Here is a 56,019-nt window from a genome sequence, read left to right as displayed (position 1 = left end):
ACCTGGATCCAGGTGCCGGGCGGGGTCTGGGCGTTCCACGAGGCCACCAGTTCGGTGGCGTCGAAGCCGATCCGCTGTTCGGGCGAGGTCCAGGTGGCGTACTCCCAGCTGCGGGTGGTGCCGGTGTGTTCGTCGGTGAAGTCGGTGGTGCCGGCCGGTTGGTCGATGGTGATCCCGGTCCGGTGCCCCGGGATGGCGTAGGTGCCCTGGTGGGTGCCGGTCTGCCAGTCCGGGTACTTCGAGAACTCCTGGAAGGTGATCTGCTCGTCGTGGGCCACGACGGGCAGGTTGTTGTCGGCGCGGGCGGGTGCCGTCACGCCGAACAGGGCGAGTGCGGCGACGCCGGCGAGGGCGACCGCGCGCAGTGCTGGTCTGGCCATGTGAACTCCACAGGTTGACGACATCGTTGCCGTTCACTGTCGCGCCTGGAGGGAAGTTTCGCCAGAGGTCAACGCATGGAAAATCATTGCCGGGCCGGGAATCGCCCCTTCCCCTCCCGTCCGGATGGTCTCCGCTGGTCGTGCGCTACGGTGCTACCGACCAACCCGCAGCGAAGCCGGTGCGAAACCGGCGCTGTCCCGCAACTGTGATGCCCCGCACGGCGTCGGCCTCCGGCCGCCACCGGGAGCGGGGACGAGCCAGGTCGCCTGCGGTCGGTCGCGACACGCGCTCTCGAGGAAGGGCGCCTCGCGGACGGGCCGCCCCGGGCGCTCCCTGTCGGCGAAGCACCACGCTCCTCGACCGACAGGAGGATCGATGTCCAGACGTACCCCCCGGCTCTTCGCCGCCGCCCTCGCGGTCGGCGCGCTTCTCCTCGGCGCCTGCGCCGAGCAGACCTCGACCGACACCCCCGCCGCCGGCAGCGGCTCGGCGGCCGCCACCTTCCCGGTCACCGTCGGCAAGCTGACCCTGGAGAAGCGCCCCGAGAAGATCGTCTCGCTCTCGCCCACCGCGACCGAGATGCTCTTCGCCATCGGCGCCGGCAAGCAGGTCACCGCCGTGGACGACCAGTCGAACTACCCGGCGGAGGCCCCGAAGAGTGACCTCTCCGGCTACCAGCCGAACGCCGAGGCGATCGCCGGCAAGAGCCCCGACCTGGTGGTGCTCGCCAACGACACCAACAAGATCATCGACCAGCTCACCACGCTGAAGATCCCGGTGCTGCTCACCCCGGCGGCGGCCACGCTGGACGACACGTACCAGCAGATCACCGACCTCGGCAAGCTCACCGGTCACCCGGCCGAGGCCGACGCCGTCACGACGAAGATGAAGAACGACATCGCCGCCCTCACCAAGGACCTGCCCAAGCGGGCCGCGAAGCTCACCTACTACCACGAGCTGGGCCCGGAGCTGTACAGCGTCACCAGCAAGACCTTCATCGGCTCGATCTACGCCCTCGCCGGGCTGGAGAACATCGCCGACCCGGCGGACGCCGACGGTAAGCACGGCGGCTACCCGCAGCTCTCCCAGGAGGTCATCGTCAAGGCGAACCCCGACTTCGTCTTCCTCGCCGACACCAAGTGCTGCAAGCAGACCCCGGACACCGTCAAGGCCCGGAGCGGCTGGGCCGGCGTCAACGCGGTGAAGCACAACCAGATCGTCGCGCTGGACGACGACATCGCCTCCCGCTGGGGCCCGCGCGTGGTCGACCTGGTCAAGGCGATCGTCGACGCCACCGCCAAGGTCCCGGCCTGAACCGGACCGTGCCAGCGGAACGCGCCGACCGGCCGGCCGGGACGCCCGAGGCGTCCCGGCCCGCCGGCGTGCCCGCCGCCCCGTCCGGCGGTCGGGTGACGCGCGGCGGGCGGCCGCCGGCCGGACCGGGTGCGACGGTCCGGCCGGCCGGGCTGCGGACCCGCTGGTTGCTCGCCGGCATCGCCGCGGTGCTGGTCGCACTCGTCGCCGGGGTCTCCCTCGGCCCGGTCAGCCTGCCGCCCGGCAGCGTGGCCGCCGAACTGCTCAACCTGCTGCCCGGGGTGCACCTGGACAGCGGGCTCACCGAGCGGGAGATCGCCATCGTCACCGAGCTGCGCCTGCCCCGGGTCGTGCTCGGCCTGCTCGTCGGCGGGCTGCTCGCCCTGGCCGGCGGCTGCTACCAGGGCGTCTTCCGTAACCCCCTCGCCGACCCGTACCTGCTCGGGGTCGCGGCCGGCGCCGGCCTCGCGGTCACCGCGGCCATCACGCTGGGCGCCGGGGCGGGCGGCGCGATCACCGGGATGCCGGTCACCATTCCGCTCGCCGCGTTCGTCGGGTCGCTGGGCGCGGTCGCCATGACCTACGGGCTCGGCGCGGCCGGCGGGCGGGACCGGTCACCGGCGACGCTGATCCTCGCCGGGGTGGCGGTCTCGGCGTTCCTCGCCGCCGGGCAGACGTACCTGCTGCAACGGCACTCCGACAGCATCCAGCAGGTCTACTCCTGGCTGCTCGGGCGGCTGGCCACCGCCGGCTGGCACGACGTCCGGCTGGTGCTGCCGTACTTCGTGCTCACCGCCGTGGTGGTGCTGCTGCACCGGCGCGAGCTGGACGTGCTCTCCGTCGGCGACGACGAGGCCACCAGCCTCGGGCTGCACCCGCAGCGCTCCCGCTACCTGCTGATCGCCGCGGCCTCGCTGGGCACCGCCGCCGCGGTCTCCGCCTCCGGCCTGATCGGCTTCGTCGGCATCATCGTGCCGCACACCGTACGGCTGCTCGCCGGGTCGAGCCACCGGGTGATCCTGCCGCTGTCGATGCTCTTCGGCGGGGCGTTCCTGGCGCTGACCGACGTGGTCGCACGGACCGCCGCCGCCCCGGCCGAGATCCCGATCGGCGTGGTCACCGCGCTGCTCGGCGGCCCGTTCTTCGTCCTGGTCCTGCGCACCTCCCGCCGGGTGTTCTCGTGACCGGGGCCGCCGTGGAGGTGCGGGACCTGCGGGTCGAGTTGGGCGGCAGGCCGATCCTGGCCGGCGTGGACCTGACCGTCGCCGTGGGCGAGTGGGTCACCGTGATCGGCCCGAACGGCGCCGGCAAGTCGACGCTGCTGCGCGCCGTCGGCGGCCTGCTCGCCGCGCCGGGCGTGGTCTCCCTCTTCGGTACGCCGATCCGGTCCCTGCGCCGCCGCGACCGGGCCCGGGTCGTCGCCACGGTGGCCCAGTCCCCGGTGGTGCCGGCCGGCATGTCGGTCCTCGACTACGTGCTGCTCGGGCGCACCCCCTACATCCCGCCCCTGGGCCGGGAGTCGGCGGCCGACCTGGCCGCGGTGCACGAGGTGCTGGACCGGCTCGACCTGATGGACTTCGACCGCCGCGAGCTGGCCACCCTGTCGGGCGGCGAGCGGCAGCGGGTCTTCCTGGCCCGGGCGCTGGCCCAGGGCGCCACCCTGCTGCTGCTCGACGAGCCGACCAGCGCGCTGGACATCGGCCACCAGCAGGAGGTGCTGGAGCTGGTCGACCAGCTGCGCCGCGCGCACGGGCTGACCGTGCTGGCCACCATGCACGACCTCTCCGTGGCCGGCGAGTACGCCGACCGGCTGGTGCTGCTCGCCGACGGCCGCGTGGCCGCCGCCGGCCCGCCGCAGGAGGTGCTCACCGAGGAGCTGCTGTCCCGGCACTACCGCGCCCACGTCCGCATCGTCCAGGGCGACCACGGCCCTCTGGTCGTCCCCATCCGCCCCCGCTGACCCCCCACCCCGCCTCGGCGATCTTGCAGTTCTGGTGGGGATGGACCGGGCGAAAGCCGGCTTACCGCCAACCACAAGTGCAAGATCGGCGCGCGGTTGGGCCTCAGCGGAGGGCGGTGATGTGGAAGAGGGCGCCGTGGGGGTCGCGGAGGGCGGCGGTGCGGCCGGCCGGATTGTCCCGGGGCGGGACGAGGATCGTGCCGCCCAGCTCGGCGGCGCGGGCGGCGATGGCGTCGGCGTCCGCCACCGCGAAGAACACCGACCAGTACGCCGGCAGGTCCCCGGGCAACGGTTCCAGCTGCGGCATCATGCCGGCGACGATCCGGGCTCCGCAGCGCCAGCCGGTGTAGGTGACCGGGCCGGCCGGTCGCTCCTCCGGATGCCAGCCGAAGACCAGCGCGTAGAACTCCTTGGCCCGGTCCGGGTCGGGGGTGACCAGCTCGTTCCAGCACATCGACCCGGGCTCGTTGAACAGCTCGGCCCCGCGCATCGCCATCGGCTGCCAGACGCTGAACACCGCGCCCGCCGGGTCGGCGAGGACCGCCATCCGGCCCTGGTCGAGGACGTCGAACGGGGCGACCACCACCTGGCCGCCGGCGGTCTCCACCCGGGTCGCCACCAGGTCCGCGTCGTCGGTGGCCACGTACGTCGACCAGATCGGCACCTGGTCGGGGCTGGCCGGCGGGCCGGCCCCGGCGACCGCCTTCCCGTCCTTGAGGAAGATCGTGTAGCCACCGGCCGCCGGGTCCGGCGAGACCCGCCCGGTCCAGCCGAAGAGCTGCGGGTAGAACCGCTGCGCGTCCTCCAGCCCCGGGGTGGCCAGGTCGGCCCAGCAGGGCGTGCCGGGCTCGACGCCGTTCACGTTGGCCCCTCTCGCCGGTGGGCGGCCCGGTCGGCGCGCCCTGCCGGCATCGTGGCACCGTCCCGTCGCCCGCCGGGCCGTAATCGGACATTTGCTCAGCTGAAGCGGCGTCCCTCGTCCCGCCGGTACGCCCAGGTGGCGACGGCCGCGAGCAGTACCACCCAGACGCCCAGCATCGCCAGGGCCAGCGGGTCCGGTCGCCAGTCGGTGGCGGCCGCCCACATCAGCTCCACCGCGCCCCGGGTGGGCAGGTAGGGGGCGATGGCCCGGATGAAGCCCGGCGCGTCGTCGGGCCCGGAGAGCAGGCCGCCACCGAAGGCCAGCGGGAAGAAGATCAGCTGCGCGACCACGATCGCCGCCTTGCTCGGCATCGAATAGCCGATGGCCAGGCCCAGCAGGGTGAAGGGCACGGAGATCACCGCGACCGTGCCGAGGGCGATCAGAAAGTCCACCGGCGTGATCGCGGCGGCGGTCGCCACCGCGGCGATCACCACCACGGGCAGCATCGACACGTACGTCAGCACCAGGCCGGCCAGGATCCGCCCGGCGAACCGCGGCAGGGCGCCGGCCGGCAGGGTGCGGGTGTACGGGCTCCACGGCTGCACGCGGTCCTCGGCCACCCCGGCGCCGTACTGGAAGATGTTCGCGGTCAGCACGGAGAAGGTGACCATCGAGGCGGTGGCGAAGGTGGCCGCCTGGGCGTCGTCGCCGGTGAACGGCACCACGAAGAAGATCATCGACGCGGCCGGGAAGAACGCGGCGCCGAACACCGCGACCGGGATCCGAATGATCTCCAGTAGCTGGTACTTGGCGTGGACCAGGGCGAGCGGCATCGGACGGCTCCTAGGCGGTGACGGCCGTCGGCCGGTCGTCGGCGGTGATGGTGAGGAACGCCTCCTCCAGCGAGGTGGGCCGGACCTCCAGCTCCCGGAACGCCACCCCGGCCCGGACCAGGTCGCGGACGAGCTGGTCGGCGTCCGTGGTGAGCAGGTGGGTACGCCCCTCGGCGTGCTCGGTGGAGACCACGCCGGGCAGCGGCGGCAGCTCGTCCGCGATCAGGCTGACCCGCCGTACGCCGACGATCCCCCGGACCGCGTCCACGGTGTCGTCGGCGAGCACCCGGCCGTGGCCGATCACCACCACCCGCTGCGCCAGCGCCTCCACCTCCTCCAGGTAGTGGCTGCTCAGCAGGACGGTCCCGCCCTCGGAGTGGAAGGCCCGGACCGCCTCCCAGAGGGAGTGCCGGGCCTCCACGTCCAGGCCGGTGGTGGGCTCGTCGAGGATCACCAGCCGGGGTCGGCCGATGAAGGCGAGGGCAACCGCGAGCCGCCGGCGTTGCCCCCCGGAGAGCCCACCGGTCTGCCGGCGTACCTGGTCGGCGAGGCCGAACCGGTCGAGCAGCTCGGCCCGGGGCACCGGGTCGGGGAAGTGGGCGGAGACGAAGTCGACCACCTCGCCGACCCGGAGCGTGCCGGGCAGGCCGGTCTCCTGCGGGGTGACCCCGAGCCGCCGCCGACTGGTCGCGTCGCGGGGGTCGCCGCCGAACAGCTCCACCCGGCCGGCGGTGGGTCGGCGCAGCCCGACCAGCAGGTTGATCAGGGTGCTCTTGCCGGCGCCGTTCGGGCCGAGCAGGCCGACCAGCTCGCCGGCGCGGACGGTGAGGTCGACCCGGTCCAGGGCGAGTACGTCGCCGTACCGGCGGCTGACCTGGTCGGCGTGGGCCAGGATCATGGCGGGCTCCTTCGTGGGGGTTGCGGTCCCCGGCTCCTGTCTAGTGCCTCCGCGCCAACCCCGCTGCCCCGCGAAGCGGCGGCGATCACCTACTGTGTATTTCCGTCGCCCGCGTCACGCCGGGGGCGAGCGGCTGTCGACTGGACACTGGGGAGGGTCCCGTGACAAGTCCGAGCAGGAACCTGGACGTGCAACCGGAGGCGCTGACCGCCTTCGCCGCCGCCTCCCGGGACCGGGCGGCCCGGTTCCGGGAGCTGCACCGGGTCTTCAACGACGGGCACGTGCCGCGGCACGCCTTCGGCGTCATGCCGGCGTCGTTCAGCCTCGCCGCCGCATATGCCGAGCAGTTCGAGGCGTGCGTGACCGGGCTGGCGGAGGGCGCCGAGGTGATGGCCGACATCGCCGAGGGGATCAGCGACACCGCGGACGCCTACACCGGCACCGACGTGGGCAACACCGACCTGTTCGCGCCGGGCGCCTGAGGGGGACGCATGAGCACCGAGGCGTTGCAGCGCAACAAGACCTACTTCGAGCAGATCGTGTCGGGCACGCCCGACCCGTTCAAGCCCCTCTCCCAGGCCGTGCTCTGGCCGTTCAACGAGCTGCTGGAGCTGGTCGCCGGTGAACCGGACGACCTGATGCGGGCGGCCCAGCTCGCGCTGAGCACGGGCGAGGCGGTCCGGCAGCTCGCCGGAGACCAGATCGCCGACCGGGCCCGGCTGCGCGGCGCCTGGGACGGCGACGCGGCGGAGAAGTTCCACGCCTCGATGGAGTCCGTCGAGGAGGCCATCGAGGAGCTGGCCAAGGGGCTGGACGGCACCAAGGAGGTGCTGGTCGACGCGGCGAACGCGGCGGTCGACGCGTTCAACCTGCTGGTCGAGCTGATCCTGGAGTTCCTGCTCTGGTTCCTCACCGAGGTGATCATCGCGGCGGTGGCCGCCTTCCTCAGCGCGGGGATCTCGCTGGCCGCCACGGTGGTCCGGGTGCTGGCCCGGCTCGCCACCACGGTCGGTCGGATGGTCAAGATCGTGGCCCGGTTCGCCGAGATTCTCACCAAGCTGGTGACCAAGCTGGAGAAGGTCGCCCAGTTGCTCACCAAGTACCGCAAGACCGTGATGGAGCTGCGCAAGGCCAAGAAGGCGTACCGGGCGTGGAACAAGTCCGGCTACACCAGGGAGGCGTTGCAGTTCAAGCTCAAGCGGACCGCCCTGCTGTTCCCCGGCAAGTACGCGATCAACAAGGTGTCACCGGTGAACGTGCCGGGCATCGGCGGCGCCCTGCTGGACACCGGGGTCGGCATGTACGACGTCTCCGACGGCCACAAGGACCGCAACTACCTGGTCGACGGCACGTACCAGGAGGACCTGGGTCCGTACACCCGGGGCGTGCAGAACGTCTTCGACTCGATCGTGAACTGAGAGGCAGCCATGACGTCCTTCCCCGCCCTGGACCGGATCGAGGCGCTGGCCCGCAACCTGGACGGGTGGCAGCGCGAACTCGGCGCGCGGATGGCCGAGCTGGAGCAGAGCAGCGCCGAGGGGGTGAGCGACTCGGGTCTGGTCACCGTGACGGCCGCCGCCGACGGCAAGATCCTCTCCACCGAGATCAACGCCCGGGCCATGCGGTTCGACTCGTACACCCTGGCCGAGGAGTTCACCGCCGCGGCGAACCGGGCGCAGGAGGCGGCCGCCGCCCGGGTCCGGGAGATCGTCGGCGAGGTGATGGGCAACGCGCCGGCTGCGGAGCGCCGCACCGACGACGACTACGGCTACGACCGATACTGAGCCGATGGACGCGACGGGTTACCGCGACCGGATCGGCCAGCTCGTCGAGCCGGGCGAGCAGGTGCTGTCGTACGCGCAGGCGGAGATCGGCGGCGGGGTCACGCCCCCGCCGCCGCCCGACGAGGTGGCCGCCGACGCGCCCGGCCGGGCCACCGTCACCTCGGTGCTGCTCAACCTGCTCGTCCCGCTGGCCACCTGGGACCGGGGCGACCGGCTGGTGGACCTGATCGGTTGGGGCATCGCCGGCCGGGGCGCCCCCGGCTCGGCCGCCTCCCGGCTGCACCGGGCGGTCAACCCCGCGCGGCCGGACGGGAAGCTGCGGCACACCGTGCTCGCGGTCACCGACCGGCGGTTGCTGGTCTGCGTCACCGGCGCGGTGAAGCTGCTGTCCAACCGGGACGACGACGAGCGCTCACTGGCCGAGACCCGGGTCGCCTGGGCGGCGCCCCGGGCCGAGGTGGCGTCGGCCCGGGTGGGCTGGCACCGGCTCAACCCGAAGCGGCTGCGGATCGACTTCACCGACGGCTCCTGGCTGGCTTTCACCGTGCCGATCGCCGAGTCCGGCGCCCCGCTGCGCGCCGTTGCCGCCGCGCTCGCGGGCTGACCCGCCACGTCACTCGCGTCGCCCCGAGCGGCCCCCTGCTCGCGCTCGAACCAGGATGTAGTGGCATCGCGGCCGGTGCGAGGCCACTACATCCTGGTTACAGCGTGACCTTGGTCAGCCGGCGCTGGCGGTCGTCGGCGCGGCCGGGGCGGCGTCAGGCGGCCAGCGGGTCGGGGAGCGGGTCGCGGTGGAGGACCGCGAGGCGGGAGACGGCCCGGGTCAGCACCACGTAGAGGCGGTGCAGGCCGCGTGGCTCGGCGGCCACGATCGCGGCCGGCTCGACGACCACCACGTGGTCGTACTCCAGGCCCTTGACCAGGGTCGCCGGGACCACCGTGACCCGCGCCGCGGCCGCCACGTCGTCGGCGGTCGCGGTCGCCACTCCCGCCTCGGCGAGGGCGGCGCGCAGCCGCTCCACCGCGTCGTCGGCGGCGATCACGCCGACCGAGCCGTCGTGCGCCAGCGCCGCCCGCACCTCGGCCACCGTCGCCGCGACCAGGTCGTCCACGGTACGCACGGCCAGCGTCCCGTCGCGGCGCAGCGACTCCGCCGGGGGTACGTCGACGGCCAGCGCCGGGAGCAGCCGGTTGGCGAAGGCGACCACCGCCGCCGGCACCCGGAAGCCGACGCTCAGCGGCACCACGACCGCGTCCGGCTTGCCCAGGTGCACCAGGGATTCCCGCCAGTCGGTGGCCGCCCAGGGCGCGGTGCCCTGGGCCAGGTCGCCGAGGAGGGTGATCGAGCCGTGCTCGCTGCGCCGGGCGATGGCCCGGCACTGCATCGGGGAGAGGTCCTGCGCCTCGTCGACCACCACGTGCCCGAAGCCGGCGGCCCGCTCGATCAGCCCGGCCGCCTCGTCGATCAGCACCGCGTCCGCGGCGGTCCACTTGGTCGCCTTCGGGGTACGCCCGGGCTTCGCGGACCGGAGCAACTCCTGCTCCTCGGCGGTGAGCAGGCCGTCGGCGGCGGTGGCGAGCGCCTCGGGATCGGTGAGCAGGGTGTGCAGCAGCCCTTCCGGGGTGAGCGCCGGCCAGACCGCGTCGAGGAAGGCGGTGACCGGCTTGGCCTTGCCCATCCGGCGCAGCCAGGCGTCGCCGGGTGACTCGGCGCGGCGCGCCTCGGACTGGCGTTGCAGCAGCCCCACCACCCGGGCCCGGACCCGTTCCCGGCCGGTCGCGTAGGGCAGCCGCTCCCGGCGGGTCTCCTCCACCACCCGGTGCAACGGGTCGAGGCCGATCCGCCAGCGGAACGAGCCGTCCGACACCATGATCGGCTCGGTGGGGGCGCCGATCCGCCCGTCGACCGCCCGGCGCAGCACCTCGGCCATCCGGGCGTCGTGCTTGAGGGCGGCGACGGCGGGGGCGTCGACGCCGCGTACCGGCACCCGGGCGACCAGGTCCTCCACCGTGGCCTGCTCGACCTCGACCTCGCCGAGGGCGGGCAGCACCGCCGCGATGTACGACAGGAACGCCCGGTTCGGCCCGACGATCAGCACGCCGGACCGGCGCAGCCGCTCCCGGTGCAGGTAGAGCAGGTACGCGGCGCGGTGCAGCCCGACCGCCGTCTTGCCGGTGCCCGGCGCGCCCTGCACGCAGATCGAGTCGGCCAGGTCGGCCCGGACCAGCTCGTCCTGCTCCGGCTGGATGGTGGCGACGATGTCCCGCATCGGGCCGACGCGGGGGCGCTCGATCTCGGCGGTGAGGATCCGGCTGGCCGTGCCCAGCTCCTCGCCCCGGTCCAGGTGCTCGTCCTCGAAGCTGGTCAGCACGCCGGCGCTGAACCCGAACCGCCGCCGGACGGCGACGCCCTGCGGGTCGCGGGCGCTGGCCCGGTAGAACGATCGGGAGATCGGGGCCCGCCAGTCCAGCACCATCGGCTCGCCCAGCTCGTCGGTGACGTGCCGCCGCCCGACGTGGTACTCCCGCCCGGCGTGGTCCGGATCGCTCTCCCCGAAGTCGAGCCGGCCGAAGAAGAGCGGGGTGGTCGGGTCGTCGGCCAGCTCCTTGACCCGGCGGGCCATGTGCCGGCCCAGCTGCTCGGCGGTGTACGCGTCGCCGGCCACCTTGTCGCCGGTGGCGAAGAGGGCCTCGGCGCGCTCGCGCATCCGCGCCAGGGCGGCGCGGGACGCCGCCAGGTGGTCGCGCTCGGCGACGAGTTCGGCGTCCAGGGTCTGTTCTTGGGCGTGCAGGGTCATCCACGTACTCCTCGTCACGGGAAAAACGCTGCCGCTCGCGTTTCCGACCTCGGTCGGCGCGGGACGTCCTGTGCGGTGCTACTCACCACGGCCGTCGGGCGGGACAGAGCAGCTTACTCCGTGCGGCCGGTCGGGCAACCGAATTTCGCCGGGGCGACGGCGGGGCGGGATCATTGGGGGCATGACCGAGGCGCGCCCCGAACAGCACCGGGTGACGATCAGCGACCCGCAGGTGATGCGGGCCCTGGCCCACCCGGCCCGCATGGCGATCATGGAACACCTCAGCACGGTGGAGGGCGGTGCGACCGCCACCGAGTGCGCCGAGATCGCCGGACTGTCGCCGAGCGCGACCAGCTACCACCTGCGGGAGCTGGCGAAGTACGGGCTGATCGAGGAGGCCCCCGGCCGGGGTGACGCCCGGGAGCGGGTCTGGCAGGCGTTCAGCCCGTCGTACTACGTCGAGTCGGGCCCGGACGCCGGCTCCGACGCCCGCGCCGCCGAGGCGGCCCTGGTCGAGGCCCACATGGCCCGGGACAGCCAGCGCGTGCGGGACTGGCTCAAGCGGGCGACGGATGAGCCGCGCGAGTGGTACGAGGCCGCCTGGTTCAGCGACGGCATGCTGCTGCTCACCGCCGAGGAGCTGGTCGGGCTCAACAACGCGATCCAGGAATTGATGGACCCGTACCGGCGACGGTTGCGGACGAACCCGCCCGAAGGCGCCCGAAGCGTCGCCGTGCAGTACCGGGCGCTGCCCGTGGATTGACGACGGGGGATTGCGCAACCCAGGTGTGAAGGAATAACTTCGAAGTATGTCCTTCACACCCGGTTCGTCGCGTTGGTCCGACGTCTGGCTGGTCACCGCCTCCCGCGGCGTCTCCACCTGCGGGGACTTCCTCGCCGCGACCGCCCTCACGCTCGCCCTCCAGTCCGCCGGTGCGGGCGGCCTGGCGGTGTCCGGGCTGATGCTCGCCGCCACCCTTCCGCTGGCGGCGCTCGCCCCGCTGACCGGCCCGCTCGCCGACCGCGTGGACAGCCGGCTCCTGCTGGTGGTCGCGGGGCTCGGCCAGGCCGCCGTCTGCCTCGCGCTGGCGTACGCCGGTCATCCGGCCCTGGTCATCGCGCTGGTGGCGCTGCTCGCGGCGGGCCTCGCGGTCACCCAGCCGGTGCTCTCGGCGTTGGTGCCGGCCATGGTCCGGGCCGAGGACCTGCCTCGGGCCGCGGCGCTGAACCAGACCGCCGGCACGCTCGGCGCGCTGGCCGGTCCGGCGCTGGCCGGGGTCCTGGTCGGTGGTTTCGGCGCCCGGCTGCCGCTGCTCCTCGACGCCGCCAGTTACCTCGCGCTGGTCGCGGCCGGGCTGCTGATCCGGACCCGGCGGGGTGGCGGCCGGCGACCGGCGACGATCCCCGGCACGCCCACCGCGTCCGCGGCCGGCTGGCGGCTCCGCCGGGACCCGCTGCTGGTCGCGATGATCACCACCATCGCCGGGGTGATCGCCGCCGTCGGGGCGATCAACGTGGTCGAGGTCTTCTTCATCCGCGAGACCCTGGGCAGCTCCGCCACCATGTACGGCCTGGTCACCGGCGCGTGGACGCTCGGCATCCTGGTCGGGGCGTGGCTCTTCGCCCGGGCGGCGCGGCGGCTGGTTGACGACGGTCGGCTGCTCGTCGGTTACCTCGCCCTGCTCGCCGGGTGCTGCCTGATGATCCTGCTCTCCGCCGCGGTGCCGTCCGCACTGCTGCTGGTGCCGGTCTGGCTGCTCGGCGGGGTGGGCAACGGCGGCGCGAACGTCTTCGACAACGTGTTGCTGGCCCGGCGGGTGCCCGAGGCGTCGCGCGGCCGGGCGTACGCCGCGCTCAGCGCGTCCGTCCAGGGCGCCTCGATGGTCGGCTTCCTGCTCGGCGGTCTCCTGCTGGAGGCGGCCCCGCCCCGCCTCCTGGTCGCCGGCTGCGGCGTCGCCGGACTGCTGGTGATCGCCCTGGTAGTTCCCACGGTCGTCCGGGCCGTCCGGGCCGGGCGGACGACGGCGGGCGTGGCTGCGGACGAACCGGCCACGCCGCCCGAGCCCACGCGAGCGACCGAGGTGGCGGAGGACCCGGCGCCCGGTGCGGAGTTGGCCACTCCGGCGCCCTCCCGCTGAGCCGGGTCCGGGGGGCGGCGATACGGTCGGGGGCATGGCTGACCGCATCGCTCGCCCCCGCGTCGGGCACATCCAGTTCCTCAACTGCCTGCCGATCTACTGGGGGCTGATGCGGTCCGGCACCCTGATCGACGTCGACCTGCACAAGGACTCGCCGGACCGGCTGAACGCCGCGCTGGTCGCCGGTGACCTGGACATCGGGCCGATCTCGCAGGTGGAGTACCTGCGGCACGCCGACGAGCTGCTGCTCCTGTCGGACCTGGCGGTCGGCAGTGACGGTCCGGTGCTCTCGGTCAACGTGGTCTCCACGAAGCCCCTCGCCGAGCTGGACGGGGCGCGGGTGGCGCTCGGCTCCACCTCGCGTACCGGGGTGCTGCTGGCCCAGCTGCTGCTCCGGGAGCGGTACGGCGTCCGGCCCGAGTACTTCCGCTGCCCGCCGGACCTGACCCAGATGCTGCTGGAGGCCGACGCCGGCGTGCTGATCGGCGACGTGGCGCTGCGCGCCCTCCACGAGGCGCCCGGCAAAGGCCTCGAGGTGACCGACCTCGGGCAGGCCTGGCGGGACTGGACCGGCTTGCCGATGGTCTTCGCCGTCTGGGCGGTCCGCCGGGACTTCGCCGCCGCCCACCCCGGTGTGGTCAAGGAGGTGCACGAGGCGTTCCTGCGCTCCCGCGACCTGTGCCTGGCCGAGCTGGACCAGGTGGCCGAGGCGGCGGCCCGCTGGGAGACGTTCGACGCGGCGACCCTGGCCACCTACTTCCGCACCCTCGACTTCTCCCTGGGTGAGCGGCAGGTGGCCGGGCTCCGGGAGTTCGCCCGCCGGGCCGCCGCGATCGGCGAGGTGCCGGCCCTGCCGGCGAACGGGCCGGAGTTCTTCCAGGGCTGACCGGCCGTCCGGGACGAACCGGCGGGTGGGATCAGGTGGCGTCGCGGAGCAGCGCCTCGGTGACCCGTTCGCAGGCCTTCATGCCGTAATCCCAGCTGCCGGTGGCGCTGAACGGGGTACGGACCATCACGCCCATCGTCCAGGTGTCGCCGATCGCCAGGCAGTTGACGTGGTATTCCCGCTCCTTCTGCCGGTCGATCCAGCCGTTCTTGATGGCGATCTGCTTCTGTTCGGCGGCGGGGAAAGCCTTACGGATGCCGAAGTCGCCGTCACCGCGGACCAGCCGCATCTCGTTGAGCAGCCACTTGGTCCACTTCGGCCCGGCGGCCCGGCCGTCGTCGATGCAGAGGCCGAGCCGCGCGGTGTCCCGGGGCGACAGCATCGTCCGGCTCCAGCCGCCGTCGCTGGCGACCTTGCTGTCGGTCAGCTTGCAGATCGAGATCAGCCGCTTGATCGAGGCCGAACCGCCCACGCTCTCGTAGAACTCCTGCGCCTTGGTGTTGTTGCTGTCGCGAATGATCTGCGTGGCGTCGTCCAGCTTCGCGTCGCTCGGGGTCTTCCCCGCCTCGGCGCTCCGGCGCAGGTAGTCCGCGACCACCCAGGCCTTGATCATCGAGGCGGTGGTGCTGGTCTCGTTCATGTTCGCCGAGCCGATGATCTTCCCGGTCCGCTTGTCCAGCACGGCCCAGGAGTACCAGCCCTTGATGCCGAGACCGTCGAGGTCCTGGGCCTGGAACGGCAGCGGCTCCAGCGAGGGCGAGGGCGACGGCGACGGCTGGGTACGGGTGCTCCGGTCGGTGGGCGTACCGGTGGACCGGCCGCTCGCGTTGCCGGTGTGCGAGGCGGCGGTGGGGCGGAACGGCGAGCCGGGCACGAACTGGAGCGAGACCAGCACCAGCCCGACCAGGATCACCGCGACCGCGCTGTAGGTCAGCGTGCGGTGGTCGCTGCCCGGCCGGCGGCGGGTGCCCGCCATCAGAGCTTCCCGACCGGCTGCTGCGGCACCTTGAGCGCGGCGCCGGGCTGCGGGGTGACCAGCTGGGTGGCCACGCTGGCGCAGACCTTCGCGCCGTACGACAGGCTGGTGCTGGCCGGGTAGCGCATCATCACCGCGAGGCTCCACTTGTCGGTGACCGCCAGGCAGTTGACGTGCCAGTTGTTGTCGTAGACGAGCTGGGTCCAGCCGTTCTTGATGCTCACCGGGCCCTGCGCCTTGATTTCGGCGGGCAGGCCGTCGATGATGCCCCACTTGCCGCCGCCGGACTTCTGCTGCTGGACCTTGACGCTGCCCCGGACGTTGGCCATCTCGTTCAGGACCCACTTGGTCCACTTGGGCCCGGCGGCCTTGCCGTCGGCGATGCAGTCGCCGAGCCGGACCGCATCCCGCGGGGACATCCTGGTGAAGCTCCACCAGCCGTTGTACATGGCGGGGGCGGGCGGTCCGCTGCGCTTGGTGTCGGTGAGGCCGCAGATCTTGATGGCCCGCTGGATCACCGGGTCCGGCTTGCCGTTCGGCTGCGGCTTGTAGGACCCGCCGGCCGCCTGGTAAACGGCGTTGGCCCCGTCGTCGTTGCTGTCCCGAATGGCCACACTCGCGGCCTTCTTGAGCGCGGCCGTCGGCTGCTTGTCGCCGAGCTGGCGCAGGTAGTCCGAGACGATCCAGGTCTTGAGCATCGACTCGGTGGAGTTGGTCTGGGCCATGTTCTTGGCGCCGCTGATCTCGCCGGTGGTCCGGTCCATCAGCGCCCAGGAGAAGAACTCGCCCTTGAAGTTCACCGAGACCGGACCGGCGGCCAGGGTCGGCGGGGGCGGCGTGCTGGGGGGCGGCGCGGGCACGTTCTCCGTGCCGCCGCCGATGCCGCCGAGGCTGGGCAGCGCGTCGCCGCCGGAGAGGCGGGCGTACGCGGCGGGCACCAGCATGCCGCCACCGAGGAGGACCGCGACGATGGCGAGCACCAGGGTCACGCGAGGTCGCATGAGTGGGCGAACTCCAGATGTCTGGCCGGGGGGACCGGCTGTTCCGAATGGGTACGGCCTGATCGCCGAGGCCGGGGGAGATGGCCTGGAACTCGGTGGCGATCGTCAGCAGCCGATCGGTGTGCCGGGCGAAGTCTACTTCCGGACCGGCCCGATGCCAGCACCCGGCGGCCGGCGACTCGCCATGAAGGCGGGACAATAGCCCTCTTTGCCGTGCTTGGGAGGATTCACCTTTCCCGCGTGGCCGACGTCACACAATTTCCGCAGGTCAGGCCGGTTGACCGTAAGCCGTCATCCGGTGACGGACGGTACGCCGGGAAACCTGTTACACCCTCTGGTGTCATCGGGCGCGAGCTGTAACACTGGCCTCATGTATGGCAACGACTTCGCCGCGCCCGAGGACGGCCCGGGCGGCGGCCTGCTCGGCGAGGTGGAGGCGGCGGAGGCGGCGCTGCGGGAGGCCGCGGCGCGGGCCCGGCGCGGTGGCCCGGCCCCGGACGAGGACCTCGACGGGTACTTCACGGACGTGATCGACGCGGATCAGAAGATCGAACCGCGGGACTGGATGCCGGAGGCGTACCGGAAGACCCTGATCCGGCAGATCGCCCAGCACGCGCACTCCGAGATCATCGGGATGCAGCCGGAGGGGAACTGGATCAGCCGCGCCCCCTCGCTCAAGCGCAAGGCGATCCTGCTGGCCAAGGTGCAGGACGAGGCCGGCCACGGCCTCTACCTCTACGCCGCGGCCGAGACCCTGGGCGTCAGCCGGGACGAGCTGGTCCAACTGCTGCTCGACGGCCGGCAGAAGTACAGCTCGATCTTCAACTACCCGACCCTGACCTGGGCCGACGTGGGCGCGATCGGGTGGCTGGTCGACGGCGCCGCGATCGTCAACCAGGTCCCGCTCTGCCGCTGCTCCTACGGCCCGTACGCCCGGGCGATGATCCGGGTCTGCAAGGAGGAGTCGTTCCACCAGCGGCAGGGCTACGAGATCCTGCACACCCTGGCGCACGGCACCCCGGCGCAGAAGGCGATGGCCCAGGACGCCGTCGACCGCTGGTGGTACCCCTCACTGGCGATGTTCGGTCCGCCGGACGGCGACTCGACGCACAGCGCCCAGTCGATGGCCTGGAAGATCAAGCGCTTCTCCAACGACGACCTGCGGCAGCGCTTCGTGGACATGTGCGTCGGGCAGGCGGAGGTGCTCGGCCTGGCCCTGCCCGACCCGGAGCTGCGCTGGAACGACGAGCGCCAGGCGTACGACTACACCCAGCCCGACTACGACGAGCTGATGCGGGTGATCAAGGGCGACGGCCCGTGCAACCGGGAGCGGATGGCGCACCGGCGCCGCGCGCACGCCGAGGGCGCGTGGGTACGGGAGGCCGCCGCGGCGTACGCGGCGAAGCAGAAGAACAAGGAAAAGGTGGCAGCGTGAGCGAGCGCAGCGAGCGAACCGACCAGCTCAGCGCGAAGGATCCTTCGCCTTTGTGGGAGGTCTTCGTGCGGGCGCGGCGCGGGCTGTCGCACACCCACGTCGGCAGCCTGCACGCCCCCGACGCCGAGCTGGCCCTGCGCAACGCCCGGGACCTCTACACCCGCCGCCAGGAGGGCGTCTCCATCTGGGTGGTGCCGGCGAGCGCGATCACCGCGTCCAGCCCGGACGAGAAGGACGCCTTCTTCGACCCGGCCGCCGACAAGGTCTACCGCCACCCCACCTTCTACGAGGTGCCGGACGGGGTGGCGCACCTGTGAACACCTTGTTCGACTTCACCCTCGCCCTCGGCGACGACGCGCTGATCGCCGCGCAGCGGCTCGGCGAGTGGACCTCCCGCGCGCCCGAGATGGAGGAGGACGTCGCGCTGGCCAACATCGCCCTCGACCAGCTCGGCGCGGCCCGCCTGCTGCTCACGTACGCGGGCGAGCTGGAGGGCGCCGGCCGGGACGAGGACGCGCTGGCGTACCTGCGCGACGACCGGGAGTTCCGCAACTGTCTCCTGGTGGAGCTGCCCAACGGGGACTTCGCGGTCACCATGGCGAAGCTGTTCTTCCTGGCCGCCTACCAGCTCCCGCTCTACACCGCGCTGGCCGGGTGCGCCGACGAGCGGCTCGCCGCGATCGGCGCGAAGGCCCGCAAGGAGTCCGCGTACCACCTGGACCACGCGGCGCTCTGGGTGAAGCGGCTCGGCGACGGCACCGAGGAGTCGCACCGGCGCATGCAGGCGGCGGTCGACCAGGTGTGGCCGTACACCCACGAGCTCCTCACGGCGGACCCGGCGGCGCCGGTCGACCCGGCCACCCTGCGGGCCGACTTCGACGCCACCGTCTCCGCCGTGCTGGACGAGGCGACCCTGACCCGCCCGGAGACCCGGTGGACCCCGGGCGGCGGACGGGACGGCGTGCACACCGAGCACCTCTCGTACCTGCTGGCCGAGATGCAGGTGCTGCACCGCGCCCACCCGGGGGCCCGCTGGTGACCACGCCGAGGGAGGCCGTGGCGGGGGTGGTGGACCCGGAGATCCGGGTCATCACCATCGACGAGCTGGGCATCCTGCGGTCGGTCGAGGAGGACCCGGCCACCGGCCGGATCGTGGTCACCATCACCCCCACCTACACCGGGTGCCCGGCGATGGACGTGATCCGGGCGGACATCCGCCGGGCGCTCGCCGCCGCCGGCCACCCCGACGCCGAGGTCCGGACGGTGCACGCCCCGGCGTGGAGCACCGACTGGATCTCGGAGCGCGGCCGGGCCAAGCTGGCCGCCGCCGGCATCGCCCCGCCCGCGTCCGCCGCCCGCGGCGGCAACGTGGTGCCGCTGACCCTCGCCGTGCGCTGCCCCCGCTGCGGCTCGCCGGAGACCGAGCAGGTCAGCCGCTTCGGCTCCACCGCGTGCAAGGCCCTCTGGCGCTGCCGCGCCTGCTCCGAACCCTTCGACCACCTGAAGGCGCTGTGACTGTCACCATCACCCGGCCGATCCGTCGCCGGCCGGCCTTCCACCCGCTGCCCGTCGCCGCCGTCGACCGGCTCACCGACGACGCCGTGGCGATCACCTTCGCCGTGCCCGAGGAGCTGCGGGAGACCTTCGCGTTCTCCGCCGGCCAGCACCTCACCGTCCGGCGTCCCGCCGGGGACGGGCCCACCGGCGCCACCGGCGCGGGCGGCGAGGACGTGCGGCGGTCGTACTCGATCTGCTCGACCCCGGACGAGCTGGCCCGGCACGGCCGGCTGCGGATCGGGGTGCGGGAGATTCCCGGCGGCGCCTTCTCCGCGTACGCCTGCGGCGCGCTGCGCGGCGGCGACACCGTCGAGGTGCTGCCCCCGCTCGGGCACTTCACCTCGGCCTTCGCGCCGGACCGGGCCCGGCGCTACGGCGCGGTGGTCGCCGGTTCCGGGATCACCCCGGTGCTCTCGCTGGTCGCCACGGCGCTGTCCGTCGAGCCGGCCAGCACCTTCACCCTGGTGTACGGCAACCGGACGGCGAACTCGGTGATGTTCGCCGAGGAGCTCGCCGACCTGAAGGACCGCTACCCGACCCGGCTGCACCTGGTGCACGTGCTCTCCCGGGAGCAGGGCGAGTCGCCGCTGCTCTCCGGGCGGATCGACGCCGAGCGGCTGACCCGGCTGCTGGACACCGTCGTCGGCGAGGGCGTCGAGGAGTGGTTCCTCTGCGGCCCGTACGCCATGGTGCTGGACGCCAAGGCGGTGCTCACCGGCCGGGGGCTGCCCGAGGCGGCGGTGCACACCGAGCTGTTCCACGTCGACGCGCCGCCGGAGCCGGTCCGCCGCCCGGCCGACGAGCCCGGCGCCGGCGCGGAGGTGACCATCGTGCTGGACGGACGCTCGTCGAGCTTCACCATGGGCCGGGACGAGCGGGTGCTGGACGCCGCGCTGAAGGTCCGCGGCGAGCTGCCGTACGCCTGCAAGGGCGGGGTCTGCTCGACCTGCCGGGCCAAGGTGGTCTCCGGTGAGGTGACCATGGCCCGCAACTACGCGCTGGAGCCGGACGAGGTGGCCGCCGGGTACGTGCTGACCTGCCAGTCCAGCCCGGTCACCGACAAGCTCACGGTCGACTACGACGCCTGAGACACGGTCCCGCCCTTCCCCTCGCGCGGCGAAGGGCGGGATGACTTTGGTGCGCCTACGAACTTGATGTCGCAGACGACTCACCGCCGCCGGGGTGGTGCGGCCCACACTCCGCGTCCCGCGCCACCCCGGGGCTGAGTCGTCCACGTCATCAAGTTCCTAGCGGCGCCGCGAGATGGGCCGCCTCCCGGCGGCGCTCCTCAACCGTTCTCGCCGAGGCAGAGCAGCAGCTCCCGCGAGTCGCGCTGCTCGGTGTAGCTGGCCACCGTGCCGGGGAACTGCGCGCACCGGGCGTCGTCGGCGCTGTCCTCGACCTTGCCCACCACGACGTAGCCGGCAGTCGGGTCGCCGCAGTCGACCACGCTGACATCCGGGCTCGTGCTCGGCCCGTCGGCGCGGACGCAGTCGCCGACCTCCGCGTAGGACGGGTCGGTGGAGATTCCCCAGGCGACCACGCCGGCGATCGCCACCGGCACGAGGAGGCCGAGTGCCGCGGCCCGCTGGAACACGGGCCGGCCGGGCACCGCGGGCGGGACGGGTGGTGGGTTGGTGAAGGGTGCGGTCACGACTCTTCCCTGGGAGAAGCCTGAGAGGACACCGCACCATAGGTGAGGATCGGCGCCCGCGGTGTCCCGTCGATCCGGCGAACCGGGCGTCGCCTTCGTCACCTACGACCGGCCGCTCCTGGACGCGGCCAAGCGGGTCGGTCTGCCGGTGGCCAGCCCCGGCATGGCCTGAGCCGGCCGGTGGGGCGTCCGTCACCCGGGGGTGGAGTGGCGTGCCGGCGTCCGGAGGGGCGACGTAGGCTCGGGAACGTGACGGTGAGCCGGGAGATCGACGACATCCTGCAGCGCGGCGCGGACGGCGGGCGGATCACGCCCGAGGAGGCCCTGCTGCTCTACACCGAGGCGCCCTTCCACGCGCTGGGCGAGGCGGCGGACGCGGTGCGCCGGCGGCGCTACCCGGACAACATCGTCACCTACCTGATCGACCGCAACATCAACTACACGAACGTCTGCGTGACGGCGTGCAAGTTCTGCGCCTTCTACCGGGCGCCGAAGCACAAGGAGGGGTGGACCCACCCCACCGAGGAGATCCTGCGCCGGTGCGGCGAGGCGGTCGAGCTGGGCGCCACCCAGGTGATGCTCCAGGGCGGCCACCACCCGGACTACGGCGTGGAGTACTACGAGGAGCTGTTCTCCGCGGTCAAGAAGGCGTACCCGCAGCTCGCCATCCACTCGATCGGCCCGAGCGAGATCCTGCACATGGCCAAGGTCTCCGGCGTGAGCCTGGACGAGGCGATCGCCCGGATCAAGACCGCCGGGCTGGACTCGATCGCCGGCGCCGGCGCCGAGATGCTGCCGGACCGGCCGCGCAAGGCGATCGCGCCGCTGAAGGAGTCCGGGGCCCGCTGGCTGGAGGTCATGGAGCTGGCGCACCGGCAGGGCCTGGAGTCGACCGCGACCATGATGATGGGCACCGGCGAGACCAACGCCGAGCGGATCGAGCACCTGCGCATGATCCGCGACGTGCAGGACCGGACCGGCGGCTTCCGGGCCTTCATCCCCTGGACGTACCAGCCGGAGAACAATCACCTCAAGGGCCGCACCCAGGCCACGACCATGGAATACCTGCGGCTGATCGCGGTGGCCCGGCTCTTCTTCGAGACGGTGCCGCACCTGCAGGCGTCCTGGCTGACCACCGGCAAGGACGTCGGGCAGCTCGCCCTGCACATGGGCGTGGACGACCTGGGCTCGATCATGCTGGAGGAGAACGTGATCTCCTCCGCCGGTGCCCGGCACCGCTCCAACCTGCACGAGCTGATCGGCATGATCCGTACGGCCGACCGGATCCCGGCGCAGCGGGACACCCTCTACAACCGGCTCGCGGTGCACTGGACGCCGGCCGACGACCCGAGCGACGACCGGGTGGTCTCGCACTTCTCCTCGATCGCCCTGCCGGGCGGCGGGGCCGGCCGGGCGCTGCCGCTCGTCGAGGTCAACTGAGCCGATAGGTCTCCCTCGATCGTCCGGGGGAGGTTCACGGTGGACGTTCGGCGGGTATCGCCCAGCGAACGGCGGTGATGGGCGGCGCGGCGCGGCGCCGGCGACTAGTGTCCGGTGCGGCCTGTCAGCCACGCCTCACCGGAGCGCCCATGACCCCGCACCGTCGATCGACGGCCCGGCTCGGTGCCGCCGTCCTCCTCGCCACCGGTCTCGTCCTGCCGGCGGCGCCCGCCCACGCCGAGGAGTCGGTGGTCGACATCGCCGTCGATGTCGTCGGCACCCGGCTCGCCGCCGGCACCACCGACAAGATCGCGGTGGTGAAGGTCAGCAACCACGGCACCGTCACGCCCGACCTCATCGCGATCGACTACACCGCCCGGGACTTCGACTACTCGAAGGTGCGGATCGACCCGCTGCTGGACGGCTGCGACGTCGACGGCGACGAGAAGGACGACCAGTGGAACTGCCCGCTGCGCGGGGACCAGATCCCCGGGCCGGGCGAGACCGTCGAGGTGCCGCTGCTGGTCTTCAAGACCACCGACAAGCTGACCGAGCCGTACCGGACCACACTCGCCGTCGGCGTGGTGCCGTGGAACGAGGGCAAGCCGCTCACCGACGCCAACCCGGCGGACAACGCCGACGAGTACGAGGTGGAACTGTCCACCGAGAACGGCGCCGACCTGACCGTGGTGGCCCCCGACATCAAGCGGGAGATCTCCCTCGAGGACGCCCGTGCGGGCAACCTGGCGGGCGCGCCGCTGAACCCGGGTGACAAGACGGTGGTCCTCGCGTACCTCGACAACCAGGGCGACTCGGTGATCAGCAACATCACCCTGAGGATGACCGTGCCGAAGGGGGTGACCTTCGACGGTATCCAGAGCGAGGAGTGCGGATTCAGCGACGACAAGCGGAACTTCCTGTGCCCGGTGGACGCCGAGTTGGTGCCGCACGAGCCGGTCGTGGTCATCCTTCCCGTGACGGTCTCGGCCGGGGTCAAGGCGCCGGTGACCCTGTCCGGCGGAACGGTGTCGGTGTCCGTGGGGGTGGACAACGGCCCGCCCAGCGAGGGGCAGCACAGCGCCCTGCCGTGGTTCCTGCACAAGGCTTCCGTCGGCTCGGCGCTCCGCCGGGAGATAGACGAGAGCGACAACGCGGATGACTTCGCCGTCGTCGTGACCGCGGCCGCCGCCGGCGGTGGCGGTGGCGGTGGCGGTGGTGACACGGGCGGTGGCCAGGACGACGGACTGCCGGTGACCGGCCCGAAGGCCGGGCTGATCGGTGCGATCGGGGCTTTCGTGCTGGCCGCGGGCACCGTACTCTTCCTCACGACGCGGCGGCGCCGGGTGCTCCTCGTGACGCCCGGTGACGAGAAGCCGACTGACTGAGGATCGTCCTCCATCGGCCCATGAGGGCCGTTCACATAACGCACGGCAGCAGGGGCGGGATGGTCGCACCATTCCGCCCCTGCTGTGTCCACCGTCCGGACGAGACGAACGACATTCACCGACGTGCCTCTGGCGTGGCGTGACGTCGCTTCGGTACCGTCCCTCCGTCCCGCAACCACGTGCGCGTACGTCCGCAACCTCGCGCACGTCCCTTACCCCGGGGGATTCATGACTTTCACCCATCGTTCAACCCTGGCCCGGGCCGGCGTCGTGGCGCTGCTCGCCGCCGGCGGCCTCACCGCCGTGGCCGCGCCGGCGCACGCCGCCGACCAGGCCGACCTCCAGCTGATCCCGCTCAGCTACCAGCTGGCCAAGGGCGTCAAGGAGGCCAAGGCCAAGCCGTTCAAGTTCCAGGTGGACAACACCACGGGCACGGTCGACGCCAAGGACGTCCGGGTCACCGTCGAGACCAAGGGCCTCAAGGACAAGAAGGTCGGCGTCCTCGTCCCCGCCGGCTGCGACACCGACGGCACCCGGTTCAGCTGCCTCCTCGGCGACCTGGCCGCCGGCACCACCGAGGACTTCGGCATCCCGCTCTTCTCCACCGGTGGCAAGGGCGCCGGCGGCACGCTGGTGGTGACCATCAGCGCGGCCACCGCCGACCCCGACCTGGAGAACAACACCGTCGAGCACGACATCACCGTCACCAAGCCCGGCTACGACCTCACCTCCTGGGTGCAGGACGTGTACGCGGACGTGACGGTCGACGCCGACGAGGCCGGCGAGTCGGGGCTGCGGCCGGTCAAGCCGGGTGAGACCGCGCCGCTGGACTGGGCGGTCTACAACGACGGCAGTCGCAAGGCCACCGGCCTCGCGTACGGCATCTTCCTGCCGGCCGGCGTCAGCTTCGCCGAGCTGCCCGAGGGCTGCGCCGAGCAGGTGCTGGGCGGCCTCGCCCAGGCGTACTGCGAGGACAGCGGGGTGGTGCTGCGGCCGGGCGAGTACTACACCGCCGACGTGCGGGTGAAGGTCGGCGCGGAGGTGACCGAGCCGGTGCTCCGCCCCGGTTTCTTCTTCGCCGAGGGGCTGGACGCCGTAGCGGGCGTGCCGGCCGAGCAGCCGCAGGTGGCCAGCAAGGCGCAGCGCAAGACGTTCAGCGAGGCCGACGACGGCGACAACGCCGCCCAGTTCGACGTGTTCGTCGACCTGACCACGCAGCCCAGCCCCGAGCCGACTCCGACCCCGACGCCGTCGGCGGAGCCGACTCCCGGCGGTACGCCGACCGCCCAGCCCACCGCGAGCCCGACCACCGGTGGCGGCGCCGGTGGTGGCGGCGGCCTGCCGGTGACCGGTGTGCAGGCCGGACTGATCGGCGGGATCGGCGCGGCCGTCCTGCTGGCCGGTGCCGTGCTGATGGTGCTGTCCCGTCGACGCCGCGTGGTCGTGGTGGCCCCGGGCGACGAGACGTCCGACGACTGACCGGTGACCGACGAGGGGCGGGATGGCTGACCATCCCGCCCCTCGGCGTACCCGGGGGCCGCCGGTCGGGGACCGGCTGGCAGAGTGGAGGGGTGAGCCGTACCCCGCAGGGCCAGCGCGCCAGCCTGGACAAGCAGCCGCACGAGGTCGCCGCGATGTTCGACGGCGTGGCCGCCCGCTACGACCTGACGAACACGGTGATGACCGCCGGTCGGGACCGGGCCTGGCGGCGGGCCACCCGGGAGGCGCTCGGCCTGCGCCCGGGGGAGCGGGTGCTGGACGTGGGGGCGGGGACGGGCGTCTCCACCGAGGAGTTGAGCCGTTCCGGCGCGTACGCGGTCGGCGCCGACCTCTCCCTCGGCATGCTCCAGGCCGGCCGCCGGACCCGGCCGTACGTGCCGCTGCTGGCCGGCGACGCGCTGCGGCTCCCCTTCCCGGACGCCACCTTCGACGCGGTGACCATCTCCTTCGCGCTGCGCAACGTGGTCGACACCCGGGCGGCGCTGCGCGAGTTCGCCCGGGTGACCCGCCCGGGCGGCCGGCTGGTGATCTGCGAGCTGAGCCATCCGGCCAACCCGTTCTTCCGCACCGCGTACCTGTCGTACCTGATGCGATGGCTGCCGGCCGCCGCCCGGGTGGTCTCCAGCAACCCCGACGCGTACGTCTACCTGATCGAGTCGATCCGGGCCTGGCCGGACCAGGCCGCCCTGGCGGCGCTGATCGAGGAGGCCGGCTGGGGGCGGGTCGCGTGGCGGAACCTGACCGGCGGGCTGGCGGCGCTGCACCGGGCGATCCGGGACTGAGGCCGACAGCAGGGGATAACCTGCTCTTTTCGTGAATATCCGTTTTTCGTCTACTTTGCCCCGTAGGCTCGCCCGCATGACGGGACCAGACCAGGCGGCCACGGACGACGACGCCGCCGAACTCATCGCCCAGCTGAAGGAGCTGGCCGGCGCGGATCCCGCCGACGTCCGTCAGGTGGTGGCCGAGGTGCTGGCCGCGCTCGACCGGGCCGCCGGGGGCGCGCTGCGCGAGCACCTGCCCGAGACCATCCGGGTCGATGCCGGCCTGGGACCTGCGAAAGCGGCCCAGCCGTGACGTCGAAATGGACCCCGACCGGCACGTTTCCGGGAAGTTAGGTACCCCTCACCACCTAGTCGTATGACCCCGGTCATAGACTCCAACCCGATCGGCTTGTGAAGCATTTCACGAGCATGCGGGAGGAGGCGCAGATGACCGCGGTGGAGAACGACGCCGACGTGATCGTCGTGGGCGCCGGTCCCGGAGGATCGGCAACCGCGTACCACCTGGCGCGGCACGGCGTGCGCGTGCTGCTGCTGGAGAAGACCGAGTTTCCCCGGGAGAAGGTCTGCGGCGACGGGCTGACCCCGCGCGCCGTGCGGCAGCTCATCCGGATGGGCGTGGACACCTCGCCCGAGGCCGGCTGGCTGCACAACAAGGGCCTCCGGGTGATCGGTGGCGGGGTACGCCTGGAACTGGACTGGCCGGATCTGGCCAGCTTCCCCAACTACGGCCTGGTCCGGACCCGGCTCGACTTCGACGACCTGCTCGCCCAGCGGGCCGTCGCCGCCGGGGCGAAGCTGCGGACCAGCGTGAACGTGATGGGTCCGGTGCTGGACGCGGACGACCGGGTGATCGGCGTGCAGGCCGAGGTGGGGCCGGAGAAGGAACCCGCCACCTTCCACGCCCCGCTGGTGGTCGCCGCGGACGGCGTATCCGGCCGTTTCCCGCTCGCCCTCGGCCTGGCCAAGCGGGAGGACCGGCCGATCGGCGTCGCCGTCCGCCGCTACTACCGCTCGCCCGCCAAGCACGACGACGACTACCTGGAGTCGTGGCTGGAGCTGCGGGCCAAGGGCAGCGACGAGCTGCTCCCCGGCTACGGCTGGATCTTCGGCCTCGGTGACGGCCGGGTCAACGTCGGTCTCGGCGTGCTCAACTCCTCCGCCGCCTTCGGCCGGACCAACTACCGGCGGCTGCTCACCGACTGGCTGGCCAACACCCCCGAGGACTGGGGGATGACCGACGAGACCAACGCGGAAGGGCCGACCCTCGGCGCCGCGCTCCCGATGGGCTTCAACCGGGTCCCGCACTACACCCGCGGCGTCCTGCTGGTCGGCGACTCCGGCGGCATGGTCAACCCGTTCAACGGCGAGGGCATCGCGTACGCGATGGAGTCCGGCGAGCTGGCCGCCGAGGTGATGGTGCAGGCGCTCGCCCGGCCCGCCGGCGCGGAGCGGGAGCGGGCGCTGATGGCGTACCCGCAGGAGCTCAAGGCGCGGTTCGGCGGCTACTACCGGCTGGGCGGGATCTTCGTGAAGCTGATCGGCCGGCCGGAGGTCATGCGGCTGGCCACCAAGCACGGCATGCCCCACCCGATGCTGATGCGCTTCGTGCTCAAGCTGCTGGCCAACCTGACCGACCCCCGGGGCGGGGACGCGATGGACCGGGTGATCAACGCGATGACGCGGGTGGCACCGGCCGTGTAGGACCACCGGCCCGGGGTCCATGACGGCCCCTGGGCAGGACAAAGATCGACCCCGCCGACCGAGGTCACGAGGGACGTGAATAGTGTGATTTTCGCCAACCACCGAGGCCAGGGAAGGACGAGCAGGAGACCACGATGACGCTCTCTCCTTACGCACCGATCATCGGGCTGTTCGCCCTCGCTGCGGGGTTCTCGCTGTTCTCCGTGGCCGCCGCCCGATTCGCCGGTCCCCGGCGACTGAACAAGGCCAAGCTCGAGGCGTACGAGTGCGGCATCGAGCCGAGCCCGCAGCCGGTCGGCGGTGGCCGGTTCCCGATCAAGTTCTACCTCGTGGCGATGCTCTTCATCGTCTTCGATATCGAGATCATCTTCCTCTACCCCTGGGCGGTCTCCTTCGACGCCCTGCCGATCTTCGGCTTCGTGGAGATGGTCCTGTTCATCGTCGCGGTCTTCGTCGCGTACGCCTACGTCTGGCGGCGCGGCGGCCTGGACTGGGACTGAGGGAGGCACGCGAATGGGTATCGAGGAGAAACTTCCCGCCGGCGTCCTGCTCACCTCCGTGGAGAAGCTGGTCAACTGGTCACGGAAGTCGTCCGTCTGGGGCGCGACCTTCGGCCTGGCCTGCTGCGCCATCGAGATGATGGCGGCCGGTGGCCCGCACTACGACATGGGCCGCTGGGGCATGGAGGTCTTCCGCGCCTCGCCCCGGCAGGCGGACCTGATGATCGTGGCCGGCCGGGTCAGCCAGAAGATGGCCCCGGTGCTGCGCCAGATCTACGACCAGATGGCCGAGCCTCGCTGGGTCATCTCGATGGGCGTCTGCGCCAGCAGCGGCGGCATGTTCAACAACTACGCGATCGTGCAGGGCGTGGACCACATCGTGCCGGTCGACATGTACCTCCCGGGCTGCCCGCCCCGGCCCGAGATGCTCATCGACGCGGTCCTCAAGCTCCGCGAGAAGATCATGTACGAGCCGCTCGGCCCGAACGGGCGGAAGATGCTCGAGGCCCGCAAGGAGCGCGGTGACGTGCCCGTGGTGCCGTACGGCTCGATGCCGTCCTCGTACCGCAGCGACAAGGCCCGGCGCGCCGAGTGGACCAAGGCGGTCCGCGAGGGCCGCGAGGAGCAGCTGCGGATCGAGAACTGGATGAAGGCGCAGAACCACCTCCACGCACACGGGGGCCCGAAGTGAGCAACGACAGCAACAGCACCGGGGGCGTACCGGTCCCGGTGACGCCGGCCGGCGCCAGCAGCACCGCCCCGGCCGAGTACCCGCCGGCCAGCCCGGCCGGGCGCGGCATGTTCGGCGTGCACGGCAGCGGCGACGTCTCCGGCTACGGCGGCCTGGTGCGGCCGCGCAGGCCGATCGAGGAGAGCCCCCGGCCGTACGGCGGTTACTTCGACGAGGTCCGGGACGCGCTGGAGGAGGCGTACCCCGAGTTCGGCGACGCGATCGAGAAGGTCGTGGTCGACCGGGGCGAGCTGACCCTGCACGTCCGGCCGGAGCGGATCGCCGAGGTCTGCCAGGTGATGCGCGACGACCTGGCGCTGCGCTTCGAACTCTGCTCCTCGGTGTCCGGCGTGGACTACCTGGGCGCGGACGGGCGCCGGCTGCACGTGGTCTACCAGCTCACCTCGATGACCTACCGGCGCCGGGTCCGGCTGGAGGCTGCGGTCTCCGCCGAGGACCCGCACCTGCCGAGCGTCACCGGCGTCTACCCGACCGCCGACTGGCAGGAGCGGGAGACGTACGACATGTTCGGCGTCGTCTTCGACGGCCACCCCGCCCTGACCCGGATCCTCATGCCGGACGACTGGGAGGGGCACCCGCAGCGCAAGGACTACCCCCTCGGCGGCGTGCCCGTCGAGTACAAGGGCGCGGAGATCCCCCCGCCAGACAAGCGGAGGTCTTACCAGTGACCACCTCGAACTACGCGACCGAGCGCGAGACCACCGAGGGCAAGGTCTTCACCGTCACCGGCGGGGACTGGGACCAGGTCGTCTCCGGCACGGACCCGATCAACGACGAGCGGATCGTCGTCAACATGGGTCCGCAGCACCCGTCCACGCACGGCGTGCTCCGGCTGATCCTGGAGCTGGAGGGCGAGACGGTCCGTGAGGCCCGCTCGGTCGTCGGCTACCTGCACACCGGCATCGAGAAGAACCTGGAGTTCCGCAACTGGGTCCAGGGCTCGACCTTCGTGACCCGGATGGACTACCTCTCCCCGCTGTTCAACGAGACGGCGTACGCGCTGGCGGTGGAGAAGCTGCTCGGCATCACCGACGACATCACCGAGCGCGCCACCACCATCCGGGTGCTGATGATGGAGCTCAACCGGATCTCCTCGCACCTGGTCTGGCTGGCCACCACCGGCATGGAGCTGGGCGCGATCAACATGATGTTGTACGGCTTCCGCGAGCGGGAGTACATCCTCGACATCTTCGAGACCATCACCGGCCTGCGCATGAACCACGCGTACGTGCGGCCGGGCGGGGTGGCGCAGGACGTGCCGGACGAGGCGATCGCCAAGATCCGCGACTTCCTCAAGCTGATGCCGAAGAAGCTCAAGGAGTACGAGGACCTGCTCTCCGGCCAGCCGATCTGGATCGAGCGCACCAAGAACGTGGCGGTGCTCGACGTGACCGCCTGCGTCGCGCTCGGCGTCACCGGCCCGGTGCTCCGTTCCGCCGGTCTCGCCTGGGACCTGCGCAAGACCATGCCGTACTGCGGTTACGAGACGTACGAGTTCGACGTCCCCACCCACACCGACGGCGACGTCTGGGGCCGCTACCTGGTCCGGCTCGCCGAGATGCGCGAGTCGCTGAAGCTGGTCGAGCAGGCGCTGGACCGGCTCAAGCCGGGCCCGGTGATGGTGTCCGACCGGAAGATCGCCTGGCCGGCCCAGCTGGCCATCGGCGTCGACGGCATGGGCAACTCGCTGGAGCACGTCGCCAAGATCATGGGTCAGTCGATGGAGTCGTTGATCCACCACTTCAAGCTCGTCACCGAGGGCTTCCGGGTCCCGCCGGGCCAGGTGTACGTCGGCATCGAGTCGCCCCGCGGCGAGCTGGGCGTGCACGCGGTCTCGGACGGCGGCACCCGGCCGTACCGGGTGCACTACCGGGAGCCGAGCTTCGTCAACCTGCAGGCCCTCCCGGCGATGGCCGAGGGCGGCCTGATCGCCGACGTGATCGCCGGTGGCGCCTCGCTGGACCCCGTGATGGGCGGATGTGACCGATGAGCGTTTTCACTGAAGAGACCCGGGCCCGGGCGCGGGAGATCATCGCCCGCTACCCGGCGGACCGGTCCCGCTCGGCCCTGCTGCCGCTGCTGCACCTGGTCCAGTCCGAGGAGGGGTACGTCTCCCCGGCCGGCGTCGAGTTCTGCGCCGAGGTGCTCGGCCTGAACAAGGCCCAGGTCGGCGCGGTGGCCACCTTCTACACCATGTACAAGCGCAAGCCCACCGGTGACTACCTGGTCAGCGTCTGCACCAACACGATGTGCAACGTGCTGGGCGGCCAGGAGGTCTACGACACCCTCGCCGAGCACCTCGGCGTCGGGCACGACGAGACCACCGGGGACGGCAAGATCACCCTGGAGCACGCCGAGTGCCTGGCGGCGTGCGACTACGGCCCGGTGATGACCGTCAACTACGACTTCTTCGACAACGTCGACGCGCAGACCGCGGTGGGCGTGGTCGACGAGCTGCGCGCCGGTGGCCGGCCGATGCCGACCCGGGGCGCCCGGCTCTGCACCCTGAAGGAGATGGCGATCCAGCTCGCCGGTTTCGCCGACGAGCGCGAGGGCGCGGTGGCCGACGGCGGGCCCGGCGAGCCGAGCCTGCGCGGGCTGCGCCTGGCCGAGCAGCACGGCATCTCGGTGCCGGGCTACGACCCGAACACGCCGATCCGCAGCAAGGCCGAGGCCGACAAGGCCGCCGCCGAGGCGAAGGCGAAGGCCGAGGCCGCGAAGCCGGCCCCGGCGCCCGAGCCGGCCAAGGCGGCCTCCGGCAGCACCGCGCCCGACGTCAAGGCGCCGGACGCCAAGTCGCCGCAGGTGCGTACCGCCGAGACCCGGCAGCCGGACGCCGGCACGGCCGTCCCGGACGCCCCGGGCACCAAGGTCCCGACCGACGGTGCGCCGCCGGCGCCCCGCGACGCGCAGGCGGCCGAGGCGGCCGGCGCGGCGGCCAACCCGCCGGCCGGTGACGCCAAGCCGGCCGGCGACGACGCCGGTGCGCAGCAGCGCAACCTGAAGGAAGCGGAGGCCGGGGCGGGCGCGAACGGCGCGGGCCCGGCGGTCGCGAGCGAGACGGGGGGCCAGAAGTGACCACTCCTCGGCCGGAGACGCTGGCCAAGCTGACGCCGGTGCTGACCAAGCGCTGGCTGTCGCCGGACGCCTGGCGGATCGGCACCTACGAGAAGCTGGACGGCTACGCCGCCCTGCGCAAGGCGCTCAAGGCCCACCCGGACGACCTGATCCAGCTGATCAAGGACTCCGGGCTGCGCGGCCGCGGCGGCGCCGGCTTCCCGACCGGTCTCAAGTGGGGCTTCATCCCGCAGGGCGACGGCAAGCCGCACTACCTGGTGGTGAACGCCGACGAGGGCGAGCCGGGCACCTGCAAGGACCTGCCGCTGATGACCCACGACCCGCACTCGCTGGTCGAGGGCGTCATCATCGCCTCGTACGCGATCCGGGCCAACCGCGCCTACATCTACATCCGCGGCGAGGCGGTGCACGCCGCCCGCCGGCTGCGCAACGCCGTTCAGGAGGCGTACGCCAAGGGCTACCTCGGGAAGAACATCCTCGGCTCCAGGTTCGACCTGGACCTGGTGGTGCACTCGGGCGCCGGGGCGTACATCTGCGGTGAGGAGACCGCACTGCTGGACTCGCTGGAGGGCTTCCGGGGCCAGCCCCGGCTGCGCCCGCCGTTCCCGGCGACCCACGGCCTGTACGCCAGCCCGACCGTGGTCAACAACGTGGGCACCATCGCCAGCGTGCCGTACATCGTGCTGGGCGGCGCCGACTGGTGGAAGACCATGGGTACGGAGAAGTCGTCCGGCCCGATGATCTACTCGCTCTCCGGCCGGATCGCCAACCCGGGCCAGTACGAGTGCTCGATGGGGGTCACCCTGCGCGAGCTGATCGAACTGGCCGGCGGCATGCAGCCCGGGCACAACCTGCGGTTCTGGACCCCGGGCGGGTCGTCGACCCCGCTGCTCACCGCCGAGCACCTGGACGTGCCGCTGGACTTCGAGGGGGTGGCGGCGGCCGGCTCGATCCTGGGCACCACGGCGACGCAGATCTTCTCCGACCAGGACTGCCCGGTGTACGCGACCTACCGGTGGATGGAGTTCTACCACCACGAGTCGTGCGGCAAGTGCACCCCGTGCCGCGAGGGCAACTACTGGATGGCCCGGATCTACCGGCGCATCCTGTCCGGCCACGGCACCTACGAGGACCTGGACACCCTGCTGGACACTTGCGACAACGTCCTGGGCCGCGCGTTCTGCGGTCTGGGTGACGGTGCGACCAGCTCGGTGACCTCGTCGCTGAAGTACTTCAAGCAGGACTACCTCGACTACATCGAGGGACGTACCGCGCCGAAGCTCTCCGACAAGCAGCTGGTTGGAGCCCACTGATGACGGACGTAGCCAAGCCGACCGAGACCGTCACCCTCACCATCGACGGCGTCGAGGTCACCGCGCCCAAGGGCACGCTGCTGATCCGGGTCGCCGAGCAGCTGGGGACCGAGATCCCGCGGTTCTGCGACCACCCGCTGCTGGCCCCGGCCGGTGCCTGCCGGCAGTGCCTGGTGGAGGTGGAGGGCCAGCGCAAGCCGGTCGCCTCCTGCACCCAGACCGTCGCCGACGGCATGGTGGTCCGGACCCAGCTCACCTCGCCGGTCGCCAAGAAGGCGCAGGCGGGGATCATGGAGCTGCTGCTGGTGAACCACCCGCTGGACTGCCCGATGTGTGACAAGGGCGGTGAGTGCCCGCTGCAGAACCAGGCGATGTCCACCGGCCGGACGGACTCGCGGTTCCACGAGCACAAGCGGGAGTACGTGAAGCCGCTGGAGATCAGCACGCAGGTGCTGCTCGACCGCGAGCGCTGCGTGCTCTGCCAGCGCTGCACCCGGTTCTCTGAGGAGATCGCCGGCGACAAGTTCATCGACCTGATGGGCCGGTCGTCCGCCGAGGAGATCAACATCTACCGGGACGACGCTTACGGCGAGGAGGGCGACGAGGGGGACGTCCCGTTCAACTCGTACTTCTCCGGGAACACGGTGCAGATCTGCCCGGTGGGCGCGCTGACCGGCGCGCAGTACCGGTTCCGGGCCCGCCCGTTCGACCTGGTCTCCACCCCCAGCGTCTGCGAGCACTGCTCCGCCGGTTGCGCCCAGCGCACCGACTGGCGGCGCGGCAAGGTGCTGCGCCGGCTGGCCGGCGACGACCCGGCGGTGAACGAGGAGTGGAACTGCGACAAGGGCCGCTGGGGCTTCCAGTACGCCCGGGCGTTCGACCGGCTCACCACCCCGCTCGTCCGCGACGAGCGGACCGGTGAGCTGCGCGAGGCGTCGTGGAGCGAGGCGCTGACCCGGGCCGCCGAGGGGCTGCGGGCCGCCCGGGACGGCGGGCAGGGCTCGGCGGTGCTCACCGGCGGCCGGCTGACCGTCGAGGACGCGTACGCGTACGCCAAGTTCGCCCGGGTCGCGCTGCACACCAACGACGTCGACTTCCGGGCCCGTCCGGTCTCCCGCGAGGAGGCCGACTTCCTGGCCAGCAACGTCGCCGGGGTCACCGACGTGACCTACCCGGACGTGGAGAACGCGCCCGCGGTGGTGCTGGTCGGCCTGGAGCCGGAGGAGGAGTGCCCGATCCTCTTCCTGCGGCTGCGCAAGGCGTACCTGAAGAAGAAGCTCACGGTCTACGCGATCGCGCCGTTCGCGACCCGCGGCCTGGAGAAGCTCGGGGCCAAGCTGGCCCGGGTGGTGCCCGGCGAGGAGGCCAGCGTGCTGGCCGAGCACGCCACGGTGGCCGAGGCGCTGGGCCAGCCGGGGGCGATCCTGATCGTCGGCGAGCGGCTCGGCGCGGTGCCGGGCGGGCTCTCCGCCGCGGCGGACATCGCCCGGCGTACCGGGGCCAAGCTGGCCTGGGTGCCGCGGCGCGCGGGTGACCGCGGCGCGGTCGACGCGGGCTGCCTGCCCAACCTGCTCCCCGGCGGACGGCCGGTCACCGAGCCCGCGGCCCGCGCCGAGCTGGGCGAGGCGTGGGACATCCCGGCCGGGGTGATCCCGAGTCAGGCCGGCCGGGACACCGACGCCATCCTCACCGCGGCCGCCAACGGTCAGCTCGGCGCCCTGGTGGTGGCCGGCGTCGATCCGGCCGACCTGGCCGACCCGCGCCTGGCCGAGCAGGCCCTCGACGCGGTGCCGTTCCTGGTCAGCCTGGAGCTGCGGATGAGCGCGGTGGCCCGCCGGGCGGACGTGGTCCTCCCGGTCGCCCCGGTGGTCGAGAAGGCCGGCAGCTTCCTGGACTGGGAGGGCCGGTTGCGCACCTTCGAGCGGGTGCTGGAGACGGACGCGATGAACGACGGCCGGGTGCTCGACGCGCTCGCCGCGCAGCTCGACGTCCGGCTCGGCACCGGCGACGTGATGAGCGTCCGCCGTGAGCTGGGCTCGCTGCCGCCGACCCGGGTCGACCGCCCGGGCGCCCCGGCGGTGGAGCCGGAGGCCGTGCCGCAGCCGGGTGCCGGGGAGGCCGTGCTGGCCACCTGGCACCAGCTGATCGACCTGGGCAGCCTCACCGACGGCGACGAGCACCTCGCCGGGACCGCCCGCCCGCCGGTGGTGCGGCTCGGCAAGGGCACCGCCGAGGCGATCGGGGTGGCCGACGGCGACCCGGTGACCGTGGGCACCGAGCGCGGTGCGGTCACCCTGCCGGCGGCGATCACCGAGATGCCGGACGGCGTCGTCTGGCTGCCGACCAACTCACCCGGCTCGACCGTCCGGCGCAGCCTCGGCGCGACGTCCGGGGACGTTGTCAAGGTTTCGGCCGCTGCGGTGGCCGCGGACGCGGCCGGTCGTCCGGGTCCGCTCCTCAACGCTGGGGGTGTTCGATGAGCCCGGTCCTCGCGGCCGCGCAGGATCCGACGCTGGCCGACTTCGGCAAGGACCCGTGGTGGCTGGTCCTCATCAAGATCCTGTTCGCCTTCGTCTTCGGCCTGCTGGCCACGCTGCTCGGCGTCTGGTTCGAGCGTCGGGTCGTCGGCCGGATGGCCGTGCGGCCCGGCCCGAACCAGGTCGGTCCGTTCGGCCTGCTGCAGACGCTGGCCGACGGCCTGAAGATGGCCTTCAAGGAGGACATCCTCCCGCGGGCCGCCGACAAGGTCGTCTACTTCTTCGCGCCGACCATCTCGGTGATCTGCGCGGTCACCGCGCTGTCGGTGGTGCCGTTCGGGCCGAAGGTCAGCATCTTCGGGCACTGGACGCCGCTGCAGGTCACCGACGTGTCGGTGGCGGTGCTCGTCCTGCTGGCCTGCTCCTCGATGGGCATCTACGGCATCGTGCTCGGCGGCTGGGCCTCCGGCTCGACCTACCCGCTGCTGGGTGGTCTGCGGTCCAGCGCCCAGATGATCTCGTACGAGGTCGCCATGGGGCTGAGCATCGTGGCGGTGTTCATGACCGCCGGCACGATGTCCACCAGCGGGATCGTCGCCGCCCAGGCGCACGGCTCGAAGCTGGACGTCCTCGGCTGGAACGTGACCGCCCCCGGCTGGTACGCGATCCTGCTGCTGCCGAGCTTCGTCATCTTCTTCATCGCCACGGTCGGTGAGACCAACCGGGCGCCGTTCGACCTGCCCGAGGCGGAGTCGGAGCTGGTCGCGGGCTTCATGACGGAGTACAGCTCGCTGAAGTTCGCGCTCTTCATGCTCTCCGAGTACGTCTCGATGGTGACCATGTCCGCGGTCACCACGACGCTCTTCCTGGGCGGCTGGCGGGCCCCGGCCCCGATCACCACCTTCTGGGCCGGCGCCAACTCCGGCTGGTGGCCGATGCTCTGGTTCTTCGGCAAGGTGCTGATCCTGGTCTTCGTCTTCGTCTGGCTGCGGGGCACCCTGCCCCGGCTCCGGTACGACCAGTTCATGCGCTTCGGCTGGAAGGTCCTGCTCCCGATCAACCTGGTCTGGATCCTGGTCCTGGCCGGCCTGCGCTCGATCGAGGACTGGCAGACCCGGGACCGGCTGGTCGCCACCGGCGTCGGCGCGGGCGTCCTGCTGCTGGCCACGCTCTTCTGGCCGAGCCGGAAGAAGGAGCCGAAGCCGCCGCTGCAGGAGCAGGTCAACAGCCGGCCGCACGGCAGCTTCCCGCTGCCACCGATGGACCTGCAGGTACCACCGAGCCCGCGCACCAAGCGCGTGGTCGCCGAGCGGGAGCCGGCCAACGTCGTCGCCGGCCCGGACTCCAGGGAGGTGTGACGTGGGCGCGATCACCGGAACGTTCAAGGGCTTCGGGGTCACCTTCTCGCACATGTTCAGGAAGGTCGTCACCACCGACTACCCGTTCAAGCCGCCGGTCTCGGCGCCGCGCTACCACGGGCGGCACATCCTCAACCGGCACCCCGACGGGCTGGAGAAGTGCATCGGCTGCGAGCTGTGCGCCTGGGCCTGCCCGGCCGACGCGATCTACGTGGAGGGTGGCGACAACTCCGAGGAGCAGCGCTTCTCCCCGGGCGAGCGGTACGCCAGCGTCTACCAGATCAACTACGCCCGCTGCATCTTCTGCGGGCTCTGCATCGAGGCCTGCCCGACCCGTTCGCTCACCATGAGCAACGAGTACGAGCTGGCCCGGGACAACCGGCAGGATCTGATCTTCACCAAGGAGCAGCTGCTCGCGCCGCTGCTGCCCGGGATGGAGCAGCCGCCGCACCCGATGCGGCTGGGCGAGAGCGAGAAGGACTACTACGTCGGCGGCCTGACCAACCCGGGTACCTCGGCCGGCGCCGAGCGTTCGCCGATGGGGCCCGGCCGGTACCAGGTGGACGAGCACCCCGGCGTGACGTTCCCGGGCGCCGAGCAGGCGGCCCAGCGGGCGGCGGCAGGCAAGGGAGACACGGCATGACCACGCAGACGGTGCTCGCCGAGGCGGCCTCGGTCGGCGGCGGCGAGGCGGTGACCTTCTGGATTCTCGCCCCGCTCGCCCTGATCGGCGCGATCGGCATGGTGTGGGCCCGCAACGCGGTGCACTCGGCGCTCTGGCTGGTGCTGACCATGCTCTGCCTGGGCGTGTTCTACGTCCTCCAGGCGGGGCCGTTCATCGGCATGGTGCAGATCATCGTCTATACCGGCGCGATCATGATGCTCTTCCTGTTCGTGCTGATGCTGGTCGGCCGGGACTCCTCCGACTCGCTGATCGAGACGCTGCGCGGGCAGCGTACGGCGGCGATCGTGCTGGCCCTCGGCTTCGCCGGGCTGGTCGGCACGGGCCTGTACCGGGCGCTGGACGGCGTCCGGGCGGTCGGCCTGGACAAGCCGAACGGCGAGGGCAACGTGCAGGGCATCGCCCGGCTGCTCTTCACCAAGTACGTCTTCGCCTTCGAGCTGACCTCGGCGCTGCTGATCACGGCGGCCGTCGGCGCGATGGTGCTGGCGCACGTCGAGCGGCGCAAGGCGGACCGGATGGACCAGATCGCCACCATGAAGGCCCGGTTCCGCCCCGGCAACTACCCGGGCCCGAAGCCCGGCCCGGGTGTCTTCGCCACCTCGAGCTCGGTGGCCACGCCGGCCCGGCTGCCCGACGGCAAGCTGAGTGAGCGGAGCATCCCGGAGATCCTGCCGGCGCGGGAGCTGACCGCCGAGGAAACCTCCCTGAAGGGGACGGAAAAGAAATGAGCAGCTTCTTCTCGGTCGAGCCGAACTACTACCTGGTCCTCGCCGCGGTGCTCTTCACCATCGGCGCGGTCGGGGTGCTGGTCCGGCGCAACGCGATCGTCCTGTTCATGTGCGTCGAGCTGATGCTCAACGCGGCGAACCTGACGCTGGTCACCTTCAGCCGGATCAACGGCGACCTGAACGGCCAGATCATGGCGTTCTTCGTGATGGTGGTGGCCGCGGCCGAGGTGGTGGTCGGACTCGCGATCATCATGTCGATCTTCCGGACCCGGCGCTCGGCCAGCGTCGACGACGCCAACCTGCTGAAGTACTGAGGGGCCGACGGTGGAAGAGACTGTGCATTTCGCGACGGCGAACGGGATGCTGGGCAGCGTCTGGCTGCTGGTGGCCATCCCGCTGGTCAGCGCGGCGATCCTGCTGCTGCTCGGCCGGCGGGCCGACCGGTGGGGCCACTGGCTCGGCGTGGCGGCCATCGGCGCCGCCTTCGTGCTCGGCCTGACCTACTTCTTCCAGCTCCGCGGCCTGGAGAACAAGCAGGTCCAGCTGAGCCTCTGGCAGTTCATCACGGCCGGCGATCTGAAGGTGGACTTCGGTCTGCTCTTCGACCCGCTGGCCGCGGTCTTCGTCCTGCTGATCACCGGGGTGGGTTTCCTGATCCACCTGTACGCGGTGGAGTACATGGCGCACGACGAGGGCCGGCGGCGGTTCTTCGGGTACTTCAACCTGTTCGTCGCCGCGATGCTGCTGCTGGTGCTCGGCAACAACTACGTGATGCTCTACTTCGGCTGGGAGGGCGTCGGTCTGGCGTCGTACCTGCTGATCTCCTTCTGGTACGGGCGGCCGAGCGCGGCCACCGCCGGCAAGAAGGCGTTCCTGATGAACCGGGTCGGTGACGCCGGCCTGGCCATCGGCATCTTCGTCCTCTTCGCGCAGCTCGGCAGCACCCAGTACGAGGACGTGTTCAACGGGGTCGGGGCACTCAGCCAGACCACCGTGCTGGTGCTCGGCCTGCTGCTGCTGCTCGGCGCGACCGGCAAGTCCGGCCAGTTCCCGCTGCAGGCGTGGCTGCCGGACGCGATGGAGGGCCCGACCCCGGTCTCCGCGCTCATCCACGCGGCCACCATGGTCACCGCGGGCGTCTACCTGATCGCCCGGTCGAACCCGATCTTCTCGGCCAACAGCACCCTGCAGCTGGTGGTGGTCAGCGTCGGCGCGATCACCCTGCTGATGGGCTGCCTCATCGGCGCGGCCAAGGACGACATCAAGCGGGTCCTGGCCTGGTCCACGGTGAGCCAGATCGGCTACATGTTCCTCGGCGTCGGCCTCGGCGGCGCGGCGTACGCGCTGGCCATCGTGCACCTGCTGGCGCACGGCTTCTTCAAGGCCAACATGTTCCTCGGCGCCGGCTCGGTGATGCACGGCATGAACGACCAGGTGGACATCCGCCGCTTCGGCAACCTGTCGAAGTACATGAAGGTCACCTGGCTGACCTTCATGATGGGCTGGCTGGCCATCATCGGCATGTTCCCGTTCTCCGGCTTCTTCTCCAAGGAGCCGATCATCGTGGCCGCGTTCGAGCGGGAGGGCTGGACCGCCTGGCTCTTCGGCATGGCGGCGCTGCTGGGCGCCGGGCTGACCGCGTTCTACATGACCCGGCTCTTCGTGCTCACCTTCCACGGCCCGAAGCGGTGGACCGAGGACATCGAGCACCCGCACGAGTCGCCGAAGCTGATGACGGTCCCGCTGGTTCTGCTGGCGATCGGTTCGGTCGTGGCCGGCTTCCTGCTCGCCACCTCGGTGCCGGACTGGCTGACCGCCACCGCCGGCCTGGGCGGCGAGCACGCGGAGCACGAGCCGGTGCTCGCGCACTGGCTGCTCACCACGCTCTCGCTGCTGGTGACGGTGCTCGGCGCCGGGCTGGCCTGGTTCCTGTTCCGCAACGGCACGGCCACCGAGCCGCAGCCGGCCGGCGTGCTGGTCACCGCCGCCCGCCGCAACCTCTACACCGACGCCTTCAACGAGGCGGTCTTCGAGAAGCCGGGCATCTTCCTCACCCGGGCGCTGGTCTTCCTCGACAACCGGGGCGTCGACGGGCTGGTCAACGGCCTCGCCGCTGCGGTGGGCGGGGGCTCCGGGCGGCTCCGGCGGCTGCAGACCGGCTTCGTGCGGTCGTACGCGACCTCGATCCTGACCGGCGCGCTGCTCGTGGTGGCGGCGTTCCTGGCGGTGCAGGCGGGGTGGCTGGCGTGATCGACCTGAACGCGGCCGCCCCCGCCGGCGGGCCACGCAGTCACGACGGAGGTAAGGCCGAATAATGTCCAACTTCCCGTTCCTCTCGGTGCTGACCGTGGCACCGCTGGTCGGCGCCCTGGTCGTGGCCCTGCTGCCGCGTCGCCGGCCGGACCTGGCCAAACTGGTGGCGTTCGGCTGGTCGCTGCTGGTGCTGGTGCTGTCGGTGATCATGTGGATCGCCTTCCAGGCCGACGGTGACCGGTTCCAGTTCCGCGAGTCGTACGCCTGGATCCCGAACTGGGGCGTGAACTTCACCTTCGAGGTGGACGGCATCGCGCTGGTCATGCTGATGCTGATCGCGATCCTGGTGCCGCTGGTGATCCTCGCGTCCTGGCACGACGCCGAGCAGTCCAAGCGCTCGGTGCCGGTCTACTTCGCGCTGCTGCTCGTCCTCGAGTGCACGATGATCGGCGTCTTCGCGGCCGCCGACGTCTTCCTGTTCTACGTGTTCTTCGAGGTCATGCTGGTGCCGATGTACTTCCTCATCGGCAGCTACGGCGGCCACCAGCGGCAGTACGCGGCGGTGAAGTTCTTCCTCTACTCGCTGGTCGGCGGTCTGTTCATGCTCGCCGCGGTGATCGGCCTCTGGGTGGTCGGCGGGAAGACCTTCGACTGGCAGGCGCTGAGCCAGGCGGAGTTCGCCACGGACACCGCCCGCTGGCTCTTCCTCGGTTTCTTCCTCGCGTTCGCGATCAAGGCGCCGTTCTTCCCGTTCCACACCTGGCTGCCGGACGCCGGTGGCGCGGCCCCGGCCGGCGCGGCGGCGCTGCTGGTCGGCGTGCTGGACAAGGTCGGCACCTTCGGGATCCTGCGGTACTGCCTGCCGCTCTTCCCCGAGGCGTCGCGGTGGTTCGCCCCGTGGGCGCTGGCGCTCGGCGTGATCGGCATCATCTACGCCGCGCTGCTGGCGGTCGGGCAGAACGACCTCAAGCGGCTGGTGTCGTACACCTCGATCGCGCACTTCGGCTTCATCGGGGTCGGCATCTTCGCCTTCACCACCCAGGCCGGCACCGGCGCGGTGCTCTACATGCTCAACCACGGGCTGGCCACCGGCCTGCTCTTCCTGGTGGTGGGCATGCTGATCGCCCGCCGCGGCTCGGCGCTGATCAGCGACTTCGGTGGCGCGGGCAAGCTGGTTCCGCTGCTGGCCGGGGTGCTCTTCTTCGCCGGTCTCGCCTCGCTGGCGCTGCCCGGCACCGCGCCGTTCGTCTCGGAGTTCCTGGTGCTGATCGGCACGTTCACCACCAACAAGCCGGTCGCGGTGATCGCCACGCTCGGCATCATCCTGGCCGCGGCGTACGTGCTGTGGATGATCCAGCGGACCACCCAGGGCACCCTCAACCCGACCCTCACCGAGGTCGACGGCATGCGCCGTGACCTGACCCTGCGCGAGAAGATCGTGGTCGCCCCGCTGATCGCGCTCATCGTGCTGCTCGGCTTCTATCCGAAGCCGGTCACCGATGTCATCAACCCCGCCGTCAAGGCGACCATGCAGGACGTGGGTCGGACCGACCCCGCGCCGGCGGTCGGCACCGTCCAGGAGGCCGCGAAGTGAGTGAACTGAAGCTACCGTCGCTCGACTACGCGGCGCTGGCTCCCATCCTGATCCTGTTGGGCGCCGCGCTGGTCGGCGTCCTGGTCGAAGCGTTCGTGCCCCGCCGCCTGCGTAACGGGGTGCAGCTCGCGCTCGCCCTGCTGGCGGTGCTCTCGGCGCTGACCATGGTGATCCTCAACGCCGACGACCGGCTGCTCACCGCCGGCCAGGCCATCGCCGTGGACGGGCCGGCGCTCTTCCTGCAGGGCGCGATCCTGATCCTGGCCACGATGGCCCTGCTGCTGATCGGGGAGCGCTCGGTGGAGCGGGGCGGGGCCTTCGTGGCCCACGCCGCGGTCACCGCGGAGTCGCCCGACGACCGGCGGCAGGCCGAGGGGGCGGGCGGCACCACCGAGGTGTACCCGCTGGCCACCTTCGCGATCGGCGGCATGCTGATCTTCGTGGCGGCGAACGACCTGCTCACCATGTTCATCGCGCTCGAGGTCTTCTCGCTGCCGCTCTACCTGCTCTGCGCGCTGGCCCGCCGCCGGCGGCTGCTGAGCCAGGAAGCGGCGATGAAGTACTTCCTGCTCGGCGCGTACTCCTCGGCGTTCTTCCTGTTCGGTGTGGCGCTGATCTATGGCTTCACCTCGGGCATCCCGGGCCGGACGGCCGGCGTCGACTTCGCCACCATCCACGCGGCGGTGGCCGACTCCCCGGCCAGCCGGACGCTGCTCTTCGCCGGCATGGCGCTGCTCGCCATCGGCCTGCTCTTCAAGGCCGCCGCCGCGCCGTTCCACGTCTGGACGCCGGACGTTTACCAGGGCGCGCCGACCCCCGTTACCGGCTTCATGGCCGCCTGCACCAAGGTGGCGGCCTTCGGCGCCCTGCTGCGGGTCTTCCACGTCGCCTTCTCCGGGGCCTCCTGGGACTTCACCCCGGTGCTCGGCGCGGTGGCGGTGCTGACCATGCTGGTCGGCGCGGTGCTGGCGGTGACCCAGACGGACATCAAGCGGCTGCTGGCCTACTCGTCCATCGCGAACGCCGGCTACCTGCTGGTGGGCGTGCTGGCACCGAGCAAGGACGGGCTCTCCGGCACGATGTTCTACCTGGTCGCGTACGGCTTCTCGGTGATCGCCGCGTTCGCCGTGGTGACCCTGGTCCGGGACGCCGACGGCGAGGCCACCCACCTGTCCCGCTGGGCCGGGCTGGGGCGGCGTTCGCCGTTCTTCGCGGCGATCTTCACCTTCATCCTGCTGGCCTTCGCCGGTATCCCGCTGACCAGCGGGTTCACCAGCAAGTTCGCGATCTTCGCCCCGGCGCTGGACGCGAACCAGGCCTGGCTGGTGATCGCCGGCGTGCTGACCAGCATGGTGCTGGCCTTCCCGTACCTGCGGGTCGTGGTGATGATGTGGCTCTCCGAGCCCGGGGACGCCACCCCGACGGTCACCGTGCCGGGCGCGCTCACCTCGGCGGCCCTGGTCATCGGCGTGCTCGCCACGCTGGTCCTGGGTGTCGCCCCGGCGCCGCTGCTCGACCTGGCCAACGGTGCCGCCGAATTCGTCCGATGACTTCAGGTCGTTCCCGCCGGGGGCCGGTACGCGTTGCGTACCGGCCCCCGGTCGTATCCCCCTCATCGGGCAGGTCGAACGGGTGTGGCATGGTTGGAGGCGTGATTCCGGCTGGCGAGCGTTCAGGTGCCACCGGCCCCGGCGGTGGTCCGGGCCCGGAGGGCACGGGTCAGTTCGGCGCGCTCGGCCTGCACCTCGCCGATCCGCGCGTCGAGGCATCCGTGCTGGACATCCTGGAGCGGGTCGAGACCGACCTGCGGGCCAGCGTGGCCAGCGCCGACCCACTGGTCACCGAGGCGGCCCGCCATCTGGTCGAGGCCGGCGGCAAGCGGTTCCGTCCGCTTCTGGTCGCCCTCGGCGCCCAGTTCGGCGACCCGACCGACGACCAGGTCGTACCGGCCGCCGTGGTGATGGAGCTCACGCACCTGGCGACGCTCTACCACGACGACGTCATGGACGAGGCCGCGGTGCGCCGGGGTGCCCCGAGCGCCAACTCCCGCTGGACCAACTCGGTCGCCATCCTGGTCGGCGACTACCTCTTCGCCCGGGCCGCGGACATCGCGGCCGAGCTGGGCCCCGAGGCGGTACGCCTCCAGGCGCGCACCTTCGCCCGACTGGTGCACGGGCAGATCGCCGAGACGGTCGGCCCGCGCGGCACCGACCCGGTCGCGCACTACCTGCACGTCATCGCCGAGAAGACCGGCTCGCTGATCGCCACCTCGGCCCGCTTCGGCGGCATGTTCGGCGGTGCGTCCCCCGAGCACGTCGAGGCCCTGGCCGGGTACGGCGAGACCATCGGGGTGGCCTTCCAGCTCTCCGACGACCTGCTCGACATCGCCAGCGAGTCGGACCAGTCCGGCAAGACCCCCGGCACCGACCTGCGCGAGGGGGTGCCGACCCTGCCGGTGCTCTACGCGCTGGGCTCGGACGACTCGGACGCCGCCAGCGTGCGGCTCCGGGAGATCCTGGCCACCGGCCCGCTGGTCGACGACGCGCTGCACGCCGAGGCGCTCGGCCTGCTCCGGGAGTCCCCGGCCCTCAAGCGCGCCCGGGAGACCGTTCGCAGCTACGCCGAGGACGCCCGCGCGCGACTCGCCCCGCTGCCGCGGATCCCGTCCCGCCGCGCCCTCGAATCCCTCTGCGACCACATCGCCGACCGCACCAGCTAACCCCCCACCCCCACCCCCACCCCCACCCCGGCCCTTCGTGGTCGATCATGAAGTTGACGGCGATGTCGATCTCGTCCAGTGCCGCTAAGTTCATGATCAACGAAGTGGGCGCGGGTTCAGGGGCGGGTGAGGAGGCGGGCGCCGAGGAGCATGAGGGCGGCGGCGGCGAGCATGGCGGCGGCCGCCGTGGACCACATGGTGGGGTAGCCGAGGGTGTGGGCGACGGTTCCGAGGGCCAGCGGGCCGAGGCAGCCGCCCGCGTAAACCCCGGTCTGGGTGATCGAGGTGGCCGCGGCCGGGGCCTGCGGGTGCAGCCGAACCACCGCGAAGTTCAGCAGGCCGGGCCACGCCCAGCCGAGGCCGAAGCCGAGCACCACGCCGGCGACCAGCGGCCCCGGGCCGGTCAGCGCGAGCAGGACCAACCCGAGCGCGCCGACCAGGAGCATGCCGGCGATCAGCGCCACGTGCCCGCTCTCCCGGCGGTCGGCGAGCCAGCCGGTGCCCACCCGGGCCGCCACGCAGACCGCGCTGCCCAGGGTCAGGGTGAGGCCGGCCAGCGCCGGGGAGAGCCCCCGGCCGGCCGCGGAGTCCACCACGAAGGTGCCCAGCGCGTTCGCGGCGGCGGCGGCCAAGGTGGCGGCCAGGCCGACCACGACCAGCGCCACCGTCGCCCGTCCGGCCCGTCGGGGCGCCGGGCGCCGCGCTGCGGCACGCTCCGGCGTCGGTACGGCCGGCAGTGCGGCCAGGGCCGCCCGGCGGCGGCCACGAACGCCCAGCGCCAGCCGGCGGTCAGTGCGATGGTGGGCACCGCCGCACCGGCCAGCAGCGTGGAGACCGGGATGGCGGCCTGCTTCACCCCGAACGAGAGGCCCTGCCGGTGGGTGGGGACGTGCCGGGCCAGGGCGGCGTTGCTGGCCAGCTGGCCGAGCGCGTTCGCGGCGGCGCTGAGCCCGAGCAGCGCGACCAGCACCGGGTACGACCGGGCCAGTGCCGCCACGGCCAGCAGCGAGCCGGCGGAGAGCAGGATGCCCGCGCGGGCCACCAGGGCGCTGCCGTAGCGCTCCACGAGCGCGCCGGAGGGCACCGAGGCGAGGGCGCTGATCCCGAAGTACACCGAGACGGCCAGACCCAGGCCGGCGGGGGAGAAGTGCAGGTCATGGCCCATCTGCACGGCGAGCCCGCCGACCAGGAAGACGGGCAGGACGCGGGCGATCGTGGTGGCGATGGCGCCCGCGCTGACCCGGACGGTACGCCGGGCCGCGGGAGGCGAGGGGTGCAACGCGGTGTCGGTCATCGTCAGGCAAACCTACGCCGGACACGTTTTGGCAGCTGATCGCGTCTGTCGGTGCACGGCCCGCGCCCGGTGATCTGGCATCCTCGATCCGAACAGGCATTTCGCACTCGGCCTGTTTTTCATATGGTGTAAGTCCCCGGCGGCGGAGGTGGTTGTGCGCGACCCCTTGGCGGAACCTTCGGACCTGATCCGCAGTGTCTCCCGCGCGCTTCGAGTGCTCGAGTCGGTCGGCCGTGCGCCGAGGGGACTCACCGTCAAGCAGATCGCCCGCCGCTGCGAGCTGACCGTGGCCACCACCTACCACCTCGTCCGCACCCTGGCCTACGAGGGCTACGTGATCCGGCGGGAGGACGGCACGTACATCGTCGGGCTGGAGGTGGCCGACCGGTACCGGGAGCTGGTGACCGCGTTCCGGGGGCCGCCGGCGGTCGGGGAGTCGCTGCGGCGGGCCGCCGTGGACACCGGCTGGAGCCACTACCTCGGGCGGTTCGTCGGGGGTCAGGTGGCGGTCACCGCCGTCGCCGAGGGGCCGCGCTCGCCTTACCTCGAGGACCTGGTGCCGGGCTTCGACGAGGGCGCGCACGCCACCGCCCTCGGCAAGAGCCTGCTGGCCACCCTCACCGCCGAGCAGCGCTTCCGGTACCTGCGCGAGTACGGCATGCGCCCGTTCACCAGCGCCACCCTGACCACGACCGAGGCGTTCGAGGCGGACCTGGCCGCGGGCGACCGGCGCGGGATGCAGTTGGAGCTGGGCCAGTTCCGGCAGGGTGTGGCCTGTGCGGCGGTGCTGGTCACCCCGGACAAGGACATCGAGCGCCGGGTGGTGCTCGCCTGCGCCCTGCCGGCCAGCGAGATGATGACCTCCGCCCGGGTGGTCCGGGCCAAGCTGCTCACCGCCGCCCGGACGATCGCCGACGGCATCGCCGCCGAGCCCTGACGCCGCGGCCGGTTCGGTCCGGCCTGCCCGGCGACGAGTTGCGGCAGACCGGGCCGTCGAGCCGCGCCGATACGGCGAGATGCCGCAATCCGCGTCCGCGGCCGGGATCGGAAGCGCCGGAGGGCCCCTTCCCGGGCGGGGAAGGGGCCCTCGGGGGCGGTCCAGCGCCGGACCGCCAGGGGGAACGTCAGCTGCCGACCGGGCCGCCGTTGACGCGCCAGGTCACCACCACGCCGGGCTTGGCGAAGTCGCCGTCGGGCCAGGTGGACACCGGGTTCTCCACCGACGCGCCGGTGATCTCGCCCGGGTGCTGGACGGCGACGAAGACCGACCGGTTGTCCCGGGTGATGAACGGGCCGCAGGTCTCCGCGCCCACCGGCACGGTGAGGAACTGCTTCAGGTGACCCCGTTCCGGGCCTTCGATCGCGGTGGCGAAGAGGCCGTCGTTGCTGCCCAGCGCGTTGCCGTCGGTGGCGATCCAGAGGTTGCCGGTGGCGTCGAAGGCGACGTTGTCCGGGCAGGAGATCGGCGAGACCTTGGCCTTGTCGTACCCGGCGAAGTGGGTCGACGGGTCGGCCGGGTCGCCGCAGACGATCGGCAGCGACCAGGCGAAACTCTCGCCGGTGTGGTCCCCCCGGTCCTCGACCAGCTCCAGGATCTGCCCGTGCTTGTTGAGGTTGCGCGGGTTCGCCTCGTCGGCGGCGGCCTTGCCGGCCTTGCCCCGGTCGGTGTTGTTGGTCAGCGCCACGTACACCTTGCCGGTGAGCTGGCTGGGCTCGACGTCCTCCGGCCGGTCCATCTTGGTCGCGCCGACCCGGTCGGCGGCGAGCCGGGTGAAGGTGAGCACGTCCGCGGCGGTCATCCCGTCGACGTACGAGCGGTTGCCGCTGACCAGCCTGATCCACCGGCCGCGCCCGTCGAACGCCCCGTCGGAGGGGAGCTTGCCGGTGCCGTCGATCTCGCCGGCGCTGTTGCCGGCCAGTGCCGCCACGTAGAGCGTGCCGGACTCCAGCAGGGTGCGGTTGTGCTTCCGGGCCACCCAGGAGCCGCCGGGCATGAACTTCTTGTCCGAGACGAACTTGTACAGGTAGTCGAACCGCTCGTCGTCGCCCAGGTAGGCCACCACGTGCCCGTTCCCGGCCACGATGACGTTGGCGCCCTCGTGCTTGAACCGGCCCAGCGCGGTGTGCTTGCGCGGGCGGCTCTCCGGGTCGAACGGGTCGATCTCCACAATCCAGCCGAAGCGGTGCGCCTCGTTGGGATGCTTCGCCAGGTCGAAGCGCTCGTCGGCGCGGTCCCACTTGCGGCTGCCGCTCGGGTAGCGCACGTCGGTGGGGATGCCGTACCGGGCCAGCTTCGGCTTCAGCTCCTCGGGCGCGCCGTCGCCGCCGACGAAGTACTGGTTGAAGTTCTCCTCGCCGGAGAGCACGGTGCCCCACGGGGTGACCCCGCCGGCGCAGTTGTTCAGCGTGCCGACCACCGTACGGCCCGTCGGGTCGGCGGCGGTGCGCAGCCAGGCCGAGCCGGCGGCCGGTCCGGTCAGCTCGAACGTGGTGGCCAGCGCGGTGACCCGCCGGTTGTACGGCCGCCGGCCGTGACTCACCGGCCGCCACTGTCCGGTGCCGGCCACCCGCTCCAGCTCCACCACGGACATCCCGTGGGCGGCCATGGCCACCCGCAGCTGCTCCACCGAGAGCGCGTCCTGGCCGGTGAAGCCGGGGAACATCAGGTCCTCGTTGGTGTACTCGTGGTTGACCACGAGCAGCGCCCGCTTCCGGTCGATCGGCAGCACCCCGACGAAGTCGTTGTTGTAGCCGAACTGCCGGGCCTGGGCCGCGGCGGTCTGGTGATGGAGGTCGAACTCGGGGGCGCCGGGCACCACCGGGTCGCCCCACTTGATGACGACGGCGTGGTCGTACCCGTTCGGCACCACCAGCGTGTCGAGCTTGTTCGGCGGGATCGGCCGGAAGGTCAGCGCGCCGTTGCCCATCCCGCCGGTCGGCGCGGCCGCCGCCGCGGCACCGGCCAGCGCGCCGGCGACGGTGCCGCCGAAGCCGAGCACCAGGGCGCCGACGGCGCCCGCGCGGACCACCCCGCGGCGGGACACCTCGGCCTCGACCAGGTCGCCGAAGTACGGGTTCGCCGAGGTGTTGGGCACCGGGTGGTCGCAGGCGTTGCCGCACCGGTATTGGCAGGTCATCGCATCGCGGGTACCGTGCCGGGGCGCGCCGAGCAGCGGAAGCAGCCGGGGACGTTCAGTCATGGGTGGGGCCTCCCGATCGGACGTCGGTGGCGCGCCCGGGCGTCGGCGCGCGTACCGGCCGGACGCTGCCAGGGCGCGATGAGCGGCCGCCGGCACGGAGCTGAACCGGACGTGAACAGCTGCGGCGTGACCTGCGGCTGAACCGTTCGGCGTCACGGCACGTATGGATGAGCGAACGCATCGCTGGTCTCGCCGCCGGAAGCGAGGTATCCGCCATCAGCGACCACGACGCCCAACTGCTGCGCGCGTTGCACGACGAGCACGCCGACGCGCTCTTCGCGCACGCCCTCCGGCTGGTCAACGGTGACCGGTCGCGCGCCGAGGACCTGGTGCAGGAGACGCTGCTCCGGGCCTGGCGGCACCCGGAGTCGCTGGATCCCCGGCGCGGCTCCGTCCGCGCCTGGCTGTTCACCACCGCCCGGAACCTGGCCATCGACGCCTGGCGGCGCCGGTCCACCCGGGTCGGCGAAATCTACACCGACGAGCTGCCCGAACCTGCCGAGACGGTCGACGAAGCGGAGCGCGCGGTGGAGGCGTGGACGGTGGCCGAGGCGCTGAACCGGCTCAGCCCCACCCATCGGGAGGTGCTGGTGGAGTGCTTCTACCAGGGGCGGTCGGTGGCGGAGGCGGCCGCCCGGCTCGGCGTACCGCCGGGCACGGTCAAGTCCCGCACCCACTACGCGCTGCGGTCACTACGGTTGGCCCTGGCCGAGATGGGGGTGACCGGATGACCCGCTGCGAGTTCGCGCACGACGACGGCGCGTACGTGCTGGGGGCCCTCGCCCCTGCCGAGCGGGCCGCCTACGAGCGGCACCTGGCCGGCTGTGCCGCCTGCCGGGAGGCGGTCGCCGAGATCGCCGTCCTGCCCGGCCTGCTCGGCCGGCTCGACCCGGCCGGGCTGGAGCAGTTCCTGGAGGTCGGCCCGGAGGCCTCCCGGGTGCCCGCGCTGCTCGACGCCGCCCGGCAGCGGCGGCGCCGCGAGCGGTCCCGGTCGCGGCGGCGGTACGCGTTGACCGCGCTCGCCGCGGCCGTGCTCGCCGTGCTGGCCGGCCTGGGGGCGGCCCAGCTCCGGCCGCCGGCCGCCCCGCCGTCGCCGCAGGTGCCACTGGTCGCCATGCGTCCGGTGGCGGGCAGCGTGCCGGTGCACGCCGAGATCGGACTGACCGACACCGCGTGGGGCACCGAGGTCACCATGCACTGCGGGTACGACCGCCGGGCCGGTCACCGCGAGGCGTACACCTTCCGGTTGGTGGCGCACGGCCCGGACGGCGCGACGGAGCAGATCGGCTCGTGGCTGGCCGCCCCCGGCGACGACCTCCGTTTCACCGGCGTCACCCACTTCACCCGCGGCGAGCTGGTCGGCCTGGAACTGCTCCGCGCCGACGACACCCCGGTCCTCGCCTACGACCTCCGGTGAGCCTCAGCCGACCGGGGCGGGGGCCGCAGCGGCGGCGCGGGCCGTGGCGCGGGTGCGGCGGGCCTGGCGGACGGCGTCGGTGGTGAAGACCACCAGGGCGAGCCAGACCAGGGCGAAACCCGCCAGCCGGGCCGGTGGCATGGGCTCGTGGTAGATCAGCACGCCGCAGCCGAGCTGGAGGATCGGGCCGACGTACTGCAGCATGCCGAGGGTGGAGAGCGGCAACCGGTTCGCCGCCCCGGCGAAAAGCAGCAGCGGGATCGCGGTGACCGCGCCGGCCAGCACCAGCAGCAGCGTGTGCCCGACGGAGACGTGACCGAAGGTGGACGTGCCCTGGCGGGTCAGCCAGGCCAGGTAGCCCAGTGCGGGCAATGCCAGCACCGCCGACTCGACGAAGAGGCCCTCCGCGGCCGGCAGCCCGAGCCGCTTCTTGACCAGCCCGTAGCCGGCGAAGCTGAACGCCAGGGTGAGCGCCAGGTAGGGCAGCCGGCCGTAGTCGACGGTCAGCACCGCCACCGCCACCCCGCCGATGCCGAGCGCCACCCACTGCGCCGGGCGCAGCCGCTCGTGCAGCAGGAAGACCCCGATCAGCACGATGACCAGGGGGTTGATGAAGTAGCCGAGAGCGGTCTCCACCACCCGGTCGGAGTTCACCCCGTAGATGTAGGTGCCCCAGTTGACCGCGATCAGCGCGGCCGCCGCGGTGATGCCGGCCAGCGCGCGGGGCCGGCGGGCCAGGGCGCGCAGGAAACCGATGTTGCGCAGCGCGGCCAGCACGAGGGCGACGAAGACCACCGACCAGACGATCCGGTGCGCCAGGATCTCCACCGGCCCGGCCGGCCGGAGCAGCTTCAGGTAGATCGGGAAGAAACCCCAGATGAGGTACGCGCCGAAGCCGTACAGGTAGCCGAGGCGGGTCTGGTTCACGCCTCCACCGTAAGTGGTGAAGAGGCGTGTTGCTCCTTTCCAGTGACCTGGCTCACCCGCTGGTCGAGCTGCATCCAGCGGTCCGTTTCGACCGGGCCGAAGCCGACCTTCGCGTACACCCCGTGGGCGTCGGCCGTGGCCAGCAGGATCCGGCGTACGCCCAGCTCGGCCAGGTGGTCGCGAACCGCACCGGCCAGCCAGGTGCCCAGGCCGCGACCCCGCTCGCCCCGGTCCACGTACACGTCGCAGAGCCAGGCGAAGGTCGCCCGGTCGGTGACCACCCGGGCCACCGCCACCTGCCGCCCGTCCGCCGGCCGGTAGACCCCGAAGCCGATCGAGCCGGCGAAGGCGCGCTCGACCGTGTCCCGGTCCCGGCCGAGCGCCCAGTACGCGTCGGTGGAGAGCCACCGGTGCACCCGGTCCAGGTCGAGCCGGGCCGGGTCGGTGCTGAGCTGATAGCCGTCGGGGCGGGTCAGGGTGAACACCCGACCGACGCTACCGCCGGCTCCCGGACTCCTCGCCAGCCAATTCCCGCCCGCTGGCCTCCCGGCGGCTCAGGCCGGCAGCGGCTTGACCCAGCGGTGGCACTGCGGCTGCTCCCGGTAGCCGGCCGCCGCCCAGGCCCGCCGGCCCAGCTCGTTGTCGTCGAGCACCATGGCGTCGGCACGCCGGCCGCCGAGCCGGGCGAGCCGCCGCTCGGCAGCGGCCAGCAGGGCGCGGCCGATGCCCTGCCGGCGGCGGTCCGGGTGCACGGCGAAGCGGTAGAGGTGGGCCCGCCAGCCGTCCCAGCCGGCGATCAGCGAGCCCACCAGCACGCCCTGGTCCACCGCCAGCAACAGCGCCTCCGGGTCGCGTGCGAGCAGCAGCCGCACCGCCTCCGCGCTGTCGTGCCGGTCGGTGTCCTCGGCCGCGTACCGCCAGAAGGCGAGCACCGCCTCGACGTCACCGCTCGTCCCCGGCCGGATCTCGTAGCCCACTCCCTGCTCCATGCTCGGCGATTGTGGACCGCCGCCGGGCCCGGCCGGCGGCGGTCGCCGGGCGTCCCAGCTGCCGGGCGTCAGTCGCGGTCGAGGATCGCGCCGAGGATCCAGGTCACGATGCCGACGAAGAGCGCGCCCAGCACCGCGGCCGGCCAGAAGTTGTCCACGTGGAACGGCAGTCCCGCCTCACCGGCGATCCAGCTGGTGAGCAGGAACAGCAGGCCGTTCACCACCAGCGCGATCAGGCCGAGGGTCAGCAGGTAGAAGCCGCAGCCCACGGTCTTGATGATCGGCTGGAGCACGGCGTTGACCACACCGAAGATCGCCGCGACCAGCACCAGCGTGATCACCGTGTCGGTGGCCGAGTCCGAGTCCAGCTTGATGCCCGGGATGAGCAGCGTGGCGAGCCAGAAGGCCACCGCGGTCGAGGCGAGCCGGATCAGAAGGCCCTTCAGAAAACCCATGGCGGGGATCGTGCCATGCCGCGGCGACCCGCGGGAACCCGTGTCGATCAACTCAGCGGCGACTCGGCCGACCGACCAGCTGCGATTCGATCGGCGTCGGGGAGAGCAGTGCCCAGCGCAGCGCCCGCCGGTTGACCACGGCCACCATGTCGTCGCGGATCCGGGTCAGCCACTCCGCCGAGCCGCCGAGGCCGAGCGCGGTGCCGGCCAGCGCCGCCTCGGCCGGATCCAGCGGCTGCAGGATCGCCAGATCGGCGCGGGCCAGCGTCGCCGAGTCCACCGGGGTCAGCTCGTCCCGGACCACCAGGACGGACTGCCAGGCCGCCGCCGGCCCGACCTCCGCCGGCACCGGGCCGGCGTCGACCACCAGCAGCAGCGGTTGCAGCGGCGAACCCGGCGCGCCGCCCACCGGACGTCCGGGCGGGATCAGCGGCACCGCGCCGCCCGGCGCGCCCACCCCGCGGACGAACGGCTCCCACGCCCGCGGCCGGGCCGTCTGCACCACCACCCGGGCGCCGAGCGCCAGCGCGCGCAGTGCCAGGAGTTGCGCGGCGCGCACCCCGCCGACCAGCAGCAGCCGGGTCGTGCCGGGGCCGAAGAGGCGTACGGTGACCGCGCCGCCGTGCCGGTTGGCCCCGACCATCAGCCCGGACTCGCCGACCGACAGCTCCAGCCCGTTCAGCTCCGCGCCGGCCACCTCCTGGCCGCCCGGTGCCACGGCCAGCGGCAGGGTGGCGGTCAGCCCCGCCAGGTGCTCGCCGTCGAGCCGGCGGACCTCCGCGCCCAGATCGCCGACGAGCCGGCGCAGGGCCCGCTCGGCCACGGCCAGCTCCGGACCGGTCCAGGCGGCCAGGCGTACGGTCAGCTCCGCCGGAACCGGCGCGGTGTCGGTGCCGGCGCGCGGACCGACGCAGAGTGCGACGGTGGTGGCGGTGGCCGGCAGCGCCAGCAGCCGGGGCACCAACCGCCGGCCCGCGTCGGTACGCGGTTCCGGCCACCGCCGCAGCCGGTAGGTGACCTGGACGAGCCCGCCCGCCGTCACGGCCGGCCAGGACTCGCGGACCGGCGCCCCGACGTCGTGGTGGGCCAGTTCGGCGACCACCCGCAGCGCCGCCGGCCCGCCCAGCGGGCGGCCGGCCAGCGGACCGAGCCGGCGGACGATCCGGCGGACCGCGCCGGCGAGCGCCCGCCGCAGCTCCTCGTCCGACCAGCCGTCGACGCGGAGCATCCGGACGGCGAGCACCGCCCGGACCCGTCCCGCCAGCCGGCCGTCGGTCAGCTGCCGGTAGGACGTGCCGGCCGTGCCGGCCCCGGCCGCCGGTGCCGGGGCGGGCGAGGCGGAGAGCAAAAGTTGGAGCCGTGCCGGTGGGCTCTGCGGCCCGGGTGGAGCCAGCAGCGAGAGCGGCGCGGGCAGGGCTCGCGGGCCGTCGCCGAGCAGGTCGGCGGGCTCACCGATCTCGACCAGCGCGGTGATCCCGGCCGGGTCGTCCAGCACCGCGGCGGGGGTGCCGGCCAGCTCGGCGGCGTGCACCGACGATCCCGGGGCCACCAGCTCCAGCAGCGCGGCCGGCCCCGCGGCGGCTGGCAGGGCGCGCCGCCGGGTCAGGTGCCTCAGGCCGACCAGCAGCCATTCATGGAGCCACCGGCCGCGCCAGCGGACCCAGGCCCCGGGCAGCAGCAGGATCGCCAGCAGCAGGGCCGCCGCGGTCACCGGCACGCCCCGGCCGGCGGCCGCCACCAGCGCGGCGACCGCCACCTGTGCCGCCACCACCTGACCGGCCCGTACGACGGACGCGGGGCGCGGCCCCCGTGGTGGTGGGTGGGGAGTCGCCGGTGCCGGGCGCCCGGTCGCCGTCGCCGTCACCGCGCCTCCTCCCGGGTCCGCCGCGTGACGTTGCCGTGGCTCATCGTAAGCGGTCATTGTCCACAGGGGAGGCCCAGGGGGTAGCAGAACCGGAGTCGGGCGGCTACCGTCAGCGACGAGTTCCGCCGAGCGCGCCCGTCCCCGCCCCCCGTTTCCGGTCGCGCGCTCCGGCGGCGTCCACGGTGGTCGTTCCGGCGGCCAGCCACGACCGAGGAGACGAGGTGACGTCCGGGGTGTCCCAGACCCAGGCAGAAGCCGCGGTGATGCAGCAGACCGCCGCGAAGTTCGAGCAGGTGGATCAGTCGTTGCAGACGATGCTCAGCGGCCTGATGGCCGAGCTGGAGGTGTTGCAGCAGGCCTGGCGTGGCGCCGGCGGCCGTTCGTTCGAGCAGGTCAAGCAGCAGTGGGTGCAGGATCAGGCGGCGTTGCAGCGGGCCCTGCGGGAGACCGCGAACGCGATCCGCACCGCCGGGACGCAGTACGACGTCTCGGACGCCGACGCCGCCACCCGGGTGAGCGGGACCAACCGCGGCATCCAGCTGCCGCTCTGACGACGAGAGGACGGATCCGATGGACCACGGTGTGCTGGTCGTGAACTTCGCCGCGCTGCAACAGGCCGGCGCGGACATCCAGAAGGCGTTGAACACCCTCGACAGCCAGCTCGGGCAGCTCGAGCGGGACGCCGCGCCGCTGGTGGCGAGCTGGTCCGGCGCGGCCCGCGAGGCGTACGAGCAGCGCCAGTCCCGGTGGCGGGCCGCCTCGCAGGACCTCCAGGCCATGCTGCGCGACATCAAGCTGGCGGTGGAGGACTCCGCGGCCGACTACCTCGACACCGAGAAGCGCAACGCCAACCTGTTCCAGTGACCCCGGCGGCGCCCGGCCCGGCGTGGTTGAGCTGATCAAGGGGTTTGCGTCGCCGTGCGCGGACAGCCGGACGCAAACCTCTTGATCAGCCGGCGGGCGCGGCGGCGGGTGACCGGGTGGGTGGGTCAGGCGGGGTCGGCGGGGCGCCAGCGGCGGCGGGCGCCCCGAGGCAGCACCACCGCCAGCAGCGCCACGACGGTGGCTGCCGCGCCGGTCACGCCCGCCACCAGCAGCGCCCGGTCCCGGGCCGCCAGCCGTCGCGTCC

The 56,019-nt window shown here is 72.4% G+C and carries 58 protein-coding genes and 1 riboswitch (2 of these 59 only partly in view); of the genes, 41 read left to right on the top strand and 17 right to left on the bottom strand.

Annotated elements, in window-relative coordinates; translation table 11 throughout:
* Nucleotides 1–380 carry the 5' portion of a C39 family peptidase gene (locus EFE23_RS00830; protein ID WP_123238902.1) on the bottom strand. The gene continues 961 nt to the left of window position 1, outside the view, so 380 of the gene's 1,341 nt are visible here — the first part of the coding sequence; the start codon lies at nt 378–380; its stop codon lies beyond the left edge, outside the window.
* A 175-nt stretch (nt 381–555) separates the two neighbouring features.
* Nucleotides 556–643: riboswitch (cobalamin riboswitch) on the top strand.
* A 113-nt stretch (nt 644–756) separates the two neighbouring features.
* Between EFE23_RS00830 and EFE23_RS00825 the strand changes: the two genes are divergently transcribed.
* The 3 genes from EFE23_RS00825 (at nt 757) to EFE23_RS00815 (ending at nt 3,655) form a co-directional block, all read left to right on the top strand.
* Nucleotides 757–1,695, top strand: coding sequence for an ABC transporter substrate-binding protein (locus EFE23_RS00825; RefSeq protein WP_123238901.1), 939 nt, complete (start codon nt 757–759; stop codon nt 1,693–1,695).
* Between the two features lie 95 nt (nt 1,696–1,790).
* Complete coding sequence (locus tag EFE23_RS00820; protein WP_123238924.1) at nt 1,791–2,879, top strand: FecCD family ABC transporter permease; 1,089 nt, start codon at nt 1,791–1,793, stop codon at nt 2,877–2,879.
* Between the two features lie 11 nt (nt 2,880–2,890).
* Nucleotides 2,891–3,655 (top strand): ABC transporter ATP-binding protein, encoded by a 765-nt coding sequence (locus EFE23_RS00815; RefSeq protein WP_373683948.1) that lies wholly within the window; start codon nt 2,891–2,893, stop codon nt 3,653–3,655.
* Nucleotides 3,656–3,758: 103 nt separating this feature from the next.
* Here the strand turns inward: EFE23_RS00815 and EFE23_RS00810 are convergent, their stop codons facing one another.
* The 3 genes from EFE23_RS00810 to EFE23_RS00800 form a co-directional block, all read right to left on the bottom strand.
* Complete coding sequence (locus EFE23_RS00810; RefSeq protein WP_123238899.1) at nt 3,759–4,517, bottom strand: VOC family protein; 759 nt, start codon at nt 4,515–4,517, stop codon at nt 3,759–3,761.
* Between the two features lie 95 nt (nt 4,518–4,612).
* Nucleotides 4,613–5,350 (bottom strand): ABC transporter permease, encoded by a 738-nt coding sequence (locus EFE23_RS00805; RefSeq protein WP_123238898.1) that lies wholly within the window; start codon nt 5,348–5,350, stop codon nt 4,613–4,615.
* Nucleotides 5,351–5,360: 10 nt separating this feature from the next.
* A complete protein-coding gene (locus EFE23_RS00800) occupies nt 5,361–6,248 on the bottom strand; it encodes an ABC transporter ATP-binding protein (protein WP_123238897.1) in 888 nt (295 codons plus the stop codon).
* Nucleotides 6,249–6,409: 161 nt separating this feature from the next.
* On the opposite strand from EFE23_RS00800, the gene EFE23_RS00795 reads away from it, so the two are divergent.
* From EFE23_RS00795 to EFE23_RS00780, 4 genes are read left to right on the top strand one after another with little or no spacing between them, the layout of a single operon-like run.
* Nucleotides 6,410–6,730: a type VII secretion target gene (locus tag EFE23_RS00795; RefSeq protein WP_123238896.1), complete on the top strand. Its 321-nt coding sequence runs from the start codon at nt 6,410–6,412 to the stop codon at nt 6,728–6,730.
* A 9-nt stretch (nt 6,731–6,739) separates the two neighbouring features.
* Nucleotides 6,740–7,666, top strand: a complete 927-nt coding sequence (locus EFE23_RS00790) for a WXG100 family type VII secretion target (RefSeq protein ID WP_123238895.1) — start codon at nt 6,740–6,742, stop codon at nt 7,664–7,666.
* A 9-nt stretch (nt 7,667–7,675) separates the two neighbouring features.
* Nucleotides 7,676–8,032, top strand: coding sequence for a YbaB/EbfC family nucleoid-associated protein (locus tag EFE23_RS00785; protein ID WP_123238894.1), 357 nt, complete (start codon nt 7,676–7,678; stop codon nt 8,030–8,032).
* 4 nt (nt 8,033–8,036) lie between these two features.
* Entirely contained in the window at nt 8,037–8,636 is a 600-nt protein-coding gene (locus tag EFE23_RS00780) for a hypothetical protein (RefSeq protein ID WP_123238893.1), read from the top strand.
* A gap of 154 nt (nt 8,637–8,790) precedes the next feature.
* Here EFE23_RS00780 and EFE23_RS00775 read toward each other — a convergent pair whose 3' ends face one another.
* Nucleotides 8,791–10,830 (bottom strand): HelD family protein, encoded by a 2,040-nt coding sequence (locus EFE23_RS00775; RefSeq protein WP_123238892.1) that lies wholly within the window; start codon nt 10,828–10,830, stop codon nt 8,791–8,793.
* Nucleotides 10,831–11,011: 181 nt separating this feature from the next.
* Here EFE23_RS00775 and EFE23_RS00770 point away from each other — a divergent pair, with 181 nt between their 5' ends.
* Genes EFE23_RS00770 through EFE23_RS00760 form a run of 3 tightly spaced genes read left to right on the top strand, consistent with a single transcriptional unit; the run spans nt 11,012 to nt 13,854 of the window.
* A complete protein-coding gene (locus EFE23_RS00770; RefSeq protein ID WP_123238891.1) occupies nt 11,012–11,593 on the top strand; it encodes a winged helix-turn-helix domain-containing protein in 582 nt (193 codons plus the stop codon).
* Between the two features lie 46 nt (nt 11,594–11,639).
* Nucleotides 11,640–12,968, top strand: a complete 1,329-nt coding sequence (locus tag EFE23_RS00765; RefSeq protein WP_123238890.1) for an MFS transporter — start codon at nt 11,640–11,642, stop codon at nt 12,966–12,968.
* 34 nt (nt 12,969–13,002) lie between these two features.
* Nucleotides 13,003–13,854 (top strand): menaquinone biosynthetic enzyme MqnA/MqnD family protein, encoded by an 852-nt coding sequence (locus EFE23_RS00760; RefSeq protein ID WP_123238889.1) that lies wholly within the window; start codon nt 13,003–13,005, stop codon nt 13,852–13,854.
* Nucleotides 13,855–13,885: 31 nt separating this feature from the next.
* Here EFE23_RS00760 and EFE23_RS00755 read toward each other — a convergent pair whose 3' ends face one another.
* Nucleotides 13,886–14,830, bottom strand: a complete 945-nt coding sequence (locus EFE23_RS00755) for a serine hydrolase (protein ID WP_123238888.1) — start codon at nt 14,828–14,830, stop codon at nt 13,886–13,888.
* Nucleotides 14,830–15,831, bottom strand: a complete 1,002-nt coding sequence (locus EFE23_RS00750; RefSeq protein WP_123238887.1) for a barstar family protein — start codon at nt 15,829–15,831, stop codon at nt 14,830–14,832. The genes EFE23_RS00755 and EFE23_RS00750 overlap by 1 nt, the downstream gene beginning before the upstream one ends.
* A gap of 370 nt (nt 15,832–16,201) precedes the next feature.
* Here EFE23_RS00750 and paaA point away from each other — a divergent pair, with 370 nt between their 5' ends.
* From paaA to paaE, 5 genes are read left to right on the top strand one after another with little or no spacing between them, the layout of a single operon-like run.
* Nucleotides 16,202–17,266 carry a 1,2-phenylacetyl-CoA epoxidase subunit PaaA gene (gene paaA, locus EFE23_RS00745; RefSeq protein WP_123238886.1) on the top strand — a complete coding sequence of 355 codons (1,065 nt, stop codon included), beginning with the start codon at nt 16,202–16,204 and terminating at the stop codon, nt 17,264–17,266.
* Nucleotides 17,263–17,583 carry a 1,2-phenylacetyl-CoA epoxidase subunit PaaB gene (paaB, locus tag EFE23_RS00740; RefSeq protein WP_123238885.1) on the top strand — a complete coding sequence of 107 codons (321 nt, stop codon included), beginning with the start codon at nt 17,263–17,265 and terminating at the stop codon, nt 17,581–17,583. The genes paaA and paaB overlap by 4 nt, the downstream gene beginning before the upstream one ends.
* A complete protein-coding gene (paaC, locus tag EFE23_RS00735; protein WP_123238884.1) occupies nt 17,580–18,305 on the top strand; it encodes a 1,2-phenylacetyl-CoA epoxidase subunit PaaC in 726 nt (241 codons plus the stop codon). Before paaB ends, paaC begins: the two co-directional genes overlap by 4 nt.
* The gene (gene paaD, locus EFE23_RS00730; RefSeq protein WP_123238883.1) at nt 18,302–18,781 is read left to right on the top strand and encodes a 1,2-phenylacetyl-CoA epoxidase subunit PaaD; all 480 of its coding nucleotides are present in this window, start codon (nt 18,302–18,304) and stop codon (nt 18,779–18,781) included. Before paaC ends, paaD begins: the two co-directional genes overlap by 4 nt.
* Complete coding sequence (gene paaE, locus EFE23_RS00725; RefSeq protein ID WP_123238882.1) at nt 18,778–19,911, top strand: 1,2-phenylacetyl-CoA epoxidase subunit PaaE; 1,134 nt, start codon at nt 18,778–18,780, stop codon at nt 19,909–19,911. The genes paaD and paaE overlap by 4 nt, the downstream gene beginning before the upstream one ends.
* Before the next feature lie 200 nt (nt 19,912–20,111).
* On the opposite strand, the gene EFE23_RS00720 is transcribed toward paaE, so the two are convergent.
* Nucleotides 20,112–20,477: an LppU/SCO3897 family protein gene (locus tag EFE23_RS00720; RefSeq protein WP_123238881.1), complete on the bottom strand. Its 366-nt coding sequence runs from the start codon at nt 20,475–20,477 to the stop codon at nt 20,112–20,114.
* Nucleotides 20,478–20,726: 249 nt separating this feature from the next.
* Here EFE23_RS00720 and mqnC point away from each other — a divergent pair, with 249 nt between their 5' ends.
* The 21 genes from mqnC to EFE23_RS00615 all read left to right on the top strand — a co-directional run bounded on the left by mqnC (nt 20,727) and on the right by EFE23_RS00615 (nt 44,744).
* The gene (gene mqnC / locus EFE23_RS00715) at nt 20,727–21,917 is read left to right on the top strand and encodes a cyclic dehypoxanthinyl futalosine synthase (protein WP_123238880.1); all 1,191 of its coding nucleotides are present in this window, start codon (nt 20,727–20,729) and stop codon (nt 21,915–21,917) included.
* A gap of 149 nt (nt 21,918–22,066) precedes the next feature.
* Nucleotides 22,067–23,302 carry a hypothetical protein gene (locus tag EFE23_RS00710; RefSeq protein WP_123238879.1) on the top strand — a complete coding sequence of 412 codons (1,236 nt, stop codon included), beginning with the start codon at nt 22,067–22,069 and terminating at the stop codon, nt 23,300–23,302.
* A gap of 228 nt (nt 23,303–23,530) precedes the next feature.
* Entirely contained in the window at nt 23,531–24,781 is a 1,251-nt protein-coding gene (locus EFE23_RS00705; protein WP_123238878.1) for a COG1361 family protein, read from the top strand.
* 92 nt (nt 24,782–24,873) lie between these two features.
* A complete protein-coding gene (locus tag EFE23_RS00700; RefSeq protein WP_123238877.1) occupies nt 24,874–25,584 on the top strand; it encodes a demethylmenaquinone methyltransferase in 711 nt (236 codons plus the stop codon).
* A gap of 76 nt (nt 25,585–25,660) precedes the next feature.
* Nucleotides 25,661–25,879 (top strand): hypothetical protein, encoded by a 219-nt coding sequence (locus EFE23_RS00695; protein WP_123238876.1) that lies wholly within the window; start codon nt 25,661–25,663, stop codon nt 25,877–25,879.
* Nucleotides 25,880–26,013: 134 nt separating this feature from the next.
* On the top strand, nt 26,014–27,288 hold the full coding sequence (locus EFE23_RS00690; RefSeq protein ID WP_123238923.1) for a geranylgeranyl reductase family protein: 1,275 nt from the start codon (nt 26,014–26,016) through the stop codon (nt 27,286–27,288).
* Between the two features lie 134 nt (nt 27,289–27,422).
* Nucleotides 27,423–27,788 carry an NADH-quinone oxidoreductase subunit A gene (locus tag EFE23_RS00685; protein ID WP_123238875.1) on the top strand — a complete coding sequence of 122 codons (366 nt, stop codon included), beginning with the start codon at nt 27,423–27,425 and terminating at the stop codon, nt 27,786–27,788.
* A 13-nt stretch (nt 27,789–27,801) separates the two neighbouring features.
* Entirely contained in the window at nt 27,802–28,479 is a 678-nt protein-coding gene (locus tag EFE23_RS00680) for a NuoB/complex I 20 kDa subunit family protein (RefSeq protein ID WP_123238874.1), read from the top strand.
* A complete protein-coding gene (locus EFE23_RS00675; protein ID WP_123238873.1) occupies nt 28,476–29,207 on the top strand; it encodes an NADH-quinone oxidoreductase subunit C in 732 nt (243 codons plus the stop codon). The genes EFE23_RS00680 and EFE23_RS00675 overlap by 4 nt, the downstream gene beginning before the upstream one ends.
* Nucleotides 29,204–30,529, top strand: a complete 1,326-nt coding sequence (locus EFE23_RS00670) for an NADH-quinone oxidoreductase subunit D (protein ID WP_123238872.1) — start codon at nt 29,204–29,206, stop codon at nt 30,527–30,529. Before EFE23_RS00675 ends, EFE23_RS00670 begins: the two co-directional genes overlap by 4 nt.
* Nucleotides 30,526–31,617 carry an NADH-quinone oxidoreductase subunit NuoE gene (gene nuoE, locus EFE23_RS00665; protein WP_123238871.1) on the top strand — a complete coding sequence of 364 codons (1,092 nt, stop codon included), beginning with the start codon at nt 30,526–30,528 and terminating at the stop codon, nt 31,615–31,617. The genes EFE23_RS00670 and nuoE overlap by 4 nt, the downstream gene beginning before the upstream one ends.
* Nucleotides 31,614–32,930: an NADH-quinone oxidoreductase subunit NuoF gene (gene nuoF, locus EFE23_RS00660; RefSeq protein WP_123238870.1), complete on the top strand. Its 1,317-nt coding sequence runs from the start codon at nt 31,614–31,616 to the stop codon at nt 32,928–32,930. Before nuoE ends, nuoF begins: the two co-directional genes overlap by 4 nt.
* A complete protein-coding gene (locus EFE23_RS00655; RefSeq protein ID WP_123238869.1) occupies nt 32,930–35,410 on the top strand; it encodes an NADH-quinone oxidoreductase subunit G in 2,481 nt (826 codons plus the stop codon). Before nuoF ends, EFE23_RS00655 begins: the two co-directional genes overlap by 1 nt.
* Complete coding sequence (gene nuoH / locus EFE23_RS00650; RefSeq protein WP_123238868.1) at nt 35,407–36,765, top strand: NADH-quinone oxidoreductase subunit NuoH; 1,359 nt, start codon at nt 35,407–35,409, stop codon at nt 36,763–36,765. The genes EFE23_RS00655 and nuoH overlap by 4 nt, the downstream gene beginning before the upstream one ends.
* Nucleotide 36,766: 1 nt before the next feature.
* Complete coding sequence (gene nuoI, locus EFE23_RS00645; protein WP_123238867.1) at nt 36,767–37,408, top strand: NADH-quinone oxidoreductase subunit NuoI; 642 nt, start codon at nt 36,767–36,769, stop codon at nt 37,406–37,408.
* Nucleotides 37,405–38,178, top strand: coding sequence for an NADH-quinone oxidoreductase subunit J (locus EFE23_RS00640; RefSeq protein ID WP_123238866.1), 774 nt, complete (start codon nt 37,405–37,407; stop codon nt 38,176–38,178). Before nuoI ends, EFE23_RS00640 begins: the two co-directional genes overlap by 4 nt.
* Nucleotides 38,175–38,492: an NADH-quinone oxidoreductase subunit NuoK gene (gene nuoK / locus EFE23_RS00635; RefSeq protein ID WP_123238865.1), complete on the top strand. Its 318-nt coding sequence runs from the start codon at nt 38,175–38,177 to the stop codon at nt 38,490–38,492. The genes EFE23_RS00640 and nuoK overlap by 4 nt, the downstream gene beginning before the upstream one ends.
* 46 nt (nt 38,493–38,538) lie before the next feature.
* A complete protein-coding gene (nuoL, locus tag EFE23_RS00630; RefSeq protein WP_204335161.1) occupies nt 38,539–40,428 on the top strand; it encodes an NADH-quinone oxidoreductase subunit L in 1,890 nt (629 codons plus the stop codon).
* Between the two features lie 64 nt (nt 40,429–40,492).
* The gene (locus EFE23_RS00625) at nt 40,493–42,025 is read left to right on the top strand and encodes an NADH-quinone oxidoreductase subunit M (protein ID WP_123238863.1); all 1,533 of its coding nucleotides are present in this window, start codon (nt 40,493–40,495) and stop codon (nt 42,023–42,025) included.
* Nucleotides 42,022–43,575, top strand: coding sequence for an NADH-quinone oxidoreductase subunit NuoN (nuoN, locus tag EFE23_RS00620; protein ID WP_123238862.1), 1,554 nt, complete (start codon nt 42,022–42,024; stop codon nt 43,573–43,575). The genes EFE23_RS00625 and nuoN overlap by 4 nt, the downstream gene beginning before the upstream one ends.
* A gap of 89 nt (nt 43,576–43,664) precedes the next feature.
* Complete coding sequence (locus EFE23_RS00615) at nt 43,665–44,744, top strand: polyprenyl synthetase family protein (protein ID WP_123238861.1); 1,080 nt, start codon at nt 43,665–43,667, stop codon at nt 44,742–44,744.
* Nucleotides 44,745–44,860: 116 nt separating this feature from the next.
* Here the strand turns inward: EFE23_RS00615 and EFE23_RS28705 are convergent, their stop codons facing one another.
* Nucleotides 44,861–45,397, bottom strand: coding sequence for an MFS transporter (locus EFE23_RS28705; RefSeq protein WP_369410316.1), 537 nt, complete (start codon nt 45,395–45,397; stop codon nt 44,861–44,863).
* Nucleotides 45,283–46,038: an MFS transporter gene (locus EFE23_RS28700; RefSeq protein WP_233600794.1), complete on the bottom strand. Its 756-nt coding sequence runs from the start codon at nt 46,036–46,038 to the stop codon at nt 45,283–45,285. The genes EFE23_RS28705 and EFE23_RS28700 overlap by 115 nt, the downstream gene beginning before the upstream one ends.
* A gap of 154 nt (nt 46,039–46,192) precedes the next feature.
* Here EFE23_RS28700 and EFE23_RS00605 point away from each other — a divergent pair, with 154 nt between their 5' ends.
* On the top strand, nt 46,193–46,975 hold the full coding sequence (locus EFE23_RS00605; protein ID WP_123238860.1) for an IclR family transcriptional regulator: 783 nt from the start codon (nt 46,193–46,195) through the stop codon (nt 46,973–46,975).
* Between the two features lie 187 nt (nt 46,976–47,162).
* On the opposite strand, the gene EFE23_RS00600 is transcribed toward EFE23_RS00605, so the two are convergent.
* Nucleotides 47,163–49,238 (bottom strand): PhoX family protein, encoded by a 2,076-nt coding sequence (locus tag EFE23_RS00600; protein WP_123238859.1) that lies wholly within the window; start codon nt 49,236–49,238, stop codon nt 47,163–47,165.
* A gap of 236 nt (nt 49,239–49,474) precedes the next feature.
* Between EFE23_RS00600 and EFE23_RS00595 the strand changes: the two genes are divergently transcribed.
* Nucleotides 49,475–49,969 (top strand): sigma-70 family RNA polymerase sigma factor, encoded by a 495-nt coding sequence (locus EFE23_RS00595; RefSeq protein WP_233600800.1) that lies wholly within the window; start codon nt 49,475–49,477, stop codon nt 49,967–49,969.
* Entirely contained in the window at nt 49,966–50,655 is a 690-nt protein-coding gene (locus tag EFE23_RS00590; protein ID WP_123238858.1) for an anti-sigma factor family protein, read from the top strand. The genes EFE23_RS00595 and EFE23_RS00590 overlap by 4 nt, the downstream gene beginning before the upstream one ends.
* A 3-nt stretch (nt 50,656–50,658) precedes the next feature.
* On the opposite strand, the gene rarD is transcribed toward EFE23_RS00590, so the two are convergent.
* The 5 genes from rarD to eccE form a co-directional block, all read right to left on the bottom strand.
* Nucleotides 50,659–51,582, bottom strand: a complete 924-nt coding sequence (rarD, locus tag EFE23_RS00585) for an EamA family transporter RarD (protein ID WP_123238857.1) — start codon at nt 51,580–51,582, stop codon at nt 50,659–50,661.
* A complete protein-coding gene (locus tag EFE23_RS00580) occupies nt 51,579–52,067 on the bottom strand; it encodes a GNAT family N-acetyltransferase (protein WP_123238856.1) in 489 nt (162 codons plus the stop codon). The genes rarD and EFE23_RS00580 overlap by 4 nt, the downstream gene beginning before the upstream one ends.
* A gap of 69 nt (nt 52,068–52,136) precedes the next feature.
* The gene (locus tag EFE23_RS00575; RefSeq protein WP_123238855.1) at nt 52,137–52,571 is read right to left on the bottom strand and encodes a GNAT family N-acetyltransferase; all 435 of its coding nucleotides are present in this window, start codon (nt 52,569–52,571) and stop codon (nt 52,137–52,139) included.
* A 68-nt stretch (nt 52,572–52,639) separates the two neighbouring features.
* Complete coding sequence (locus EFE23_RS00570) at nt 52,640–53,026, bottom strand: phage holin family protein (RefSeq protein WP_123238854.1); 387 nt, start codon at nt 53,024–53,026, stop codon at nt 52,640–52,642.
* 52 nt (nt 53,027–53,078) lie between these two features.
* Nucleotides 53,079–54,947: a type VII secretion protein EccE gene (gene eccE, locus EFE23_RS00565; RefSeq protein WP_123238853.1), complete on the bottom strand. Its 1,869-nt coding sequence runs from the start codon at nt 54,945–54,947 to the stop codon at nt 53,079–53,081.
* A gap of 176 nt (nt 54,948–55,123) precedes the next feature.
* Here eccE and EFE23_RS00560 point away from each other — a divergent pair, with 176 nt between their 5' ends.
* Together EFE23_RS00560 and EFE23_RS00555 are read left to right on the top strand one after the other, a co-directional pair.
* On the top strand, nt 55,124–55,441 hold the full coding sequence (locus tag EFE23_RS00560) for a WXG100 family type VII secretion target (protein WP_123238921.1): 318 nt from the start codon (nt 55,124–55,126) through the stop codon (nt 55,439–55,441).
* 19 nt (nt 55,442–55,460) lie between these two features.
* Entirely contained in the window at nt 55,461–55,754 is a 294-nt protein-coding gene (locus tag EFE23_RS00555) for a WXG100 family type VII secretion target (protein WP_123238852.1), read from the top strand.
* A 125-nt stretch (nt 55,755–55,879) separates the two neighbouring features.
* Here the strand turns inward: EFE23_RS00555 and mycP are convergent, their stop codons facing one another.
* On the bottom strand, nt 55,880–56,019 hold the final stretch of the coding sequence (mycP, locus tag EFE23_RS00550) for a type VII secretion-associated serine protease mycosin (RefSeq protein WP_123238851.1). Its footprint extends 1,066 nt past the window's final position; the window shows 140 of its 1,206 coding nt (coding positions 1,067–1,206); the start codon falls outside the window, past its right edge; its stop codon occupies nt 55,880–55,882.

Origin of the sequence: Micromonospora solifontis (genome assembly GCF_003725545.1) — a bacterium.
Taxonomy (GTDB): Bacteria; Actinomycetota; Actinomycetes; order Mycobacteriales; family Micromonosporaceae; genus Micromonospora; species Micromonospora solifontis.
This window is presented reverse-complemented; position numbering and strand designations above follow the sequence as displayed.

Coding starts and splice junctions, on each gene's coding strand:
- EFE23_RS00825 (WP_123238901.1), top strand. CDS start 757: ATGTCCAGACGTACCCCCCGGCTCTTCGCCGCCGCCCTCGCGGTCGGC.
- EFE23_RS00805 (WP_123238898.1), bottom strand. CDS start 5,350: ATGCCGCTCGCCCTGGTCCACGCCAAGTACCAGCTACTGGAGATCATT.
- EFE23_RS00800 (WP_123238897.1), bottom strand. CDS start 6,248: ATGATCCTGGCCCACGCCGACCAGGTCAGCCGCCGGTACGGCGACGTA.
- EFE23_RS00790 (WP_123238895.1), top strand. CDS start 6,740: ATGAGCACCGAGGCGTTGCAGCGCAACAAGACCTACTTCGAGCAGATC.
- EFE23_RS00785 (WP_123238894.1), top strand. CDS start 7,676: ATGACGTCCTTCCCCGCCCTGGACCGGATCGAGGCGCTGGCCCGCAAC.
- EFE23_RS00780 (WP_123238893.1), top strand. CDS start 8,037: ATGGACGCGACGGGTTACCGCGACCGGATCGGCCAGCTCGTCGAGCCG.
- EFE23_RS00775 (WP_123238892.1), bottom strand. CDS start 10,830: ATGACCCTGCACGCCCAAGAACAGACCCTGGACGCCGAACTCGTCGCC.
- EFE23_RS00770 (WP_123238891.1), top strand. CDS start 11,012: ATGACCGAGGCGCGCCCCGAACAGCACCGGGTGACGATCAGCGACCCG.
- EFE23_RS00765 (WP_123238890.1), top strand. CDS start 11,640: ATGTCCTTCACACCCGGTTCGTCGCGTTGGTCCGACGTCTGGCTGGTC.
- EFE23_RS00760 (WP_123238889.1), top strand. CDS start 13,003: ATGGCTGACCGCATCGCTCGCCCCCGCGTCGGGCACATCCAGTTCCTC.
- EFE23_RS00755 (WP_123238888.1), bottom strand. CDS start 14,830: ATGGCGGGCACCCGCCGCCGGCCGGGCAGCGACCACCGCACGCTGACC.
- EFE23_RS00750 (WP_123238887.1), bottom strand. CDS start 15,831: ATGCGACCTCGCGTGACCCTGGTGCTCGCCATCGTCGCGGTCCTCCTC.
- paaA (WP_123238886.1), top strand. CDS start 16,202: ATGTATGGCAACGACTTCGCCGCGCCCGAGGACGGCCCGGGCGGCGGC.
- EFE23_RS00710 (WP_123238879.1), top strand. CDS start 22,067: ATGACCCCGCACCGTCGATCGACGGCCCGGCTCGGTGCCGCCGTCCTC.
- EFE23_RS00705 (WP_123238878.1), top strand. CDS start 23,531: ATGACTTTCACCCATCGTTCAACCCTGGCCCGGGCCGGCGTCGTGGCG.
- EFE23_RS00695 (WP_123238876.1), top strand. CDS start 25,661: ATGACGGGACCAGACCAGGCGGCCACGGACGACGACGCCGCCGAACTC.
- EFE23_RS00690 (WP_123238923.1), top strand. CDS start 26,014: ATGACCGCGGTGGAGAACGACGCCGACGTGATCGTCGTGGGCGCCGGT.
- EFE23_RS00685 (WP_123238875.1), top strand. CDS start 27,423: ATGACGCTCTCTCCTTACGCACCGATCATCGGGCTGTTCGCCCTCGCT.
- EFE23_RS00680 (WP_123238874.1), top strand. CDS start 27,802: ATGGGTATCGAGGAGAAACTTCCCGCCGGCGTCCTGCTCACCTCCGTG.
- nuoE (WP_123238871.1), top strand. CDS start 30,526: ATGAGCGTTTTCACTGAAGAGACCCGGGCCCGGGCGCGGGAGATCATC.
- EFE23_RS00655 (WP_123238869.1), top strand. CDS start 32,930: ATGACGGACGTAGCCAAGCCGACCGAGACCGTCACCCTCACCATCGAC.
- nuoH (WP_123238868.1), top strand. CDS start 35,407: ATGAGCCCGGTCCTCGCGGCCGCGCAGGATCCGACGCTGGCCGACTTC.
- EFE23_RS00640 (WP_123238866.1), top strand. CDS start 37,405: ATGACCACGCAGACGGTGCTCGCCGAGGCGGCCTCGGTCGGCGGCGGC.
- nuoK (WP_123238865.1), top strand. CDS start 38,175: ATGAGCAGCTTCTTCTCGGTCGAGCCGAACTACTACCTGGTCCTCGCC.
- nuoL (WP_204335161.1), top strand. CDS start 38,539: ATGCTGGGCAGCGTCTGGCTGCTGGTGGCCATCCCGCTGGTCAGCGCG.
- EFE23_RS00625 (WP_123238863.1), top strand. CDS start 40,493: ATGTCCAACTTCCCGTTCCTCTCGGTGCTGACCGTGGCACCGCTGGTC.
- EFE23_RS00615 (WP_123238861.1), top strand. CDS start 43,665: ATGGTTGGAGGCGTGATTCCGGCTGGCGAGCGTTCAGGTGCCACCGGC.
- EFE23_RS28700 (WP_233600794.1), bottom strand. CDS start 46,038: ATGACCGACACCGCGTTGCACCCCTCGCCTCCCGCGGCCCGGCGTACC.
- EFE23_RS00600 (WP_123238859.1), bottom strand. CDS start 49,238: ATGACTGAACGTCCCCGGCTGCTTCCGCTGCTCGGCGCGCCCCGGCAC.
- EFE23_RS00590 (WP_123238858.1), top strand. CDS start 49,966: ATGACCCGCTGCGAGTTCGCGCACGACGACGGCGCGTACGTGCTGGGG.
- EFE23_RS00575 (WP_123238855.1), bottom strand. CDS start 52,571: ATGGAGCAGGGAGTGGGCTACGAGATCCGGCCGGGGACGAGCGGTGAC.
- EFE23_RS00570 (WP_123238854.1), bottom strand. CDS start 53,026: ATGGGTTTTCTGAAGGGCCTTCTGATCCGGCTCGCCTCGACCGCGGTG.
- eccE (WP_123238853.1), bottom strand. CDS start 54,947: ATGACCGCTTACGATGAGCCACGGCAACGTCACGCGGCGGACCCGGGA.
- EFE23_RS00555 (WP_123238852.1), top strand. CDS start 55,461: ATGGACCACGGTGTGCTGGTCGTGAACTTCGCCGCGCTGCAACAGGCC.